Origin of the sequence: Micromonospora sp. NPDC002717 (genome assembly GCF_040295705.1) — a bacterium.
GTDB lineage: Bacteria > Actinomycetota > Actinomycetes > Mycobacteriales > Micromonosporaceae > Micromonospora.
In genome coordinates this window covers 1-57671 of the sequence record NZ_JBEOVW010000004.1, presented here as the reverse complement: position 1 = coordinate 57671, position 57671 = coordinate 1, and the positions used below count along the sequence as shown (strand labels likewise).

42 protein-coding genes (1 of these 42 running past the window's edge) are annotated in these 57671 nt (G+C 72.0%); 22 read left to right on the top strand and 20 right to left on the bottom strand.

Annotated features, from left to right (window positions below):
• The 4 genes from ABT006_RS08400 to lanKC all read right to left on the bottom strand — a co-directional run.
• Nucleotides 1-544: the 5' portion of an ATP-binding cassette domain-containing protein gene (locus ABT006_RS08400; RefSeq protein ID WP_350704251.1), read on the bottom strand. Its footprint begins 1220 nt before the window's first position; 544 of the gene's 1764 nt are visible here — the first part of the coding sequence; the start codon lies at nucleotides 542-544; the stop codon falls past the left edge of the window.
• Nucleotides 541-2268 carry an ATP-binding cassette domain-containing protein gene (locus ABT006_RS08395; protein ID WP_350704249.1) on the bottom strand — a complete coding sequence of 576 codons (1728 nt, stop codon included), beginning with the start codon at nucleotides 2266-2268 and terminating at the stop codon, nucleotides 541-543. Before ABT006_RS08395 ends, ABT006_RS08400 begins: the two co-directional genes overlap by 4 nt.
• A gap of 73 nt (nucleotides 2269-2341) precedes the next feature.
• The gene (locus tag ABT006_RS08390) at nucleotides 2342-2461 is read right to left on the bottom strand and encodes a SapB/AmfS family lanthipeptide (protein ID WP_350704247.1); all 120 of its coding nucleotides are present in this window, start codon (nucleotides 2459-2461) and stop codon (nucleotides 2342-2344) included.
• A 6-nt stretch (nucleotides 2462-2467) separates the two neighbouring features.
• Nucleotides 2468-5137 (bottom strand): class III lanthionine synthetase LanKC, encoded by a 2670-nt coding sequence (gene lanKC / locus ABT006_RS08385; protein ID WP_350704245.1) that lies wholly within the window; start codon nucleotides 5135-5137, stop codon nucleotides 2468-2470.
• A gap of 208 nt (nucleotides 5138-5345) precedes the next feature.
• On the opposite strand from lanKC, the gene ABT006_RS08380 reads away from it, so the two are divergent.
• Nucleotides 5346-6278: a diacylglycerol kinase family protein gene (locus tag ABT006_RS08380; protein ID WP_350704627.1), complete on the top strand. Its 933-nt coding sequence runs from the start codon at nucleotides 5346-5348 to the stop codon at nucleotides 6276-6278.
• A 41-nt stretch (nucleotides 6279-6319) separates the two neighbouring features.
• Here ABT006_RS08380 and ABT006_RS08375 read toward each other — a convergent pair whose 3' ends face one another.
• Complete coding sequence (locus ABT006_RS08375; protein ID WP_350704243.1) at nucleotides 6320-7036, bottom strand: TetR/AcrR family transcriptional regulator; 717 nt, start codon at nucleotides 7034-7036, stop codon at nucleotides 6320-6322.
• A gap of 60 nt (nucleotides 7037-7096) precedes the next feature.
• Nucleotides 7097-7870, bottom strand: a complete 774-nt coding sequence (locus ABT006_RS08370) for an HAD family hydrolase (RefSeq protein ID WP_350704241.1) — start codon at nucleotides 7868-7870, stop codon at nucleotides 7097-7099.
• A gap of 86 nt (nucleotides 7871-7956) precedes the next feature.
• On the opposite strand from ABT006_RS08370, the gene ABT006_RS08365 reads away from it, so the two are divergent.
• The 4 genes from ABT006_RS08365 to ABT006_RS08350 all read left to right on the top strand — a co-directional run bounded on the left by ABT006_RS08365 (nucleotide 7957) and on the right by ABT006_RS08350 (nucleotide 22447).
• On the top strand, nucleotides 7957-10806 hold the full coding sequence (locus ABT006_RS08365; RefSeq protein WP_350704239.1) for a DEAD/DEAH box helicase: 2850 nt from the start codon (nucleotides 7957-7959) through the stop codon (nucleotides 10804-10806).
• A gap of 382 nt (nucleotides 10807-11188) precedes the next feature.
• Complete coding sequence (locus ABT006_RS08360) at nucleotides 11189-15439, top strand: LamG-like jellyroll fold domain-containing protein (RefSeq protein ID WP_350704237.1); 4251 nt, start codon at nucleotides 11189-11191, stop codon at nucleotides 15437-15439.
• A gap of 16 nt (nucleotides 15440-15455) precedes the next feature.
• On the top strand, nucleotides 15456-22097 hold the full coding sequence (locus ABT006_RS08355) for an RHS repeat-associated core domain-containing protein (protein ID WP_350704235.1): 6642 nt from the start codon (nucleotides 15456-15458) through the stop codon (nucleotides 22095-22097).
• Nucleotides 22098-22105: 8 nt separating this feature from the next.
• Entirely contained in the window at nucleotides 22106-22447 is a 342-nt protein-coding gene (locus ABT006_RS08350; RefSeq protein ID WP_350704233.1) for a hypothetical protein, read from the top strand.
• Between the two features lie 58 nt (nucleotides 22448-22505).
• Here the strand turns inward: ABT006_RS08350 and ABT006_RS08345 are convergent, their stop codons facing one another.
• From ABT006_RS08345 to sigJ, 4 genes are all read right to left on the bottom strand, one after another.
• Nucleotides 22506-24428 carry an AfsR/SARP family transcriptional regulator gene (locus ABT006_RS08345; RefSeq protein WP_350704231.1) on the bottom strand — a complete coding sequence of 641 codons (1923 nt, stop codon included), beginning with the start codon at nucleotides 24426-24428 and terminating at the stop codon, nucleotides 22506-22508.
• A gap of 3 nt (nucleotides 24429-24431) precedes the next feature.
• Nucleotides 24432-25004: a hypothetical protein gene (locus tag ABT006_RS08340; protein WP_350704229.1), complete on the bottom strand. Its 573-nt coding sequence runs from the start codon at nucleotides 25002-25004 to the stop codon at nucleotides 24432-24434.
• A gap of 47 nt (nucleotides 25005-25051) precedes the next feature.
• On the bottom strand, nucleotides 25052-26080 hold the full coding sequence (locus ABT006_RS08335) for a GlxA family transcriptional regulator (RefSeq protein WP_350704625.1): 1029 nt from the start codon (nucleotides 26078-26080) through the stop codon (nucleotides 25052-25054).
• A 311-nt stretch (nucleotides 26081-26391) separates the two neighbouring features.
• Complete coding sequence (gene sigJ, locus ABT006_RS08330; protein ID WP_350704227.1) at nucleotides 26392-27309, bottom strand: RNA polymerase sigma factor SigJ; 918 nt, start codon at nucleotides 27307-27309, stop codon at nucleotides 26392-26394.
• Nucleotides 27310-27505: 196 nt separating this feature from the next.
• On the opposite strand from sigJ, the gene ABT006_RS08325 reads away from it, so the two are divergent.
• The 4 genes from ABT006_RS08325 (at nucleotide 27506) to ABT006_RS08310 (ending at nucleotide 31282) form a co-directional block, all read left to right on the top strand.
• A complete protein-coding gene (locus ABT006_RS08325; protein ID WP_350704225.1) occupies nucleotides 27506-28669 on the top strand; it encodes an amidohydrolase family protein in 1164 nt (387 codons plus the stop codon).
• Between the two features lie 11 nt (nucleotides 28670-28680).
• Nucleotides 28681-29163 (top strand): hypothetical protein, encoded by a 483-nt coding sequence (locus tag ABT006_RS08320; protein ID WP_350704223.1) that lies wholly within the window; start codon nucleotides 28681-28683, stop codon nucleotides 29161-29163.
• Entirely contained in the window at nucleotides 29160-30728 is a 1569-nt protein-coding gene (locus tag ABT006_RS08315) for a multicopper oxidase family protein (protein WP_350704221.1), read from the top strand. Before ABT006_RS08320 ends, ABT006_RS08315 begins: the two co-directional genes overlap by 4 nt.
• 239 nt (nucleotides 30729-30967) lie before the next feature.
• Nucleotides 30968-31282 (top strand): MMPL family transporter, encoded by a 315-nt coding sequence (locus ABT006_RS08310; protein ID WP_350704219.1) that lies wholly within the window; start codon nucleotides 30968-30970, stop codon nucleotides 31280-31282.
• 79 nt (nucleotides 31283-31361) lie between these two features.
• On the opposite strand, the gene ABT006_RS08305 is transcribed toward ABT006_RS08310, so the two are convergent.
• From ABT006_RS08305 to ABT006_RS08275, 7 genes are all read right to left on the bottom strand, one after another.
• Nucleotides 31362-31904 (bottom strand): glycosyl-4,4'-diaponeurosporenoate acyltransferase CrtO family protein, encoded by a 543-nt coding sequence (locus ABT006_RS08305; protein WP_350704217.1) that lies wholly within the window; start codon nucleotides 31902-31904, stop codon nucleotides 31362-31364.
• Between the two features lie 99 nt (nucleotides 31905-32003).
• Nucleotides 32004-33344, bottom strand: coding sequence for a nicotinate phosphoribosyltransferase (locus ABT006_RS08300; protein WP_350704215.1), 1341 nt, complete (start codon nucleotides 33342-33344; stop codon nucleotides 32004-32006).
• A gap of 63 nt (nucleotides 33345-33407) precedes the next feature.
• On the bottom strand, nucleotides 33408-33884 hold the full coding sequence (locus ABT006_RS08295) for a DUF2231 domain-containing protein (protein ID WP_350704623.1): 477 nt from the start codon (nucleotides 33882-33884) through the stop codon (nucleotides 33408-33410).
• 149 nt (nucleotides 33885-34033) lie between these two features.
• Nucleotides 34034-35269 (bottom strand): NAD(P)/FAD-dependent oxidoreductase, encoded by a 1236-nt coding sequence (locus tag ABT006_RS08290; protein WP_350704213.1) that lies wholly within the window; start codon nucleotides 35267-35269, stop codon nucleotides 34034-34036.
• 21 nt (nucleotides 35270-35290) lie between these two features.
• The gene (folE, locus tag ABT006_RS08285) at nucleotides 35291-35890 is read right to left on the bottom strand and encodes a GTP cyclohydrolase I FolE (protein ID WP_350704211.1); all 600 of its coding nucleotides are present in this window, start codon (nucleotides 35888-35890) and stop codon (nucleotides 35291-35293) included.
• Between the two features lies 1 nt (nucleotide 35891).
• Complete coding sequence (locus tag ABT006_RS08280) at nucleotides 35892-36287, bottom strand: hypothetical protein (protein WP_350704210.1); 396 nt, start codon at nucleotides 36285-36287, stop codon at nucleotides 35892-35894.
• On the bottom strand, nucleotides 36287-36832 hold the full coding sequence (locus ABT006_RS08275) for a DUF2231 domain-containing protein (RefSeq protein ID WP_350704208.1): 546 nt from the start codon (nucleotides 36830-36832) through the stop codon (nucleotides 36287-36289). The genes ABT006_RS08280 and ABT006_RS08275 overlap by 1 nt, the downstream gene beginning before the upstream one ends.
• Nucleotides 36833-36926: 94 nt before the next feature.
• Here ABT006_RS08275 and ABT006_RS08270 point away from each other — a divergent pair, with 94 nt between their 5' ends.
• From ABT006_RS08270 to ABT006_RS08225, 10 genes are all read left to right on the top strand, one after another.
• Nucleotides 36927-37583, top strand: a complete 657-nt coding sequence (locus ABT006_RS08270) for a helix-turn-helix transcriptional regulator (RefSeq protein WP_350704206.1) — start codon at nucleotides 36927-36929, stop codon at nucleotides 37581-37583.
• A gap of 426 nt (nucleotides 37584-38009) precedes the next feature.
• On the top strand, nucleotides 38010-38099 hold the full coding sequence (kdpF, locus tag ABT006_RS08265; protein ID WP_350704204.1) for a K(+)-transporting ATPase subunit F: 90 nt from the start codon (nucleotides 38010-38012) through the stop codon (nucleotides 38097-38099).
• Nucleotides 38099-39754: a potassium-transporting ATPase subunit KdpA gene (gene kdpA, locus ABT006_RS08260; protein ID WP_350704202.1), complete on the top strand. Its 1656-nt coding sequence runs from the start codon at nucleotides 38099-38101 to the stop codon at nucleotides 39752-39754. The genes kdpF and kdpA overlap by 1 nt, the downstream gene beginning before the upstream one ends.
• A 20-nt stretch (nucleotides 39755-39774) precedes the next feature.
• Nucleotides 39775-41982: a potassium-transporting ATPase subunit KdpB gene (gene kdpB, locus ABT006_RS08255; RefSeq protein WP_350704200.1), complete on the top strand. Its 2208-nt coding sequence runs from the start codon at nucleotides 39775-39777 to the stop codon at nucleotides 41980-41982.
• Nucleotides 41982-42863: a potassium-transporting ATPase subunit C gene (locus tag ABT006_RS08250; RefSeq protein WP_350704198.1), complete on the top strand. Its 882-nt coding sequence runs from the start codon at nucleotides 41982-41984 to the stop codon at nucleotides 42861-42863. The genes kdpB and ABT006_RS08250 overlap by 1 nt, the downstream gene beginning before the upstream one ends.
• A gap of 92 nt (nucleotides 42864-42955) precedes the next feature.
• Nucleotides 42956-45511: a DUF4118 domain-containing protein gene (locus ABT006_RS08245; protein ID WP_350704196.1), complete on the top strand. Its 2556-nt coding sequence runs from the start codon at nucleotides 42956-42958 to the stop codon at nucleotides 45509-45511.
• Nucleotides 45508-46191, top strand: a complete 684-nt coding sequence (locus tag ABT006_RS08240; RefSeq protein WP_350704194.1) for a response regulator — start codon at nucleotides 45508-45510, stop codon at nucleotides 46189-46191. Before ABT006_RS08245 ends, ABT006_RS08240 begins: the two co-directional genes overlap by 4 nt.
• A 538-nt stretch (nucleotides 46192-46729) precedes the next feature.
• A complete protein-coding gene (locus ABT006_RS08235; RefSeq protein WP_350704192.1) occupies nucleotides 46730-47656 on the top strand; it encodes an ABC transporter ATP-binding protein in 927 nt (308 codons plus the stop codon).
• Nucleotides 47634-48422: an efflux permease Rv1217c-related protein gene (locus ABT006_RS08230; RefSeq protein ID WP_350704190.1), complete on the top strand. Its 789-nt coding sequence runs from the start codon at nucleotides 47634-47636 to the stop codon at nucleotides 48420-48422. The genes ABT006_RS08235 and ABT006_RS08230 overlap by 23 nt, the downstream gene beginning before the upstream one ends.
• A gap of 106 nt (nucleotides 48423-48528) precedes the next feature.
• Nucleotides 48529-49560, top strand: a complete 1032-nt coding sequence (locus tag ABT006_RS08225; protein WP_350704188.1) for a PucR family transcriptional regulator — start codon at nucleotides 48529-48531, stop codon at nucleotides 49558-49560.
• Between the two features lie 270 nt (nucleotides 49561-49830).
• Here the strand turns inward: ABT006_RS08225 and ABT006_RS08220 are convergent, their stop codons facing one another.
• Entirely contained in the window at nucleotides 49831-51285 is a 1455-nt protein-coding gene (locus ABT006_RS08220) for an MFS transporter (RefSeq protein WP_350704186.1), read from the bottom strand.
• A 136-nt stretch (nucleotides 51286-51421) separates the two neighbouring features.
• On the opposite strand from ABT006_RS08220, the gene ABT006_RS08215 reads away from it, so the two are divergent.
• On the top strand, nucleotides 51422-52414 hold the full coding sequence (locus tag ABT006_RS08215; protein WP_350704184.1) for a helix-turn-helix transcriptional regulator: 993 nt from the start codon (nucleotides 51422-51424) through the stop codon (nucleotides 52412-52414).
• A 196-nt stretch (nucleotides 52415-52610) separates the two neighbouring features.
• On the opposite strand, the gene ABT006_RS08210 is transcribed toward ABT006_RS08215, so the two are convergent.
• On the bottom strand, nucleotides 52611-53270 hold the full coding sequence (locus ABT006_RS08210) for a LuxR C-terminal-related transcriptional regulator (protein WP_350704182.1): 660 nt from the start codon (nucleotides 53268-53270) through the stop codon (nucleotides 52611-52613).
• The gene (locus ABT006_RS08205) at nucleotides 53258-54445 is read right to left on the bottom strand and encodes a sensor histidine kinase (protein WP_350704180.1); all 1188 of its coding nucleotides are present in this window, start codon (nucleotides 54443-54445) and stop codon (nucleotides 53258-53260) included. The genes ABT006_RS08210 and ABT006_RS08205 overlap by 13 nt, the downstream gene beginning before the upstream one ends.
• A gap of 168 nt (nucleotides 54446-54613) precedes the next feature.
• On the opposite strand from ABT006_RS08205, the gene ABT006_RS08200 reads away from it, so the two are divergent.
• Complete coding sequence (locus tag ABT006_RS08200; RefSeq protein ID WP_350704178.1) at nucleotides 54614-55804, top strand: serine hydrolase domain-containing protein; 1191 nt, start codon at nucleotides 54614-54616, stop codon at nucleotides 55802-55804.
• 390 nt (nucleotides 55805-56194) lie between these two features.
• On the top strand, nucleotides 56195-57490 hold the full coding sequence (locus tag ABT006_RS08195) for an MFS transporter (RefSeq protein WP_350704176.1): 1296 nt from the start codon (nucleotides 56195-56197) through the stop codon (nucleotides 57488-57490).
• The last annotated feature ends 181 nt before the right edge of the window (nucleotides 57491-57671 follow it).

Genomic DNA, 57671 nt, shown 5'->3' with positions numbered 1-57671 from the left:
CCACCATCGCCGGCAGCGCCGCGGCGAACACCGCCAGCCCGACCAGCAGCGGCGCGGCCACCGCGCCCGCCAGCGGTGGCGCCAGGGCGAGCAGGCCGAGCAGCGCCGCGCCGGCGGTGAACAGGAACCCGCGGACCACCAGCAGCAGCCCGCCGAAGGTGTCCCGGACGACCTCCACCTGGTGGGTCAGCCGGGCCACGGCCGCGCTGTCCGGCCGGCCGCCGGCCCGCGTGGCGTCGCGCAGCGCGGCGTGCACCACCCTGGCCGCCAGCTCGTCGCGGAACGGCTCCACCACGTCGCCGAGGCTGCGGTACACCTGCCCGGTGGCGGACGCGCCGACCAGCACGGCCACGGCGAGCCCGGCCAGCCAGGCCAGGCCGGTGCCGAGCTGGCCGGCCAGGAAGCCCCGGTCGACCGCGCGGGCCACGAGCAGCCCGCTGAGCAGCGCCGGCAGGGACTCGGCCACCGACCAGGCGGCGAGCCGGCCCAGCGCCCGACGACGGGCGCGCAGCGCCCCCCAGGTCGTGCCGCGTACGCCGCTCACGGGGCGTCACCGCCGGGCGCGAAGACCGCCCGGTAGTCCGGGTCGCCCCACAGCCGCCGGTGCGGCGCCACGGCCCGCAGCCGTCCGCCGTCGAGCCAGGCGACCAGGTCGGCCGCCGCCGCCGTCGCCGCGCGGTGGGTCACCACGAGCCGCGTACGCCCCTGCGCGCCGTCGGCCACCGCCCGGGCGATCCGGTGTTCGGTGGCGGTGTCCAGGCTGGACGTCGCGTCGTCCAGGATCAGCAGCCGCTCGGCGGGGAACGCCCGGGCCAGCCCCAGCCGCTGCGCCTCGCCCCCGGACAACGGCGCGTCCACCAGCCGGGTCCGGAACCCGTCGGGCAGCCGCGCGACGACGTCGGCGACCTGCGCCGCCCGCGCCGCGGCCAGCACGGCCGGCGTGGCCGGGGCACCGCCGTCGGGCGGGCGTGCCGGCCCGTCGGGCAGGGCGAGCCCGATCGCGTCGTGCACCGTCTCGCCGACCAGGGCCGGCCGGTCGAAGGCGTGCCCGACGGCCCGGCGCAGCGCGGCGGGGCGCAACCGGCGCAGCGGCAGCCCGTCGAGCAGCACCTCGCCGGAGTCCGGGTCGTGCAGCCGGCCGGCCACCGCGGCGAGGGTCGACTTGCCGGCGCCGGAGCGCCCGACGACGGCCACCGTGGCGCCGGCCGGCACGGTCAGGTCGACCCCGTCGAGGACCGCTCTGCCGTCCTCGGCGCGGACGCCGACGGCCCGTAGCCGCAGTTCGCCGCGGCCGGGCGGCAGCGGCTCGGTGCCGTCGCGGCGTACCGGGTGGGCCAGCGGCTCGGCGATCCGGCCGGCCGCCGCGCGGCTGCGGACGAGCCGGTTGAGGGTGGCCAGCACCGCGCCCAGCCCGGCGCCGAGGGCCGCGTACTGCACCGCGGCGACCAGCTGACCGGGGGAGAGCCAGCCGGCGGTGAGCGCGTACCCGCCGACGGCCACGACGGCCACCTGGAGCAGCGGCCCCACGGCGGCGGTGCGGGCGCTCGCCCGGGCCAGCAGCCGCCAGCCGAGCAGGCCGTACCCGCGCAGTTCCGGCAGGGCCGCCAGCACCCGGTCGCGTTCCCGGTCGGCGGTCGCGGCGGCGGCGATGGTGCGGGCGCCGCCCAGCGCCTCCAGCAGCCGGCCCGCGATGGCGCCCAGCACCCGCTGGTACCCGCCGACGGCGGCGGAGGCGTCGGTGACGAACGCGCGCATGAGCACCGCGAGCAGGGCCAGCCCGCCGAGGAGGGTGACGCCGAGCAGCGGCTCGATCAGGGTGAGCGCCACGACGCTGCCGACCGGGGGGAGCAGCGTGACGACGCCCAGCACCACGGCGGTGCCGGCCTGCCCGGCGTCGGCGGCCTGGCCGACGAGCCGACCGACCAGGTCGCCCACCGGGTAGCGGCGGACGGTGCGCACGTCGGAGGCGAACAGGTGGCGCAGCAGGCGCCGGCGCAGCAGGGCGGTGGCGCGGGCCGCGCCGTACCCGCCGGCGAGGTCGCCGAGGACGTCGGTGACGATGAGGACGGCGACCAGCCCGCAGGCGGCGGCGGGCCACCAGGAGCCGTGACCGCCGACGGCGGCGTCGACGGCGAGCCCGAGCGTCGCGGGAAGCGCCAGCTCGGCGGCCGCGCCGGCGAGCGCGACCGCCCCGAGCAGGACCGTCCAGCCGCTGCCGTCGCGAACCACCCGGCGCAGCAGCCGGTCGGAGCCGGTCAGCGTCCGCATCGGATCTCCCGGGAAAGACGTGCGGCCCTGGGCGGGTACGTCTACCCGCCCAGGGCCTCGCGTGGTGACCTGGTCAGTTGCAGGTCGTGATGGACAGCGAGCTGTCGCCGCAGAGCAGCAGGCTCGCGTTGCTGCCGCCGCCGGAGCGGTCGGCGGGGGCCGTCTCCAGGCCCTGGAGGTCCAGAAGCGCCATGTCGTGTCACCTCCTTCCGTGCTGGTCGGTGGGGTCGGTCGCCCTCGCGTCGGCGAGGGAGTCGGGGGCGCCCGCCAGGGGCGCGAGGAACGGCAGGGCCACCGGCGCGTCGTGCCGCGCGGCGGCCAGCGCCAGCAGCACGCCGGCGGTGCCGGTGCCGAGGTCCATGGACAGCCGCAGCAGTTGCTCGCCGGGGAACGCGGTCCCGTCCCCGTACGGCAGGGCGTGCCACGCCAGCCGCCGCACCTGGGCGTCCCGCTCGCGGCGCCGTTCCGGGTCGTCCGGGTACGCCGCGAGGTAGGCGACGATGCCGGCGCGACCGGCGAACAGGCCCGACTGCGCGTAGAACGGGGACCGGGCGGCGCGGCGCACGCCGGCGCTGGCCTCGGCGAACCGTTCGTCGGCGCGGTGCCGCAGGTACTGGTCGAGCACGAGCCCGATGCCGACGCTGCCCTGCCCGAGGTAGGGCATCGTGCGCCAGCCCTCGTTGACCTCCAGCGCGCCGCCGGGGCGGACCACGCAACGGCGCAGGTCCTGGCGCAGGGCGGTGGCGGCGTGCTCCAGCAGGGCGGGGTCGCCGGTCAGTTCGTGCAGCCGCACCAGCAGCAGCGCCGGGCCGGTCCGGCCGCGCAGCAGCCCCGCGTACGGGTGCCGCCCGCCGCTGACGTCCGGCCCCGGGTCGTCGGCGAGCCGGTCGACGACCCGCTCGGCGGCCCGCCAGGCCGCGTCGCGCAGGGCCGTCTCGCCGGTGCGCCCGGCCAGCTCGGCGAGGTTCAGCGCGATCCCGGACAGGCCGCTGGCGAGGCTGTGGTCCAGCCCGTCCGACGGCTGCCGCAGACAGATGTCGAGCACGTCGAGGGCGTCCTGCCGGCGGCCGAGCAGCTCCAGGGCGTACGCGACGCCGTGCAGGCCGTCGTAGAAGCCGCACCGGGTGCCGGAGGCGGGCGCCGTGGCCCGGCGTACGAGCCACTGCTCGTGGTGGGGCCAGCGCCCGGCGCCGCTGGCGTGCAGGGCGTACAGGACCCCGGCGGCGCCGTGGGCGAGGTTGAGCCCGCCGCTGCGGAACTGCTCGATGTCGCCGGGGAAGAGCCGGTCGTCCCGGTCGGGTGTCGCGCTGGCGAGGATCGCCCGGGCGAGCCGGTCGCGGTACGCGGGCCCGACGCCGACGGCGAGGTCGTCCGCCGCCCCGTCGGTCGTCGTGTCGGCCGTCGCGGCGGTCGTTTCGGCCGAAGCGGCGGCGGGAGCGCCGGTGATCTCCTCCACGGCGGCGTCGAGGAACCTCCTCGGCACCGGGAAGTGGGCGGCGACCACGTCGGCGAGGTGCGCGGCCTTGGCCGGCGCCAGCCGGAGCAGCTGGGTCAGCGGCAGGAACAGCGCCAGCCGCAGGCAGGCCAGGGCGTACCGGTCGACGGCGGGGCCGGTGCGGTCCCGGGGCGCGGCGAAGCCCTGGTTGCGCAGGCCCGGCCGGCGGTGTCCGTCGATCGGGGCGGCGACCTCGAAGTCCACCAGCGCGATCCGGTCGTCGGGGCGGACCATGACGTTGAACAGGTGCAGGTCGCCGTAGACGAGGCCGCGGGCGTGGATGGCCAGCACGACCTCCTCGACCTGCCGGTGGACGTCCAGCGCCCACCGGGTGTAGTCGGCGCGGTCGGCGTCCGTGGCGTCGGCGTCGATCAGCGGGTACCGGTCGACCAGGACCTTGTTCAACGCCCGGCCCTCGACGAACTCCAGCGCGAGGAAGCGGTGCTCGCCGAGAGTGAACTCGTCGTGCACCCGGGGCACCTGCGGCAGGTCGGCGAGGCGGCGCAGCGCCTCGGCCTCCCGGCCCAGCCGGGCGACGGCGTCGGTGCCGTCGGCGTCCAGCCCGGCGTGCGGTCGGGCCTCCTTCAGCACCACCTGGGTGTCGCTGCGCAGGTCCCGTCCGACGTAGAGGCCGCCGCCGTTGGAGAAGTGGATGACCTTCTCGATCCGGTACGGCACCTCGTCGGTGCTGGTGGCGTTGCGGGCGGCCAGGTGCGGGCCGAGGAAATCGGGCAGCGTCACCCAGGACGGCACGTGGAAGACGGGGTCGCGGCGGTCCGGCACGAGGGTGCCGGTGTCGTCCTCGATCGCCGGGACGACCTGGCCGTCGGGGGATTGGCAATAGCGGGCCGCGAAGCCGCCGTAGCGCACGTACACCGGCCCGGCGCCGTGGCGCAGGTCGCTGAGGATGTACGGGCCGGGTTCGCCGGCGAGCAGCTCGTCCAGCTCCTTGCAGACCAGCTCCAGCTCCGCGTCGTCACGGGGATAGACGGTGACGAACTTGCCGCTGGCCCCGCGGGAGGCGTACTTGGCGTTGCGCAGCAGCAGGGTGCGCGGGCCGCGGAGGAACTTGAACGACAGCCCCCGCGGGACGCAGTATTCCCAGACGGTGTCCAGCACCCGCTCGGCGTTGGCCAGGGTCGCCGACACGTGGATCTTCCAGCCCTGCTGGGGCAGCGTGCCGCCCTCGGGGGCGTAGATGAGCCAGTCGTCGAGCGGCTCCGAGCGCCAGCCGTCGGGCACGGGCCGCCGGGCCGCCGCGAAGGTGGGCTGTTCGACCGCGCTGCCGAGCGAGTCGTAGAACAGCCGGTCGGCGGCGCAGTAGCTGTCGTAGCGATCGTCCACCGTGACCACTCCCTCCGCTGTTCGGTCCATCTCTTGGTCCTGCTGGCTGATCTGAGTTTGTCCGTTCGGGCCATGGCGGATCCAGTGCGATCAGTCATGACAGTGGATGCGTGCTGCACGGCCGGCCGTGACAAATGTCAGGTGCGCCCGGGGTGCTCGTCCGTCGCGCCGGCGGCTGGCGGGCGATGTCGCCGTCGCCGGGGCGGGCGGTGCGGGCGCCCCGGTGGGTGGCGGTACGGTGCTCGCCGTGACCGCAGACGATCACCCCTCCGCCGCCGGCGGACCCGTCGCCGTGCTGGCCAACCCGACCGCCGGCCGAGGACGGCACCGGGGGCTGCTGCCGCAGGTCCTGCGCCGGCTCGCGGCCGCCGGCCGGCCGGTGCGCCTGCTGCACGCGAACAGCGCCGACGAGGCCGAGTCGGCCTGCCGCACGGCGGTCGGCGACGGCGCGTCCGCCCTGGTCGCGGTGGGCGGCGACGGCACGGTGCACCGCGCGTTGCAGGCGGTCGCCGGCACGGCGGTGCCGTTCGGTCCGGTGCCGGCCGGCACCGGCAACGACTTCGCGGTCGACACCGGCTTCCCGGCCGACCCGCTCGCCGCCGTCGACGTGATCGCGGCGGCGTTGCGCGACGGCCGCACCCGGCCGGTGGACCTGGCGCGGCTGACGGGAGCCGGCGGCGTGCGCCGCTGGTACGGCGCGGTGCTCGCGGCCGGCTTCGACGCGATCGTCAACGAGCGCGCCAACCGGATGCGCCTGCCGCGCGGGCCGCGCCGCTACGACCTGGCGATCCTGGTGGAGTTGGCCCGGTTGCGCCCGCGCCGCTACACGCTGCGGCTCGACGGGGTGGCGCACGAGGTGGACGCCGTTCTGGTGGCGGTGGGCAACTGTGCCAGCTACGGCGGCGGCATGCGGATCTGCCCCGACGCGGACCCCGCCGACGGGCTGCTCGACGTGGTGGTGGGCGGCCGGTTCGACAGGCGCACCCTGATGCGGGTCAAGCCGCGCATCTACCAGGGCACCCACGTGGCGCACCCGCTGGTGCGCAGCTACCGCGCCCGTACGGTCGAGTTGAGCGCCGAGGGCATCACCACGTACGCCGACGGCGAGCGGGCGCTGGACCTCCCGGTGACCGTGACCGCCGTCCCGGCCGCCGTCCACCTGCTCCGCTGACTGCGAGGCTGGCCGGGTCGGTCCGCTCCCGCATCCCGCTGTCAGGGGGTGGGGGTGGTGCGGACGATGCGGTCCAGCCACTCCGCGAGCAGGGCGCGCTCGGCCGGGGATAGGTCGGTGGTCAGCCCGTCGAGGGCGGCGCGCAGCGCCACCGCGTGCCGGACCGGGTTGCCGGCCCGGGAGGTCGCCCGGGCCGCGGGGGAGTCGGTGACCAGCGCGGCGAGCACCGCCTCCCGCGTCCGAGTCGACAGGGCGGGGTCACGCTGGGGCGGCGGGGTGCGGATCAGGGCGAGGGTCACCCCGCAGGCGGCGGCGTGCAGCATCTCGGTGGCCTCGTCGACGCCCGCGCGCAGCCGGCCCGCCTCGGCCACCCGGTGCACGAGCTGGCGCAGGATGTCGGCCGCGACCCGGGCCGCGGTCGGGGTCTCGCCGGGGCGCGGGTCGCCGTACATCAGGGCGTGGCAGGCCGGGTTGGCCAGGCCGAAGCCGACGTGCAGCTCCCAGCCCCGGCGCAGGTCGTCGACCGGGTCGCCGGCGAGGTCCCGGGACGCCTCGGCGTGCAGGTACGCGGCGAACCCGTAGCTGGCCGCCGCGTCCAGCAGGCCGCGCATGTCGCCGAACTGCCGGTAGATGGTCGGCGCCTGCACCCCGGCCGCCCGGCTCACCGCGCGCGTCGAGACCGCCTCCCGGCCGCCTTCGGCGAGCAGGGCGGCGGCGGCCCGGACGATCCGGTCCCGGGGCGACGTCTCGGTGATCATGGCAACGACGATAACGCCCTCGCGTTAGCGACGGTGGCTAACGCTGCTGTCGCCTCGTTGTTAGCGGTGCTGGTCGACGCCGGCCACGTCCAGCACGGTGCCCAGGCCGTTGGCGCGCCCCGCCTCGGCGGCCGGCAGCACCAGCACCCCGCACCCGGCCGCGACGGCTCCCGCGTCGGCCGGCGTGTCGCCCACCATCAGCGCGCGCTCCGGGTCGACGCCGAGCATTCCGCAGGCGCGCAGGAAGATCCCCGGGTCCGGCTTGCAGCGCCCGACCTCGTACGACAGGGCGTAGGCGTCGACCAGGTCGGCCAACCCCCACGCCGCGAACATCGGCCGGATGTCGAAGCCGATGTTGCTGACCACGGCCACCGGGACGCCGGCGGCGCGCAGGGCGGCCAGGGTCGGCGCGGTGTCCGGGTACGGCACCCAGCCGTCGGGGACCAGCACCCGCTCGTAGAGCGCCTTGGCGAAGCCCTCGATGCCGGCGTCGACGGTCTCGGCGAGCCCCGTGTAGGCGCCGCGGTGGGCGTGCGGGTAGAGATCCCGGTCGGCCCACAGCTCGGCCAGCCGGGGCGGAACCCGGGCCGGCAGGGGGCCGCCCGCCCGGCCCGCCGTCAACAGCCGGTCGGCCAGCGCGGTGGCCCGCATCCGCTCCAGCGTCACGCCGCAGGAGGCCGCGGCGGCGAGCACCCACTCGCGGGGCTCCTCCACCTGGGCCAGCGTGCCGTGGAAGTCGAACAGGACCGCCTCCACGGGGCGGCGGGACGGGCCCGGGACGACGGCGTCGTCGGCCCCGGGTGAGGCGTGGGGCGGTTCGGCATGGTCCGGCACGTCGTGCACCCTACCGACCGCCCCCGACCCCGCTGTCGGTTGGCCTTGTCACGTGGCCGCCGTCGGCACGCACTAATCTTGAGGACATGTCGAGCCCCGCCGAGCGGTACGCCGCGGCGCGCCGCCGGGCCGCGCAGGCCTCCCAGTTCCCGGCGCTGGACGAGTTCGCCCTCGATCTGGGGTTCGATCTCGACGACTTCCAGCGGGAGGCGTGCCAGGCGCTGGAGCGCGGCAGCGGCGTGCTCGTCTGCGCCCCCACCGGCGCCGGCAAGACGGTGGTCGGCGAGTTCGCCGTACACCTGGCGCTGCGCGGCGCGCCGGGGCGCGAGGCCGGCGGTCCCGGCGGCGCGGGCGACGAGGTGGTGCCCGCGGCCGGCGGCGAGGCCGCTCCGGCCCCGGCCGCGCCCCGGCGGCGCAAGTGCTTCTACACCACCCCGATCAAGGCGCTGTCGAACCAGAAGTACCACGACCTGGTCGACCGCTACGGCGCCGAGCAGGTCGGTCTGCTCACCGGCGACAACGCCATCAACGGCGACGCCCCGGTGGTGGTGATGACCACCGAGGTGCTGCGCAACATGCTCTACGCCGGCTCGGCCACCCTCGAGGGCCTGGCGTACGTGGTGATGGACGAGGTGCACTACCTCGCCGACCGGTTCCGCGGCGGGGTCTGGGAAGAGGTGATCATCCACCTGCCCGCCTCCGTCACCCTGGTCTCCCTCTCGGCCACCGTGTCCAACGCCGAGGAGTTCGCCGACTGGCTGGTCACCGTGCGCGGCGAGACCGCCGTGGTGGTCAGCGAGCACCGCCCGGTGCCGCTGTGGCAGCACATGCTGGTCGGCAAGCGGATGTTCGACCTGTTCCACGACGCCGACGCCGCCCGCAAGCACGACGTGCACCCCGAGCTGCTGCGCTACACCCGCGACACCATGCGCCGGCTGGAGTTGGGCGAGGGGCGCAGCGCCGGCCCGGGCGGCGGGCGGCGCGGGCCCCGCTGGCGCGGCCCGATGCGCCCCGACATCGTCGACCGGCTGGACCGGGAGGGCCTGCTGCCGGCGATCCTGTTCATCTTCAGCCGCGCCGGCTGCGCCGCCGCCGTGCAGCAGTGCCTCGCCGCCGGGCTGCGGCTCACCTCGCCCGAGGAGCGGGCGGAGATCCGTCGGGTCGTCGAGTCCCGGGTCACCGCGATCCCCGGCGAGGACCTGACCGTGCTCGGCTACTGGGAGTGGCTCGACGGCCTCGAACGCGGCCTGGCCGCCCACCACGCCGGCATGCTGCCGGTGTTCAAGGAGGTCGTCGAGGAGCTGTTCGTCCGGGGCCTGGTGAAGGCGGTCTTCGCCACCGAGACGCTCGCCCTGGGCATCAACATGCCGGCCCGCTGCGTGGTGCTGGAGCGCCTGGTCAAGTACAACGGCGAGGCACACGTCGACCTGACGCCGGGGGAGTACACGCAGCTCACCGGCCGCGCCGGCCGGCGCGGCATCGACGTCGAGGGGCACGCCGTCGTCGTCTGGTCCCCGGAGACCGACCCCCGGCACGTCGCCGGCCTCGCCTCCACCCGCACCTACCCGTTGCGGTCCAGCTTCCGGCCGTCGTACAACATGGCGGTCAACCTGGTCGGCACGGTGGGCGCGGAGCCGGCCCGGGCGCTGCTGGAGTCCTCCTTCGCGCAGTTCCAGGCGGACCGCTCGGTGGTCGGCCTGGCCCGCCAGGTGCAGCGCAACACCGAGACCATCGAGGCGTACGGCGTGGAGGCGGCCTGCCACCACGGCGACTTCGACGAGTACTTCGCGCTGCGGGTCGCCATCGCCGACCGGGAACGGGCCATCGCCCGGCAGGGGCAGAGCCAGCGCAAGGCCGCCGCGGTGGCCTCGCTGGAGCGGCTGCGCGTCGGCGACGTGATCCGGGTGCCGTCAGGCCGGCGGGCCGGCCTGGCGGTCGTGCTCGACCCGGCCACCGGCGGCTTCGGTGAGCCCCGGCCGCTGGTGCTCACCCAGGACCGCTGGGCCGGCCGCGTCAGTCCCGGCGACTTCACCACCCCCGCCGAGGTGTTGGCGCGGATCCGGGTGCCGAAGCACTTCAACCACCGGTCGCCGGCCGCCCGGCGCGACCTGGCCGCCGAGGTCAGCGGCACCGGGCTGGACCGGCACGGCGGGCGCCGGGGCGGCCGTTCCCGCCAGGCCGTCGGCGAGGACCACCGGCTCAGCCAGCTCCGCGGCGAGCTGCGTCGCCACCCCTGTCACGCCTGCCCGGACCGCGAGGAGCACGCCCGCTGGGCGGAGCGGCGCCGCCGCCTGGAGAAGGACACGGAGGAGCTGCGGCAGCGGGTGGCCGGCCGGACCGGTTCGCTGGCCCGTACGTTCGACCGGATCGTCGCGCTGCTCACCGCCCGCGGGTACCTCGCGCCCGACGGCACGGTGACCGACGCTGGCCGGATGCTCGGCCGGATCTGGACGGAGGCGGATCTGCTGGTCGCCGAGTGCCTGCGCCGGGGGGTGTGGGACGGGCTCTCCCCGGCCGAACTCGCCGCCGCCGTGTCGGTGGTGGTCTTCGAGGCCCGCCGCGACGTCGACGAGCGGGCGTCGCTGCCCCGCGGCCCCGTGGCCGAGGCGGTCGACGAGACGCTCAAGCTGTGGAGCGAGATCGAGGCGGACGAGGCGGCCCGTGGCCTGGCGGTCACCCGCGAGCCGGATCTGGGCTTCGCCTGGCCGGTCTACCGGTGGGCCCGGGGCGAGGCCCTGGCGAAGGTGCTCGCGAGCGGCCACGAGATCGACGGCGAGATGCCGGCCGGCGACTTCGTCCGATGGGCCCGGCAGGTGGTGGACCTGCTCGGTCAGCTCGCCGACTCCGGCGGCGCCTCGTCGGAGCTGAGGTCCACCGCCAGGCAGGCGATCGCCGCGGTCAACCGGGGCGTACTGGCGTACCACGCCCCGGCCTGACCCGTCACTCTCCGTGGCGGCGCGTCGGAATCCCGCGCGTCGGCGCGGGTCTGCAGCCCGGTGACGATCTTCGGCCGCGGCGGCCGAAGCGCCGCCCACTGAGCGCCGGTCGGACCGGTCGATCTCGCCGGGCCGGCGCTGGCGTTCGGCATGCCCGCGACGGGTGCGGTTCCACGTCCTTCGGCGGGTTGACCATCGTGGGGCTGGATCGGGCCGTGCGCGTCGACGGTCGGCTGTCGACAGACGAATCCTCCCTGATCACAGGCGCACCGCGGCGCTGAAGTGCGTTCGAAGTCGTCTTGAAGTCCGCGACCGCCAGGATGTGCGCGACGTACGTGACCGAGGGGTCACGCGCGGTTGCGACGGGGAGGAGCGTGGCGGCGTGGGCCGATTGCGTGAGTGGGTCGCCGCCTCGGTGGCGGTGGTTCTGCTGGGCGGCGGTGTGGCGGTGGCATCGACGGCGCAGGCGGCACCCGATGCCGCGCGTACGGAAGAGTTGTCACCGGAGCGGGAGGCGACGGCCGCCGCGGCGGCCACCGGCGAGCGGATCGAGGTCGTGGCGTCCCGCACCGAGCGGCAGCAGGTGTTCGCCAACCCCGACGGCTCCTTCACCATGGAGCTGTCCCTCGGGCCGGAGCGGGTACGCAGGGGCAACGGCTGGGTCGACCCCGACACCCGACTGGTGCGGCGCGCCGACGGCGCGATCGTGCCGGTTGCGCCCGCCACGCCGGTGGTGTTCTCCGGTGGGGGATCGGCGGCTCCGCTCGCGCGGCTGTCCGAGGGGGACCGCTGGATCGAGATGAGCTGGCCGGACCCGCTACCGCCGCCGCAGCTGTCCGGGGAGACCGCTACCTACCCCGAGGTGCTGCCCGGAGTGGACCTTCAGCTCACCGCGCACGCGGAGGGCTTCGCGCCGGTGCTCGTGGTCAAGACCCGCGAGGCGGCCGACAACCCCCGCGTCGCGGAGATCGACTTCGAGCTGTCGGCGCAGGGCCTGACGGTGACCGAGCAACCGGACGGCACGCTGGCGGCGCAGGACGAGGCGGGCGACGTCGTCTTCGCCTCGTCCCGGGTCGAGATGTCGGACACGCCGTCGCCGGCCGCCACGACGAGCGAGGACGAGCCGACCGAGACCGTGGGGGTGGGCAACCAGGCGGTGGGCGAGCTGGAGCTGGTGGGCGGCGACCTCACGATCGTCCCGGACCAGGCTCTGCTGGACGACCCGACGACGGTGTATCCGGTCCGGATCGACCCGTGGTGGACGGCGCCACAGTACGGGTGGGCCAAGGTGTTCGCGGGCAAGCCCGACATGGCGTACTGGAACGGCGGCATGGACGGCCCCGAGGCGAAGGTCGGCTACTGCGGGTTCGCGGGCTGCAACGGCATCGGGACGGCCCGGTCGTACTTCCAGTTCGACACGAGGGCACTGGCGGGGGCGACGCTGCTGGGCGCGGAGTTGAACATCCGGGAGATCTGGGCGCCGTCGTGTGCCCCGGCGCCGCTGCGGCTGTACCGCACCAACCCGATCGGCCAGGGCATGACGTGGAGACGTGGGCAACCGGGCTGGGGGACGAGCACGGAGCCCTGGCACCTCACGACCGTTTCCGCCGCCCACGGCTACGGCCCGTCCTGCCCGGCGAACTGGCTTGGGTTCGACCTGGGCGGCAACGTGGTCAGCCCCGGCGGGGTGACCACCTTCATGCTTCGCGCGGATGACGAGGGAACGGGCGCGAGCGCCCAGTGGAAGAAGTTCAACAGCTTCGCGAACGGTCGGTTCGCGCCGAGGCTGCTCGTCAAGTACAACTGGCCGCCGGACGTGCCGTGGCAGCTCTCCGCGTCGGCCGGCCGGATGGCACCGAGCCTCGGCTGCGCGGGCGCGGTGGACCAGGCGTTCTCTCCCACGGGCGCGCTGGCGCTGTCCGCCGTCCTCGACGATCGGGACGCACAGAACCTGTCGGCGAAGTTCGAGTGGTGGCAGTACGGCGCCGGCGCCCCGGCCGGCAGCACCCAGACGGCGGCGCAGCAGCCCGGGCTACGGCACCGGGCCGCGATCCCCGCTGGCGTCTTCGGCGACGGCAAGCGGATTTCCTGGCGGGTACGGGCGTTCGACGGCGTCAACTGGAGCGGATGGTCCCGCTTCTGTCAGGTGACCGTGGACGCCACGAAGCCGGGCGCGCCGAGGCTGACCTCGACGGACTTCCCGGAGAACGGGTTCGGCGGCTATCCGGGTAAGACCGGTGCGGTCACGGTGACGGCAGCGGACGGCGACAGGGACGTGCTCGGCTTCCAGTGGAGCCTGGACTTCCAGGACTTCCCGCTGGTCTCCCTCAACTCGCCGCGCTTCGTGCCGGCCGTCAACGGCGTCGCCACGATCCGGGTCACCCCGCTGAGCGACGGTCCACACGAGCTGTACGTGCGCGCGGTCGACCGGGCGCTCAACGTGTCCGCGCCCTACCGGACACCCGACGACGACGGCGGCGGAGTGCCACCGGGAGGCGGATACCACTTCCTGGTCGGCTCCGATGCTCCCGGGCAGATCGGGCACTGGCCGCTCGACGGCCGCATCAGTGCCGTCCCGAACAACAACGCACCGGACCTCACCGGCGGGCGTCCCGCCACCGTGTCCGGCATGCACCCGGAGACGGGCGCGATGTGGAGGCGCGGGCGCATCGGCGACGCGTTGGAGTTCACCGGCGCCGGGAGCGGCTACGCGGCCACCCGCGAACGCGTGCTGCGCACGAACCAGACCTTCAGCGTCTCGACCTGGGCGACGCTCGGCGCCGTCGACACCGGGACCTACGCCGCTGTCTCGCAGGACGGCAGCGTGGCCTCCGGCTTCTATCTCGGTTACGTCGGTGACCAGAAGCGCTTCGCGTTCCGGATGGCGTCGGCTGACTCGACGCAGGCGCCGATAGCCCGGGCGGTCTCGACCAGGGAGCCGATAGCCGGCGTCTGGTATCACCTCGTCGGAGTCTTCGACCTCAGCACCCGGGAGCTGCGGCTGTACGTCAATGGCGTGCTGAACACCGTGGCCAGGGTGGACGCGACCTGGGACGCGGCCGGGCCGCTGCAGATCGGGCGCTCGAGGTACCGCAGCCAGTACACGGAACCGTGGCGCGGCCGCGTCGACGACGTCAAGGTCTGGCAGCGGGCGCTCGTGCCCGCCGAGATCCGGGCGTTGGCCAACACGCCGGTGATCGAGGAGGCGTTCCTTCCCTTGGACGAGGGGGCCGGCACCCGCGTCGGTGACGTCTCCGGCAACTACCGGAACGCCACCGCGACGGGTGGGATCTCGTGGCCGCCGGGCCCGGTCGGCGACCACGCCATCGAACTCGACGGCGTTGACGACGCGGTCACCGGCACGGAGCAGGCGGTGCGCACCGACGGCAGCTTCAGCGTGACGGCCCGGGCGCGGCGGGACCCGGAGGGCACCAGCACCGCCCAGACGGTGGTGAGCCAGGACGGGCCGACCGCATCGGGATTCACCCTGGGGTACGCCAACGGCAAGTGGGTCTTCGCGGTGTCCCCGGCGGACGGCGCCGCGCCGATCAAGGCGCAGGCCGACGCCGAGGACTGCGACCCCGGCCCCTCCGGAGGCTGCTACTGGGTCGACCTGGCCGGCGTGTACGACGCGGCGGCCGGTGAGGTCCGGCTCTACGTCGAGGGCGTGGAGACCGTCGCGGTGGGCGGCGTGCGCGCGCACGTGCCTGGCCCCTTGACGATCGGCCGGGCCAGGTCGGCCGGGCAGGCGACCGCGTTCTTCGACGGCCGCGTCGACGACGTGCACGTCTACACCGGCGTGCTCAGCAAGGAACTCATCGTCGACCACAACGAGAGCCAGGTGACCGCGCGCCCGAACCCGTACGGCGGACAGCTCAGCCGGTTCGTCAACCACGACGGCCGACACTTCGTGAGCACCGGTCCGGTGCCGCCGGCGATGCTGTGGGAGCCCGGCCTCGGTCTGCTGGCGCCCCCGGACACGCCCGGCACGCGGATGCTCTACTCCTGCCGGTACTCCGGCGGCTGGTACATGGCCGTGGTCGACACGTGCGAGGGAACCGACAAGACACTCCTGGGCGAGATCGGCCTGGCCTACAAGAATCCGCCACCGGATCATCCGTCGTTGCCGATCTACCGCTGTGTGGTTCCGGCCACCGGAGACCACTACAGCACGCCCTACCAAGCCTGCGAGGACCCGGTGCATCGCAACGAGGGGCTCTTCGGGTACACCCTGGCCTACCGGCAGTTGGTCCGCTACGTCTCGGACGCGCCGGGGCACGACCACCTCACGGTCGGTACGCTCGCCCGCCTGCCCGCCGGCTACCAGCCGGAGGGCACACAGGGGATCATCGCGCTGACCGGCGATTCCGGCGCGAACGCCCTCTACTCCTGCGTCGACGGCACCGACGAGTTCCTGTCGACCGACCCCGCCTGCGAGGGCAAGACGGTGCGCCGCCGCGAGGGTGGCATCTGGACGCAGCCGCCGGCGTTCGCCGCCGCGACCGCGCCGTTGTACTCCTGCCGCCTCACCGAAGCCGAGGGCGGGGACCGGTTCACCTCCCTGGACGAGCAGTGCGAGGGCAGGACGACCCAGGCCAGCCGGCTCGGCTACGTCATCACGAGCCTCCACTAGGGAAGGAACGACGGCCATGCGTAACCGCTCGACCCGGTGGTTGGCGGCGGGCCTCGCCGCCGTCCTGGTGACGACGCTGGCGGCGGTGCCGCCGCCAGCGGCCTCGGCGGTGGCGGTGACGCTGCCCACCGCGCCGCAGCAGGAGCCGGTGGTGCCGGTGAAACCGGTGGCGGTCAAGGACGACCCGCTGCCCACGATGACCGTGGCGGCAACCGCCCCGGCGCCGGTGTGGCCGGCTGCGGGGGCCGCCGAGGTGCGGCTCGCGGCGAGGGCCGCGCCCGCCGGCAGGCTGCCGGTGCGGCTGGCGCGGGGCAGGGCGTCGACCGGGCCCGCGACACCGGCCGCGGTCCGGGTGGAGATGCGCGACCAGGCGGCGGCGCGGCGCGCCGGCGTGGCGGGCGTGGTGTTCGACCTGCGTCGCGCCGACGGGTCCGACTCCGCCGGGCCGGTCACGCTCACCGTCGACTACAGCGCCTTCCGGTACGCGTACGGCGGTGACTGGGCGAGCCGCCTGCGGCTGGTGCGCCTGGCCGATCGGTCGGCCGTGCCGAGCCGCAACGACCACCGGGCCGGGACACTGAGCGCACAGGTCGACGTCGGCGGGGACAGCACGGCGTACGCGGTCACCGCGGGCGCATCCGGCTCGGCGGGCAGCTACGCCGCCACGTCGCTGGCCCTGTCGGGCACGTGGCAGGTGTCGACGCACACCGGCGACTTCAGCTGGAGCTACCCGCTGCGGGTGCCGGAGACGCCCGGCGGGCTGGCTCCGCAGCTGTCGCTGGCGTACTCGTCCGGGGCGATCGACGGCCGCACGGCGGCCACCAACAACCAGCCGTCCTGGGCCGGCGACGGGTTCGACATGTGGTCCGGTTACATCGAGCGGTCCTACCGCGGGTGCGCCGACGACCTCGGCGGCAACAACGGCCAGCAGGCCACCGGCGACCAGTGCTGGTTCAACCAGAACGCCACGCTCTCGCTCGCCGGCCACTCCGGGCAACTGGTGCCCGCCGGCACCAACGTCTGGCGGCTCAAGCAGGACGACGGCTCGCGCATCGAGTTGCTGGCCGACCCGACGAGGGCGAACGGCGACGCCGACGGCGAGCACTGGAAGGTCACCACCCGCGAGGGCACCCAGTACTTCTTCGGTGTCAACCGGTTGCCGGGCTGGACCGCGGGCAAGCCCGAGACCAACTCCGTGCAGACCGTGCCGGTGTTCGGCAACCACACGAACGAGCCGTGCCACGCCGCCACGTTCGCCGAGTCGTCGTGCGCCCAGGCGTACCGGTGGAACCTGGACCACGTCGTCGACCCGCGCGGCAACACGATCACCTACTGGTACGAGAAGGAGAAGAACTCCTACGGCGCGAACCAGGGCCGGCGGACGGTCGAGTACGACCGTGGCATCCTCCTGCGCCGGGCGGAGTACGGCACCCGGCTCGGCAACGAGCTCGCCGGCACCCCGCCGGCGAAGGTGGTCTTCGGTACCGCGCCCCGGTGCGTCCCCGGCAAGAACTGCGGGCTGGAGAACAGCGACAGCTACCCGGACGTCCCCTTCGACCAGAAGTGCGCGACCGGGTGCACGACCCAGTCCCCGACGTTCTGGACCACCCAGCGGCTGGCGAGCGTCACCACCTACGTCGGCGGCGAGGACGTCGACCGGTGGACGTTCACCCACAGCTTTCCGGCCACGGGGGACAGCGGCGGCGGGGCCGGGCCGGCGTTGTGGCTGGAGCGCATCGGCCACTCGGGGGTCTACCAGGGTGCCGACACCCCGACGCCCGAGGTGACGTTCCGCGGGCAGGCGTTCGACAACCGCGTGAACTCCGGGTCCGACGGCCTGCCGCCGCTGTCGAAGTTCCGGCTGGCCGGGGTGTACAACGAGTACGGCGGGGTGGTGAGCGTCAACTACGCCCCGACCGAGTGCACCGCGGCCGCCCTGCCCAGACCGGAGGGCAACACGCTGCGCTGCTTCCCCGTCCAGTGGCAGCCGGACGGCGGGGTGGAGTTCACCGACTGGATGCACAAGTACGTCGTGGAGAGCGTGACCCAGACCGACCGGGTGGGCGGCGCCCCGGCCGAGGTCATGGCGTACCAGTACCTCGGCGGCGGCGCCTGGCGGTACAACGACAACGAGCTGGTCGTGGCCAAGAGGCGCACCTGGTCGGAGTGGCGCGGCTACGGCAGGGTCGTGGTGCGCCACGGCGACGGCGGCGGGGTGCGTTCCGTCTCGGGGTACCGGTACTTCCGCGGCATGGAGGGGCCGGCCGTGCCGGACAGCCAGGGCGGCGCCGCGGCCGACGACAACCAGCTCAGCGGGCAGCTGCGCGAACGGACCATCTACGACGGCGACGGCGGCGCGGTCGTCAGCACGACGATCAACGACGTCTGGCAACGCGAGACCGCCGCGTCCGGGAACCTGCGGGCGCACCAGGTGGACGTCAAGGCGGTCCGCGAGTACACCGCGCTGTCGGGCGGCGGCTGGCGCCGCACGCGGGTCGACCGGGAGTACACCGACGACGGCCTCGTCGCACGGGTCGACGACCAGGGCGACCTCGCGGTCGCCGGCGACGAGGAGTGCACGCGCACCTGGTACGACGGCTCCCGTCCCGAGCGCACCGAGACCGTCGCCGTCGCGTGCGCGGCCACGCCGGCGTACCCGCGGGACATCGTCTCGGACACGAAGACCAGCTACGACGCCGCCGGTAACCCCGAGAAGGCCGAGCAGGTCTCCGACTACGTGGACGGAAAGCCGGTCTACGTCGTCACCAACCGGGCCACCTTCGACGGGTACGGCCGTCCGAGGGAGACCTGGGACGCGCTGGGCCGGAAGACGGCCACCACGTACACCGAGACCGCCGGCCTGACGACGAAGATCACCGTCACCAACGAGCTCGACCCGACGACGACGGCCGACGACCACACCACGACGACCGAGCTGTCGCCGGCCTGGGGCGAGCCGCTGACGACCGTCGACCCTGGCGGGCGCCGCACCGACGTCCGCTACGACCCGCTCGGCCGCGTCGTCGGCGTCTGGCTGCCCGGCCGCAGCGCGGACATCGGCGACGGGCCGAACCTGCGGTACCGGTACTTCCTGCGCCGGGACGGCGCCAGCGCGGTGGCCACCGACTCCCTGCGGGCGAACGGAAACTACCTCACCAGCTACGCGCTCTACGACGGCTTCCTGCGCCCCCGGCAGACACAGTCTCCGGCCTGGGGCGAGGGCGGCGTCGTCGATGGCAGGGTCGTCACCGACACCGGCTACGACTCCCGCGGCCTGGCCGTCACCACCAACTCCGGGTACTACGCCGAAGGCGCGGCCGGCACCACGCTGGTGGAGGCCGCCGACAACAACGTTCCCTCCCAGAACGTCATCATCTACGACGGTGTCGGGCGGCCCACCCAGGCGATCCTGAAGTCGTTCGGCGAGGAGAAGTGGCACGGCACGATCGCGTACCACGGCGACCGCACCGACCAGACGCCACCGGCGGGCGGCACGGCGACCACGACGTACGTCGACGCGGACGGCAAGACCACCGCGCTGTACCAGTACCACGGGCCGAACCCGCAGGGCCCGGCCGACGTCACCCGGTACACCTACACCAACACCGGGCAGCTCGCCACGGTCACCGACCCGGACGGGCGCCAGTGGCGGTACGAGTACGACCTGCTCGGCCGTCGCACCGCGACGCACGACCCCGACACCGGCACGTCCCGGGCCACGTTCGACCCGGCGGGGCAGCTGACGACGGCCACCAACGCGGAGGGCGAGACGCTCGCCTTCAGGTACGACAAACTCGGCCGTAGGACCGAGGAACGCGCCGGCTCCCAGACCGGCCCCCTGCGCGCGACGTGGACGTACGACACCCTGCGCAAGGGCCTGCTGACCTCCAGCACCCGGACCGACAACGGCCACGACTACACCGTGAAGGTGGCCGGCTACGACCCCGCGAACCGGCCGACGGGCACCATCGTGACGATCCCCCAGGCGGAGGGGGATCTCGCCGGCACCTACCAGACCAACCTCACCTACCGCGTTGACGGCAGCATCGCCACCACGGAGCTACCCAGGGCCGGTGACCTGGCCAAGGAGACGCTGACCGTCAGGTACGACGACCTGGGCCTGCCGAGGTCGACCACCAGCGAGCTGGGCACGTACGTCAACGACACCCGGTACACCCGCTTCGGCGAGCTGGGCCAGCTGGCGATCGGTGCGGCGGGGGCGCGGGCCTGGAGCACCCACTTCTACGACTACGCCACCCGCCGGTCGACGCGGCACCTCGTGGAGCGGGAAGCGGCCAGCGGCGTCAAGGTCAACGACCTGCGATACACCTACGACCCGGCCGGCAACATGACCAAGATCGAGGACGTGCCGTCGAGCGAGGCGACCGACCGCCAGTGCTTCGACTACGACCACCTCCGCCGGATGGTCGAGGCGTGGACGACCGCGGCCGACTGCGTACTCGGCACCGTCGGCGGCGACGACCCGTACTGGACGTCGTACCGCTACGACGCCAGCGGCAACCGCACCGAGCTGCGCAAGCACGGACTCGCCGGCGCCGCGGACACCGTCAGCAGCTACGAGTACAACGAGGCCAGCCACGCCCTCGAATCCGTCACCACCACCGGCCCGACAGGATCCAGGGCGGACACGTTCGCCTACGACAAGGCCGGGAACACCGTCACCCGGAACCTGAACGGCTCGGCGCAGACCCTGGACTGGGACCCCAGCGGGCGGCTGACCTCGGCACGCTCGGCGGACGGCAAGGACACCAGCATCGTCTACGACGCCGACGGCAGCCGGCTGCTGCGCCGCGACCCGACCGCCATCACCCTGTACCTGGGCGGCCAGGAGATCCGGCTCGACCGCGCCACCGGCGTCAAGACCGGGACCCGCTTCTACTCCCACGCCGGCGCGCCGATCGGGGTACGCACGGCAGCGGGAGCCCACTGGCAGGTCGCCGACCACCACGGCACCACCATGACCACGCTGAAGGCCGACACCCTGGCGGTCACCCGGCGCCAGTTCCTGCCGTTCGGCGAGGTACGCGGAACCGCGCCCACCACCTGGCCCGACGAGCACGAGTTCGTGGGCGGGACGCGCGACGCCTCCCTCGGGCTGGTCCAACTCGGCGCCCGTGAGTACGATCCGGCGCTCGGCCGGTTCATCTCGGTCGACCCGGTCATCGACCCGAGCGACCCGCAACAGCTCAACGGATACGCGTACGCGAACAACAACCCGGCGAGCATGAGCGACCCGGACGGCCTCAAGTACTTCGTCGAGGCCGACGGCTCGGTGTACATCCCGTCGCTGCGATACGCGACCAAGCAGCAGATCAAGCGGGCGGCGACCAAGGCCGCGAAGTTCGCCCGCAACAACAAGAAGATCAAGCAGATCCAGGACGCCGCGTTCAAGGCCAGCGGCCACACCCGCGAGGAGTACGAGGAAGCCAAGCGGATCCAGAACAAGAGCCTCTTCGACGTCGTCATCGAAGCCGGCGGCGAGATCCTGCAGGAGGTCCTCGGCATCAACGACATCAAAGCCTGCTTCGGCGGCGGTAGCCTCGGCGCCTGCATCTCCATGCTCATCGGCATCGTCCCCTGGGGCAAGCTGCACCGCGTCGGCGAACTCATCGGCGCGGTGAAGAAGGCGTGGCACGCGGTCACCAACTTCGGCAAGATGAAAGCCTGGGCGAACAGCGTCATCAGCGCCGTACAGAAGCAGTCCAAGGCGGTGCTGGACTGGATTCGCAGTGCGCCCAAGGGACCGGCCGGCTGCCTCCACAGCTTCCGCGCGAACACGGAAGTCCGGCTGGCGGACGGTGAACGCAGGCCGATCAGCCAGGTGAAACTCGGCGACAGGGTGCTCGCCACCGACCCGGCGACGGGGCGGACCACCGCCCAGCGGGTCACCGCGCTGCACACCAACCGCGACACCGACCTGACCGACGTCACCGTGACAGTGCGCGGCAAGCGCGCGCCGGCGAAGCGGACCGCCGGCCCGCGCCTGGCGCTGGCCGGGCTCGCCGCGGCGGGCGCGCTCGCCGCGGGCACGACCGTCCTGCACACCACCGACCACCACCCGTTCTGGGACCAGACGGCCAGGGCGTGGGTGAACGCCGCCGAACTGACGGTCGGGCACGAGCTGCGCACCACCGACGGCCGGGTGGCGACAGTTACCGGTGTCCGGTCGTACACGGGCGCCCAGACCATGTACGACCTCACGGTCGACGCCGTCCACACGTACCATGTGATGGCCGGCGACACCCCGGTCCTCGTCCACAATTGCGACGGCACGGCAACGGTGCGTTGGGATGTCGACATGGAGCACGCCACGATTCGGGTAGAAGGTGGTGGCAAATCTCTGGAGACTGAACAGGTAATCCCAGGATGGGATGGGGCGGGAAGCCCAAACGGTCTCCCAACGACAGGTGCGCGAGCGCAGCCGCTTGGTCCGAACGTTATTGAGCGAACCTTCGATGTTCCCGATCCGGGAGCGGCCATGCAGGCGCAGCGGAAATCAATTGGAGCGGACCTCGGAGGCTATGACGGCATTCACAATAGCTGCGTAACCTACTGCGTGGCGATATTGCGAGCTGGCGGGGTGGACATCCCGGCGGGGGCGCGCGGGATGATCGCACTCAAAAGGACTCTAGGCTAGGGGCTGGGTTGCTGGAGCAAGAGGAACATCACGATGCCGTCCTTGCGGAGATTCTCCTGAGTAAGAGGGTTGGTCTGGTCCATATTCGCCTGGTGGGGGACGTCATTTCGGCCAGAGCCCAACTAAGCATGGTCCTGCAGGGGCGGCTCGGTCTCTCATTCGACCAGCGAGCAGAAATTGTCGAAGAGGTCATTGGTCTGGAGGACGCCTACCGGGAGGCGTGGCTGAAGGTGACCTCTGCCTCTTACCCTCAAAAAAGGACGGAGTATCTTGCTGCTCTTGAGTGCGCGTTGAGAAATGCTGTGGAAGGAATGTTCGGCATCCTGCGAAGGGTTGGCGGGAGTTCGTAACGATGTAGCCGTTGAATGATTCGGGTGAGCCTGCCGGGCGGCGTCCGCCGGTGAGGTCTCATGCGTCGTCCGCCGCCGTCGGGAGCATCTGCCGAGCCGCCGCGTGCGTGCTGTGCCGGTGGTGGCCCAGCGCGCGGAGCGTCGCCGTCTCGTGTCCGGCCTCGGGATCGGTGTCCCTGGCGAGTTCGCCCGCGTAGGCCCGGAGCAGGTCGTGGAGGGCGTACCGGCCGGGGCGGTGCTCGACGAGCAGGTGCGCGCAGGTCAGTTCGGCGAGGACGACGCGCGCACGGCGGACCGGCAGCGCGGCGAGGCCGGCCGCGGCTGGCGTGGACGTGTCGGCGCCGGGGTGCAGGCCGAGGAGCCGGAACAGGCGCGCCCCGTCCGGTGTGAGGCTGCGGTAGGACCAGGAGAAGGACGCCCGCATGTTCATGGCGGTGCCGTCCGCGGTCAGGGCGTCCAGCCTGCCGGCGGGATCGCGCAGCGTCTCGGCCAGGGCGGCGAGTGAGAACGCCGGGTACGTGGCCGCCCGGGCGGCGACGATGGCCAGTGCCAGCGGTAGCCGTGCGCAGCGGGTGATGATCGCCTCGGTCGCCTCCGGCTCGGCGGCCACACGATCGGCGCCCAGCCGCGCGGCCAGCATCTGCCGTGCCTCCGCGTGGGGGAGCAGGCCGACCGTTATCGGGTGGGCGGCCTCGGCGGCGACCAGGCCGGCAAGCTGACTGCGGCTGGTCACCAGCGCGAGGTTGCCCGGCGTGCCGGGCAGCAACGGCCGGACCTGGTCCGCGTCGCGGGCGTTGTCCAGCAGGACGAGGATCCGCTTGCCGGCCAGAAGGCTGCGGTACATGCCGGTCTGCGCCTCGAGGGTGGGCGGGATGTGCTGCGGCGGAACACCGAGGGCGTGGAGGAACCCGCGAAGGGCCTCACCGGTGTCCATGACCCGGCCGGAAGGGTCGAACCCGCGCAGGTTCACGTACAGCTGGCCGTCGGGGAAGTGGTCGGCTACCCGGTGCGCCCAGTGCAGGGTCAACGCCGTCTTGCCGACCCCGGCGGTGCCGATGACTGCCGCGATCACCACCTCCGCCGGCGCCACGGAGCCGCTCCCCGTCAGCAGGGCGTCCAGCCGCGCCAGCGTCTCGGCCCGGCCGGCGAAGTCGGTGACTCCTCGCGGGACCTGCCGGGGCACCGGGGCGGCCGCGAGCCACCGGTCGACGGGCTGGGCCGGCACGGCCTCGGTGGTCAGGATGTGTCGGTGCAGCTCACGCATGGATGGCTCAGGGTCGAGGCCGAGTTCGTCGGCGAGCATGCGGCGCAGCCGCTGGTACGCGTCGAGCGCGTCGGACCGCCGCCCGGCCCGGAACAGCGCGGTCATCAGCTGGCCACACAGCCTCTCCCGAGTCGGGTACTGCCCGGCCAACTGGCGCAACTGCGGCACGAGTTCCTCGTGACGTCCCTGAGCGAGATCCAGTTCGACGCGGCGTTCCACGGCGGTGAGGTAGCGCTCGACCAACCCCGGCGCCACGACCGTCGCCAGCCACGCCGAGCGCATCCCGTCGAAGGGAGCGCCACGCCACAACGCCAGCGCCTCGTCCAGCCGCGCCCGCTCCACGACGGTGTCCGGGACCGCCGCCGCGGCGTCGAGCAGCCGCCCGAACCGGATCGCGTCAACCTGCTCCGGGGCGGTCACGAGCAGGTATCCACCCGGTACGGTGCGGATCAGGTCGGCCCCCAGAGCGGCCCGCAGCCGCGTGACGTAGACCTGCGCCGCGCGACGGGCGTGCTCGGGCAGGTCCTCATCCCAGATGGCGGCCGCCAGCCGATCGATCGACACCGGTGCCCCCGCCGACAGGGCCAGCACCACCAGCAGGCTGCGCAGCCGGGGTGACGTCAGGGTGACGGGCCGTCCGTCCACCGATGCCTCGAGCGGCCCCAACACGCGAACCGCCAGCGCGGTGCCGCCGATCACCGGCTCCACGTCGGACATCGCTCACCTTGCCGTGGCGGCGACGATCAGGGCCGCGCCCACCACGAGGTCGACCACCGCGCAGAACTCCGACCACGGCCGGCTCACCACCCTGCCGGCGGTGAAGTGGTACGCATCCCAGACCCCGTGCGCCAGGAAACCGATACCGGCCAGCACAGCCCCCAGCCGCGGCTGAGCTGCTGCACACAGCAATGTGAGCACACCGAAGCCCACCGCGCCGCCAGTCTGGATCGAAAATGTGCCGACGTCGGTGAACCGGCGGCGGGCCACCGCCCACAACCACAGCGGCACCAGGACGAACGCCATCCCCGTCGCCGGATCGAGCGGGAGCAGTTGCGACTGCCGCAGGACGTGCAGCACCGACACGACCGCACTCAGCACGACGAAAGCCGGCCACGCCGTCCTGGGACGACCGACCGCGTACGCCACCAGATAGATTCCCGCCATCGTGGCGATGGCGGGGCCGAACAGCTCCGCCTCGCGTCCCACGAGCGCTATCACGGTGATCGCGCCTGAGCCGAAAACGATCGCCAACGCGGTCGGCCAACGATCGGTGAGCCTCGCCCGACGCGGCACCAGCCTCTCAGTCATGGCACCGATCGTCGGGGCCGCACCAGGGCCGGTCAGCAGCCGCGGTGGGTCGGGTCCGGATTCCTGTGAAGCGATGCCGATATCGTGGGCTCAGCGGTTCCGGACGACTGGCGGCTTCGCCGGTACTGCGACGGCGGAACGGCATACCGACCGCGGAACGCCTGCCGCAGCGATTCGGTCGAGCCAAAGCCGCACCGCCGGGCCACCGCGGCCAGCGGCAGAGCGGTCGACGTCAGTAGGTGCGCCGCCGCCTCGGTCCGCGCCCGCCGCACGTACTGCGCGGGGGTCTCGTGCACGTAGGTGAGAAACAACCGGGACAGGTGGCGTTCGCTGACCCCGGCGAGCCGTGCCAGTCTGCCGGTGCTGAGGTCGTCGCCGAGGTGGCTCAGGATGTGGTTGGTCGCCCGGCGAACCACGAGATCGTCGGTGGTGTGCGGGGTCAGGAACATGCTCCGCTGCGTCTGGCCGCCCGGGCGCTGCAGATAGGCGACCGTGCCCAGCGCGACGCCGCGCGCCAGTGCCACCCCGTGGTCTTCCTCGATGAACGCCAGGGTCAGATCCAGGGCACTCGTGACGCCGCCGGAGGTCGCGATACTGCCGTCCCGGATGTAGATCGGATCCGGATCGACCTGCACGTCGGGATAGCGGTGCGCGAGCTGGTCGGCGTACATCCAGTGGGTGGTGGCGCGCCGGTTGTTGAGCAGACCGGCCTCCGCCAGCACGGTGGACCCGGTGCAGACCGCCGCGACCCGGCGAGCGAGGGCGGCCAAGCGTCGCACGTGTCCGACCAGGGAGGTGCTTCCGGCAGCCCGCTCGTGGCCGAGGCCACCGGAGACCAACAGGGTGTCCAAAGGGGCGTTGAATCGCTCCACGGCGACGTGGGCGTCCACCCGCAGCCCGGAGTCGCACGTGATGGGACGGCTGCCGGGTGTGGCGAGCAGGGGCCGGTAGGGCGGGTTGGCCCCGATGCGGTTGGCGAGGTGGAGACTGGACGTCACGCAGGCGACGTCCAGCAACTCCGCGCCGTCGTAGCCGACGACGACGACTACCCGTTCCTGCATGATCAAGCTCCAGCGTCAAGCGCGCTTCACCACCTTGCCACGGTGGCCGCGCCATGGCCAGGTCCCTCCTGAGACCGGCGACGACGTTGCCGACGCCGCCGGTCGTGCGTGGCGCTCCGATGCTCCGTGGACCTGGATCGCTCACGACGGCGCGGAAAGCGCCGGCCTGGCCCCTGACCTGGGAACGGACGTTGGCCAGAGGAAGGACTTGTTGCAGGGGCCGTTGCCGGTGACGACCCGGCGGACGTTCAGCAAGTGCTTCCTCGACGGCCGCTCGTCGGCACGACCGGGCCGGCGAGCGTTCCGCTGCCTCACCCGCCGACCCGGGAGAGCTTGTCGGGGTTGGTGACGGAGAAGACCCGGCGCACCGCCTCCCGCTCGGGGTCGAGGTCGAGCACGAGGACCGCGAACGGAACATTGCGCTCGAACAGGATCGCGGCGGGATCGCCGTTGACCGGCCGGTAACGGATGTCGAGCCCGGCCGGAACGTTGGCGGCGACCGCGACGAGCAGCCGGGCCACCTCGTCGCGCCCGTGCACGGGGTGCAGGCTGGTGGCGGGGCCCTTGCCGCCGCCGTCGGTCCACAGGGTGACGTCCGGGGCGAGGACGGTCAGCAGGCCGCGCAGGTCACCGCCGAGCGCGGCGGTCAGGAACCGCTCGGTCACCTGCTGCTGGAGTCGGGGATCGGGTTGGAACCGGGGGCGGCGGGCCTGCACATGCTCACGTGCCCGGTGGGCGAGTTGGCGCACCGCCGCCGGTGAGCGGCCGATGATGGTCGCGATCTCGGTGTGCGGGTAGCCGAACACCTCGTGCAGGACGAAGACGACCCGCTCCGCGGGGGTGAGGGTCTCCAGCACCACCAGCAGCGCCATCGACGAGGACTCGGCGCGCAGGACGGCGTCGCCCGCGTCGCCGTCCTCGGCGGGCAGGGTGGCGAGGGGCTCGGGCAGCCACTGACCGACGTAGGACTCCCGGCGCCGGTCGAGGGCCGCGCGTTGGGCGAGGGCCTGGTTGACGGCGACCCGCGTCAGATAGGCGCGTGGGTTCTCGATCGACGCACCGTCGGTGTGGTTTCTTGCCGCCCAGGCCAGCCAGGTCTCCTGCAGCACGTCCTCGGTGTCGGCGACGCTGCCCAGCATCGCGTAGACCACCGAGAACAGCAGCTCCCGGTGGGCGAGGAAGGTAGTCGTCGGGTCGGCGGTCGGTGCCGGCTGCACGTCGTCGGACACGGGTGTCACCTCCGGTCGGGTTCACCTCTGAGAGGACACCGGCGTCCCGGAGTGTGACATCCCCGGTGGCGAAATGTGATCCATGCCGCAGCCGAGCGCCACCGCTGTCACAGTTGGCGACGCGGACGCCCTCCTGGTTGCCGAGTCGGGACGATCCCGTCCCGGCCGAGCCACTCCCACCGCCTTGGAGGCCGCAATGCGTACCGTGATCCGTGACGTGCGGGTGTTCGACGGACAGCGCACCGTGGAACGAGCCGACGTGTTCATCGACGGCGACCGGATTGCCGAGCCGGACGGCCGACCGGCCGACGTGCAGGTCGACGGCACCGGCCGGACCCTGCTGCCCGGCCTCATCGACGCCCACACCCACACCTTCGACGGCAGTCTCGCCCAGGCCCTGGCCGCCGGCGTCACCACCGAGCTGGACATGTTCTGCCTGCCGGACAACCTGGCCCGCCAGCGCCGGCTGGCGGCCGACTGCGATGACGTGGCCGACCTGCGCAGCTGCGGCCTGCTCGCCACGGCCCCGGGCGGCCACCCGAGCCAACTGATGACCGGTCTCGACGCGCAGGCGATGGCGGCGCTCGGCGACGCCGCTGGCCCGTTCCCCACCGTCGCAACGGTGGCGGACGCCGCGCCGTTCGTCGCCGCCCGGGTCGCCGAGGGCGCCGACTACGTCAAGATCGTTGTCGACGACGGGGCGATGCACGGCGCGGACCTTCCCGTGCTGACCCCCGACGTCGTGTCCGCCCTGGTCGAGGCGGCACACGCCGTCGGCCTGACGGTCATCGCCCACGCCATCACGACCCGGGAGGTGACCATCGCCCTCGACGCCGGTGTCGACGGGCTCGCGCACGTCTACGCCGACGCCGGGTCGGACGACCCGATCGGCTGGCGACTCGCGGAGCGGATCGCCGGCGACGGCGTCTTCGTGGTTACCACGCTCGCCTACTTCGAGGCGATCAGCCAGGGCGCCGCCCTGGACCACGTCGCCGCGGGCAGCGCCGCCAACGCGGTGCACGCCGCCGGCGTGCTGCACCGGGCCGGCGTCACGCTGCTGGCCGGCACGGATGCCACCCCGTTCGCCCCGCAGCACGGCACCGCCATGCACCGCGAGCTGGCGCTGCTCGTCAAGGCCGGACTGACCCGGACCGAAGCGCTGGCGGCGGCCACGAGCGTGCCGGCCCGGCACTTCGGGTTGACCGACCGGGGCCACATCGCGCCCGGGCTCCGCGCCGACCTGCTGCTCGTCGACGGGGATCCGACCACCGACATCACCGCCGTCAGCGCCGTCGCCGACGTCTGGCGGCGCGGCGTACGCCAGAACCGGCAGTCGGCCGTCGCCGACGCCCAGATCTGAGGACGGGTGACGTGACGATCCTCGACCACCACGCACCCGCCCCCACCCCGGGGGCCGCACGCTCCCGGTCGTGGCTGCTCTTCCGCGCGATCACCACCTGCGTGGCCGTGCTGATCCTCGGCCAGGCCGCCCTCGCCGGCGGGTTCCTCTCCGGGCACTACGACGCCCTCGCCGCCCACAGCCTCAACAAAGGGCTGCTGGCGCTCGCCCTGCTGGCGCAGTGCATCACCGCCGTCGTCTGGTGGCGGTCCAGCAGGGGCCCGTCCTGGCCGGTGCGGACCAGCCTGATCCAAATCCTGATCGCCGGCGCGCTGATCCCCCTCGGCGAGCAGCGGGTCCTGACCGTCCACGTTCCCCTCGCCGTCGGGCTCACCGTGGGCGTGGCGCTGCTGCTCGTCAAGTCATGGCGCGCGGCACCGACCCGTCCCCGGCGGACGGCGACCGGCACGCCGACACGCCGGACGCCGGAGCTGACCACGGAGGAGGTCGTATGAGTCCACGAATCACCCGCCGTCGACTGCTCGGCGCGAGCGCGGCCGCCGTGGCGGCGGCCGCCGGCGGTGGCTGGCTCGCCCGTAGCGGGCTGCTCGGCCCCGGCGAACCGGGCCGGCTGCTGCCGAGCCAGGTGCCGCTGCCCCGGCCGTACCAGGTGCCGCTGCCCGTTCCTCCGGTGCTCGCGCCGGTACGCTCCGACGCCACGACGGATTACCACGAGATCATCCAACGGCCGGCCACGCTGAGCATCCTGCCGGGGTTGCCCACCGAGGCGTGGACGTACCACGGCAGCTTCCCCGGCCCCACGATCCGCTCCCGCACCGGCCGGCGCACCGTCGTCCGGCACCGCAACACCCTGCCCCACCCGACCGTGGTCCACCTGCACGGCGGACACACCCCCGCCGACAGCGACGGCTACCCCGCGGACCTCATCATGCCGGCCGGAGGAAGCGCCCCAGCGCACGTCGGCCACCACGCCGGCCACCATGGCGGTCACGAACCGGGGCGGATCAGCGTCGGCGAGCGGGACTACACGTACCCGATGCGGCAGCGGGCCTCGACGCTCTGGTACCACGACCACCGGCACGGGCACACCGGCGTGGCGGTCTGGCGCGGGCTGGCCGGCTTCCACCTCGTGCACGACGACGAGGAGGACGCGCTGCGGCTACCCGCCGGCGACCGCGACATCCCGATCATGATCGCCGACCGGTCGTTCGCCGCGGACGGTTCGCTGCGCTACCCGCTGATCGACCCGGACCTGCGCAGCCCCGGCGTCACCGACCCGTACATGAACGGCGTGCTCGGCGACGTCATCCTGGTCAACGGCACACCGTGGCCGGTGCTGCGGACCGACCGGGCCCGGTACCGGCTGAGGCTGCTCAACGCCTCCAACGCCCGGCGGTACCGGCTGGCCCTCGACCCGCCGGCCCCTGACGGCGGCCTGGTGCAGATCGGCGGTGACGGTGGTCTGCTGCACCGCCCGTTGACCCACCACACCATCGACATCGCACCCGCCGAACGCTTCGACGTGGTCATCGACTTCTCTCGCTACCGTCCCGGCACCCGCGTACGGCTGGTGAACCGCCTCGGCACCGGCCACACGGCCCACGTGATGGCCTTCGACATCACCGGCGCCACCCACGACGAGCCGGGCCTGCCCGAGCGGCTCAGCCACATCGAGCCCCTCGACCCGGCCCGCGCCGCAGTGACGCGGACGTTCCACTTCCAGCTGCGCCCCGACCACGGATGGACCATCAACGGCCAGCCCTACCGACCCGGCCGCCCGCTGGCCCGGCCGCGCCTCGGCAGCACCGAGGTCTGGCGACTGATCAGCGACTTCCACCACCCGGTGCACGTGCACCTCGACCCGTTCCAGGTGATCAGCCGCAACAACCGGGCACCCGGCCCGTACGACGCCGGCTGGAAGGACACCGTCGACGTACGCCCGTCCGAAGCGGTCGAGATCGCCATCCGGTTCACCGACTACGCCGGGACCTTCATGCTGCACTGCCACAACCTCGAACACGAAGACATGGCCATGATGGCCGACTTCACCACCACATGACCACGCCCGTTGCCGCCCCGTACACGGCTGCCTGAGCCAGGACCGCACTGGCGGCGCACCGGGCCCATCAGGTCCGTGACCGTATCCGTGACGGGCAGACGTATGTGAGTCTGCGGGGTCTCGATTCCGGGCACGCGCCCGCAACAACCCCGGGCGGGGCGCCAGACCCGCGAGGACGGGTCCGCCCGCGCACCTGCCGCACGGAACCACCCCGTGGTGACACGCACGACCGACTCCCCTTGCTGATCCGACCCTGGAAAGAGACCGTGACCCTCACCGAAGAGACGATGACCCTCACCGAAGAGACCGCCCAGGAATCACCGCACTCACGCGGCCGGCCGGGCGTGTTCGCGCGCGTCGCCAGCTTCATGCTCAGTCCGGAGCGGCTGCTCCAGCAGACCGGCTTCGGCATGGCGGTGGCCATCTTCGTGGACGCGGTCATCATCCGCTGCCTGATCGTGCCCGCCGCGATGCAGCTGATGGGCCGGCGCGCCTGGTGGATGCCCGAGCCGCTGGCGAGGCTGCTGCCGAAGGTGGAGTTGGAAAAGCACTGACGTCCCGCGTGAACGGCGCGTCGGCCGGGTGGGGACACCGGCCGACCGCCGTTCGGCGCGGGCCCGGTCGAGCGGGCTGTCAGACCCGCTCGGCGACGGTGGCGATCCGCTCGACCCGGGCCCGCAACGCCCGCTGAAGCAGGACCGGGTACACGTGCAGCAACACGGTGAGGACCGCGAGCCACCCCGCCGCGCCCCGGGCCCCCAGCAGCAGGGTAACCCCGGCCAGGCCCACCCCGATCAAGGCGAGCACTAGGTGGGCGAACTCGGAGCGCCGGGTGTCGCGTGCCAGCGCCGCAAGTCCGGACCGGCTGCCGTCGAAGGCGCGCTGGTTGCGGATGATCCGCTCCCAGCCCAGCCGGCGCAGCAGGCGCGCGTACCACCAGACGCCGAGCCGTCGGTGCAGAGCAGGCTCCCAGGGCCGAGCCCGCCAGTAACCGCCCGACAGCGCAGGCTGCGCCTGCTGCGTCCACCCGGCGATCCAGGCCATCAGCGCGAAGTGCACGACCCAGGCGAACGCGAACCCGTAGCCGAAGAGGGTTCCGGTGGCCGCGCCGGCACCGATCACGGTCGCCGCCCCCAGCAGCAGGACCAGCGTCGCTCGACGGTTGCGGGGTTCCACCCCGGCGAGTCTAGAACGCCCGTGCGATCGCTCAGGCGGGGAGAGACCTGGTGGCGCGCTGGTGGAGTGACACGTGGGGTACGCAGGGTTGCCAACAGCTCAGTAGGTCGCGCCCTGCGCCACCTGCGCCGCCACCCGGTCGTGCAGCGCGGTGAGGGCCGGGCTGACGGTGGCGGCGAGCGGCGTCGGGTCCGCCAGCCGACGTGCCGTCTCCGGTAGCCAGGTGAGGTCCGCGTCGAATCGGCGACGCGCGGCGCGTACCTCGCCGGCCGGGTCGGCGGCGTCGAGGCGACGACCGCCGCGCATGACCGGCACGAGCAGCGGCTCGCGGTTGCCCGGTGGCGGTTCGTCGCGCAGCCCCACCACGTCGCCGCTGGCACCGGTGGGACCACGGAAGACCTGCTTGGGACCGGGCAGGGTGGCCTTGCCGGGCGACAGCTTGAGCACCGGCCGGTCGCCGACGGCCACCAGCTTGTAGGCGCTGTCCAGGGACGGCGCGTCGAAGGAGACGCCCATGCGGGTGCCGACGCCGTAGGCGTCGATCGGTGCGCCCTTGGCGACGAGCGCCGCGATGACGTCCTCGTCGAGGCTGCCGCTGGCCACGATCTGGGCCCGGGTCAGCCCGGCGTCGTCGAGGATCGCGCGGGCCTGCACGGCCAGTGCGGCGAGATCCCCGGAGTCGAGCCGCACGGCCACCGGGCCGGTCAGGCCCAGCTCGGCGACGACCTCGACGGCCGCCCGCACTCCGGCGGGCGTGTCGTAGGTGTCGACGAGGAACACCGGGTTGGTGGGAAAGTCGGTGGCGAACGCGCGGAACGCGGCACGCTCGTCGGGGAACGCCTCGACGTACGAGTGGGCCATCGTCCCGGACGGCGGCAGCCCGTAGCGCCGCGCGGCCTCGACGTCGCTGGTCGCGGCGAAGCCGGCGATCGCCGACGCCCGCGCCACGGCCGCCCCGGCCTCGATCCCGTGCGTCCGGCGGAACGCGAAGTCGACCAACTGCGCGTCGCCGGCCGCGAGGCGGCATCGGGCAGCTTTGCTGGCCACCGTGGTGTGGAAGGTGATCAGGTTCAGCACGCCGGTCTCCACCAGCTGCGCCTCCGCGATCGGCGCGGTGACCTCCAGCAGCGGCTCGTCGGCGAACACCATGCGACCCTCCGGTACGGCCCAGACGTCACCGGTGAACCGCAGCCCGGCCAGCGCCGCCAGGGTCGGTTGGTCGAGCCCGACGGTGTCGCGTAGGTAGCCGATGTCGTCCTCGTCGAACGCGAAGCTTTCCAGGAAGGCCAGTGCCTCGGCCAGCCCGGCGGCCACCAGGAAGCCGCGCTGCGGCGGCAGGCGGCGGACGAACAGGCTGAACGTGGCGCGCTCCACCATGTCCCGGCGCAGGTAGCTGGCCGCCATCCGCAGCTCGTACAGGTCGGTACGCAACCCGGTCATGGTTCCTCCGTCGGCACGTGGGTCGACGGGCCGGTGGGCCGTGGTGATGCCGCCCCGGTCCGGTCAGGCGCGGGAGCGGCGCGCGGGGCGGCGGGACAGGGAACTCGGCGCGTTGACGCCGGCGCCGTCGCTGACACTGATGCCGAGCCGTTCGACCAGTTCGCCGCCGAGCCAGGCCGTCATCCCGGACAGGACGATCCCTGCGAAGCTGCAGATCAGGGCCAGGGCGTTCGGCTCCCAGTCCGTCGCGGTGGCCCGCGCCAGCCAGCTCACCGCGAACAACAGCACGACGACGACGTTGCCGATGCCGTGGATCGCGCCGATCCGCTTGGCGCGGGTGCCGGACGGGATGGCCCGCCAGTCGGTGTATCCGAAGACCGCGGCGACGAGGCCGCCGATGATGCCGGCGCCGATGATGTACCCGGCGGAGATCTGGAATCCGGCCCGATCCGTGATCAGATACAGGATGTCGAAGATCACCGCCGTGGCGAGCAGCCCCAGCGGGAAAACGATCAGCATGGGATGGATTCCGTGGCCCATCGCCTTGGCTCGACTTTCCAACGCGGCCTCCCTTTCTGGCGGGACGTTGGGCGCGGGTACCCCTTCGGGTCGCTGGTACACCTACCGGCGGTGGACGCGCGCGGCTTCCTCCTCCCAGCACCGTCGCCGACCACCTCGCCGGGGTCGGCTCACCCCCGCCCGACCAGACTTTCGAGGGCGACGGTGGGGTCGGCCAGGCGGTCGAGGTCGACGGGCTGCCGGGAGCGGATCAGCTGCCCGATCGGGCCGGTCACGTCCCAGACGTTGACGTTCATGCCCGCCAGCACCCGCCCCTGTGCGGTCCAGAACGCCATGAACTCGCCGCCGGAGAGTTCGCCGCGGACGACGATCCGGTCGTAGGAGCCGGGCGGAGCGTGGCCGGTGTACTCCATGCCCAGCTCGTACTGGTCGGTGTAGAAGTAGGGCAGCCGGTCGTAGCTGACAGTTCGGCCGAGCATGCCGCGGGCGGCGGCGGGTCCGGAGTGCAGGGCGTTGGCCCAGTGCTCGACCCGTACCCGGACGTTCAGCAGGGGGTGGTGGGCGTTGGCCAGGTCGCCGGCGGCCCAGATGCGCGGGTCGCTGGTACGCAGGGTGTGGTCGACGACGACGCCGTTGTCGACGGCGAGGCCGGCCTGTTCGGCGAGTTCGGTGTTGGGCAGGACGCCGACGCCGACGACGACGAGTTCGGCGGGCAGGACCGTGCCGTCGGCGAGCAGCACCGCGCTGACCCGGTTCGATCCACGGAACTCGTGGACCTGGGCGCCGAAGCGGAAGGTGACCCCGTGGTCGCGGTGCAGGTCGGCGAAGACGGTCGCGAGCTGGTCGCCGAGGACGCGCTGCAGGGGCAGGTCGGCGGTCTCTACGACGGTGACGGCGGCGCCGCGGGTGCGCGCGGCGGCCGCCACCTCCAGGCCGATCCAGCCGGCGCCGACGATGACGACGCTCGCTCCGTCGACGATCGCATCGGAGATGCGGTCGCAGTCGGCGAGGGTACGCAGCCGCAGCACGCCGTCGAGGTGTGCGCCGGGGACAGGCAGGCTCCGGGCCCGTGACCCGGTGGCAAGCAGCAGCCGGTCGTAGCCGAAGCGCCGCCCATCGGCGAGCGTGACCTGCCGCGCCTGCCGGTCGAGGGTCGTGACGCGGGTGTCGGTATGCAGGTCGACGTCGTGTTCTTCGTACCAACTGGCGTCGTGGACGAAGACGCTGTCGCGTTCGGTGGTGCGCAGCAGCAGGCCCTTGGACAGTGCGGGCCGTTCGTACGGGCGCTCGGCCTCCTCGCCGAACAGGACGATCTTGCCGTCGAATCCCTCCTCGCGGAGCGTCTGCGCGGCTCTGGCCCCGGCCAGGCCGGCCCCGACGATCACGAACGGATGTTGCCCGGTCACGGTTTCTCCTAGGGGGACGTGTCAGGCGTGGGCGCCGACTCCGGTGAGGGTGAAGAACTCGGCGCGGGAGCGCGAGTCGTCGCGTAGCGCGCCGAGCAGTGTGGAGGTGATGGTGGTGGCGCCGACCGCCTGCACCCCCCGCAGGGTCATGCACAGGTGCTGGGCCTCGACGACCACCCCGACGCCTCTCGGGCGCAGGTGGACGGTGAGCCAGTCGGCGATCTGCTTGGTCAGTCGTTCCTGGACCTGCGGACCGTGGGCGAAGAGTTCCGCCACCCGGGCGAGTTTGGACAGCCCGAGGATCCGATCGGCGGGCAGATAGCCGACGTGGGCGACGCCGATGAACGGCAGCAGGTGGTGCTCGCACACCGAGCGGATCGGGATGGCCCGGGCAACGACGAGCTCGTCGTATCCCTCGTCGTTGTCGAAGGTGGTGAGCCGGAACTCGCGCGGGGTGAGCAGTTCGGCGTAGGCGCGTGCCATCCGGCCCGGCGTGTCGGCCAGCCCGTCGGCGTCGAGGTCCACGCCGAGTGCTGCCAGGAAGGCGGCCGCGGCCTGTTCGGCGGCGGCCAGGTCCCGGCCGGGCCCGCGCCGGACGACCTGTAGCGGGGTGACTGCCATGTCAGCCTTCACCGATACCGAGGGCGGTGATCAGGACGAGGACGAGGGTGGTGGCCGCGAACAGGCCGTGACCGACCACGACCGGGACGGGGAAGCGGGACTCGGCGACGTCGGTGCGGCGGGCGGGGATCCAGCGGGCCAGCATGGTGAAGCCGAGCAGTGCGACGGGCAGCAGGAGCACGAACGCGGTCCAGGCCAGCGCGTCCTTGCCGACGGCGAGGTGGACGATCCACACCACCAGCCCGATCGCGGCCAGCGCGAAGTGGCCGAACACCAGGCCGGGGGCCAGCCGGCTGCCGCTGTGCGGACGGTGTCCGCCTTCGGCGATCCAGGTGCCGAGCATGACGAATCCGCCGACGGCGGTGATCAGCCAGGTGATCAGTGCGGCGACTGCCATCAGTGCCCCTCCTTCTCGATGGTGGTGGCGACGGGCGTGGTCCGATAGCCGTCGGCCTGGGTAATTTCGTCGGCGACGCGGACCCCGTAGCGGTAGGTGAGTTCACCGCCCAGGTAGCCGGAGACCGTCAACGCGGCCAGCGCCGCGGCCGACAGGGCGAGGGCGCCGATGGGCACCGGGGTGGCCGGTTGCCCGCCTCGGATGACGAACCCGATCGCGTACGCGGCGGTCACCGCCAGGTTGATGCTCATGTGGACCAGGGCGGTGCGGAAGGCTCGGGTACGGGTGGGGATGGCGAACAGGTCCAGGACTCCGACAGTCGCCGCGGCGAGGGCGCCGAGTACGCCGACGGCGATCAGCCATCGGGACCCGTCCGCGAGGAACGTTTCGCTGTGGACGACGTGGGAGGCGATGTCGAAGACGAGGCTGGTGATCCATGCCCCGATCGGGATCGTGACCAGTGCCGGGTGAAGCGGGTGCCCGTACGGGCCGGCGATGGCGTTGACGGGTCGTTTGGCCTGCTGCATCGGCTCCACGTCAACCACCCACCCATTTTCGCCAACCAGCGTTGTTGTTAATCAATGCTGTACCCCGTGCGCCAAAATTTCAATAGCCGATGCTGGTGATAATCTCGGTCGGATGCAGAACCGGTGGACAGCCGTGGCCGCGCTTGCCGATCCGTCCCGGCGGGCGCTGTACGACCACGTGCGCCACCAGGACCAGCCGGTCACCCGCGAGGAGGCCGCCGACGCCGCCGGGATCTCGCGCGGGCTGGCCGCGTTCCACCTCGACAAGCTCGTCGACGCCGGCCTGCTGCGCGCCCGCTACCAAGCCCCGCCCGACCAACCCAGAGGCCGGGGCCGCAGCCCGAAGGTGTACGAACCGGCTGGCGACGGTCTCGCCGTCACGATCCCGGAACGCCGCTACGAACTGATCGCCGAGATCCTCGCCGACGCGGTCGTCGACGACCCGGCCCACGCCGACGACGCCGCGCGGCGGCTCGCCGGGCAGCGCGGCCGCAGCGTCGGCGTTGGACTGGCCGAGGACGGGTGCGACGTCCTGTCGGCGCTGGACGGCCTCGGATTCGAGCCGCGGCCCGACGCGCAGCGGCAGCGGCGGGTGCTGTTGCACAACTGCCCGTTCCACGCCCTGGCCACCCGGCACACCGCACTGGTCTGCGGGCTGAACCACGCCTTTCTCGCCGGCCTGCTCGAAGGGCTCGGCGCCGCCGATGTCGAGGCCCGGCTGGCCCCCCGCCCCGGTGCCTGCTGCGTGGAGTTGGATCTGCCGTCCTGACCTGCGCCCTCCCGGGGTTTCCGGGAGGGTCGTCGTCACACCGTGTCGAGGTCGGCCGTCCGCCAGTTCCGCTGCGCGAGCATCCGGCGGTGCTCACCCGGCCGGGCCTGATCCTCGACGTCGCCTGCGCACCGGCATGCGTCCCTGGGCCAACCGGTGTGATCCGCCTGCTGACGGTAGTCGGGACCACCCGAACAAGGGGTGGTGTGAAAAGGGCGTTAAGAAATGCCGGATCGCCGTGATGGTCGCGTTATAGCCCCTGTCGGTGAGGGGCGGGCGGCGTTGTGATTGCTCGGCGCGGCCGGACGGCGGCCGTGACGAGCTGTTCCGGAATGAGGAGTCAGACGTGTCTGACGTGGTGTTCGTGGTGTTGACGATGGGGCTCTTCGCGGCTCTCGCCCTGGTGGTGAGGGGAGTGGAGAAGCTGTGAGCGCCGTCAACGTCATCGGTCTGGTGCTGGCGATCGGCCTGGCCGTGTTCCTGGTGGTCGCCCTGTTGTTCCCTGAGCGCTTCTGATGGCCGTGACGACAGCCGGAGTGCTGTTCATCCTCTCGCTCGTGGTGGCGCTGGTCGCCATCCACAAGCCGTTCGGCGACTACATCTTCCGCGTGGTGTCCGGCCAGCGGCACTTCCGCGTCGAGCGGGGCATCTACCGCCTGGTCGGGGTCGACGCGAGCGCCGAGCAGTCCTGGGGCGTGTACGCCCGCAGCGTGCTTGCCTTCTCCGCCGTCTCGATCCTGTTCCTCTACGCGTTCATGCGGCTGCAGAACCACCTGTGGCTCTCGCTCGGCTTCGACCCGGTGATGACCCACGGCGCGTGGAACACGGCCGTGTCGTTCGTGACCAACACCAACTGGCAGTGGTACTCGGGTGAGTCGGCCATGGGGCACCTGGTCCAGATGGCCGGACTGGCGGTGCAGAACTTCGTCTCCGCTGCCGTCGGTATCGCGGTCGCCGTCGCGCTGGTGCGCGGGTTCGCCCGCCGCCGCACGGGCGACCTGGGCAACTTCTGGGTCGACCTGACCCGGGTCACGCTGCGGATCCTGCTGCCGATCTCGGTGCTCGGCGCCCTCGCCCTGATGATCGGCGGGGCGGTGCAGAACCTCTCCGCCGGCACCGAGGTCACCACCCTGACCGGTGGCAGCCAGACCATCACCGGCGGGCCGGTGGCCAGCCAGGAGGTCATCAAGGAGCTGGGCACCAACGGTGGCGGCTTCTACAACGTCAACAGCGCCCATCCGTTCGAGAACCCGACCACCTGGACGAACTGGTTGGAGATCTTCCTGATCCTGGTGATTCCGTTCAGCCTGCCCCGGGTCTTCGGCCGGATGGTCGGGCAGAACCGGCAGGGGTACGCGATCGCCGCCGTGATGGCGGTCCTGGCGATCGCGAGCATCGCCTTGACCAACGTCTTCGAGTTGGCCGGCGACGGCACGGTGCCGCAGGCGGCCGGGGCGGCGCTGGAGGGCAAGGAGGTCCGGTTCGACGTGTCGAACTCGGCCACGTTTGCCGCCGCGACCACGCTCACCTCGACCGGCGCGGTCAACTCCTTCCACGACTCCCACACCGCGCTCGGCGGCATGATGCCGCTGATCAACATGATGCTCGGCGAGGTCGCCCCCGGCGGCGTCGGCGCCGGCCTCTACGGGATGCTGATCCTCGCCGTGATCACGGTGTTCGTCGCTGGCCTGATGGTCGGCCGGACACCGGAGTACGTCGGCAAGAAGATCGGCGCCCGCGAGATCAAGCTGGCGTCGCTGTACTTCCTGGTCACCCCGGCGCTGGTCCTGATCGGCACGGCGGCGGCGTTCGCCACCGGCAACAACTCCACCGCGCTCAACACCGGCCCGCATGCCCTCTCCGAGGTGCTCTACGCGTTCACCTCGGCGAGCAACAACAACGGCTCCGCGTTCGCCGGCCTGACCGTGAGCACTCCGTGGTGGAACACCGCACTGGGGCTGTGCATGCTGCTCGGCCGGTTCCTGCCGATCATCCTCGTGCTCGCCCTGGCCGGCTCGCTGGCCCGCCAGCAGCCGACGCCCGCCTCCGAGGGCACTCTGCCGACCCACCGGCCGCTGTTCGTCGGGATGGTCGTCGGCGTCACCGTGATCCTCGTGGCGTTGACCTTCCTGCCTGCGCTCGCGCTCGGCCCCCTCGCTGAGGGGCTGTGACACCCATGAGAGAGAAGGACATGACGACCTCCACGCCGGCACCGCACGGTACGGCGGACGCCCCCACCTCCGGCACACCCGCCACCCAGGGCAACCGGGGCGGTGGACTGCTCGACCCGAGGCAGCTCGTCCAATCACTGCCCGACGCGCTGCGTAAGCTCGACCCGCGCACCCTGTGGCGCAACCCCGTGATGCTGATCGTCGAGATCGGCGCGGCCTTCACCACCGTCCTCGCCGTCGCGGACCCGTCGGTGTTCGCCCTCGCGATCACCGGGTGGCTGTGGCTGACCGTGATCTTCGCCAACCTCGCCGAAGCGGTCGCCGAGGGGCGTGGCAAGGCGCAGGCCGCCGCCCTGCGCAAGGCGAAGACGGACGCCGTCGCCACCCGCGTCCTCGGCTGGACCCCGGGCGCCGCCCCCGGCACCTGTCGCACCGAGCGCGTCCCGGCACCCCGGCTGAAGCAGGGCGACGTTGTCGTGGTCGAGGCCGGGGAGATCATCCCCGGCGACGGTGACGTCGTCGAAGGGATCGCCAGTGTCGACGAGTCGGCCATCACCGGCGAGTCGGCCCCGGTGATCCGGGAGTCCGGGGGCGACCGCAGCGCGGTCACCGGCGGCACCAAGGTCCTCTCCGACCGGATCGTCGTGATGATCACGCAGAAGCCGGGGGAGAGCTTCATCGATCGAATGATCAACCTGGTCGAGGGGGCGAACCGGCAGAAGACGCCGAACGAGATCGCGCTGAACATCCTCCTCGCCGCGCTCACGGTCATCTTCCTGCTGGCCGTCGTCACCCTCCAGCCTCTCGCGATCTTCTCGATGGGCCACCAGGCCGCCGCACCGGACACGCGGGCGATCACCGACGCCGGCGTCAGCGGGATCGTGCTGGTGTCGCTGCTGGTCTGCCTGATCCCCACCACCATCGGGGCGCTGCTCTCGGCGATCGGCATCGCCGGCATGGACCGCCTCGTGCAGCGCAACGTCCTCGCGATGAGCGGTCGGGCCGTCGAGGCCGCTGGTGACGTCAACACCCTGCTGCTGGACAAGACCGGCACCATCACCCTCGGCAACCGGCAGGCGGACGAGTTCGTCCCCGTCGAAGGGGTGGACGTCGCCACGGTGGCCGACGCGGCGCAGCTGTCCAGCCTCGCCGACGAGACACCTGAGGGCCGATCGATCGTGGTGCTGGCCAAGAACGGGTTCGGCCTGCGGCAACGCGAACCCGGGCTCATTCCGCACGCCACCTTCGTGCCGTTCACCGCACAGACCCGGATGAGCGGCGTCGACCTGACTCCCGACGCGACCGTCGACGGCGGTGCCGCCGGCCCGGCGCGCCGGATCCGCAAGGGCGCCGCCGCCGCCGTCATGAAATGGGTCCGCGACAACGGCGGCCACCCCACCGAGCAGGTCGGCCAGATCGTCGACGAGATCAGCGGCATCGGCGGCACCCCGCTCGTGGTCGCCGAGCACCTCGACGGCCAGCCGGCCCGCGCCCTCGGCGTCATCCACCTCAAGGACGTGGTCAAGGCCGGGATGCGGGAGCGCTTCGACGAGATGCGTCGGATGGGCATCCGCACGGTGATGATCACCGGCGACAACCCGCGTACCGCGAAGGCCATCGCCGACGAGGCCGGGGTGGACGACTTCCTCGCCGAGGCGACGCCGGAGGACAAGCTCGCCTTGATCAAGAAGGAGCAGGAGGGTGGCCGGCTGGTCGCGATGACCGGTGACGGCACCAACGACGCACCCGCCCTCGCCCAGGCAGACGTCGGGGTGGCGATGAACACCGGCACGTCGGCCGCGAAGGAGGCCGGCAACATGGTCGATCTCGACTCCGACCCGACCAAGCTCATCGAGATCGTGGAGATCGGCAAGCAGTTGCTGATCACCCGCGGCGCGCTGACGACCTTCTCGATCGCCAACGACATCGCGAAGTACTTCGCGATCATCCCGGCCATGTTCGCCGGCATCTACCCGAGCCTGGACGCGCTGAACATCATGCGGCTGTCCAGCCCCGAATCGGCGATCCTGTCCGCGGTCATCTTCAACGCGGTCGTCATCATCGCGTTGATCCCGCTGGCGCTGCGCGGCGTCCGCTACCGGCCCGCCGCCGCGTCGCGGCTGCTCAGCCGCAACCTGCTGCTCTACGGCCTCGGCGGAATCGTGGTGCCGTTCGTCGGCATCAAGCTCATCGACCTGCTCGTCCACTTCATCCCGGGGATCTTGTGATGCGCCTGCCGTCTTGGCTCTCCCAGCATCTGGCCGCGCTGCGCGCGGTGCTCGTCTTCACCGTCCTGCTCGGCCTGGCCTATCCGCTGGCCCTGGTCGCGGTCGGCCGGATCCCGGTCCTCGCCCACAAGGCCGACGGATCGCTCGTCGAGGCGGACGGCCGGCCTGTCGGCAGCACGCTCATCGGGCAGTCGTTCACCGACGCCGACGGCAACCCCGTCCCGCGCTACTTCCAGTCCCGCCCCTCGGCAGCCGGCGACGGCTACGACCCCACCGCCACCTCGGCCAGCAACCTCGGCCCGGAGGACATCGTCGACACCATCGCCACCAACCCCGACGACAGCACGCGGAGCCTGCTCACCCAGGTCTGCGCACGCAGCAAGGCCGTCGGGGAGCTGAACGGCGTCGACGGGAGCCGCCCGTACTGCACCATCGACGGGGTTGGGGCCGTGCTGGCGGTGTTCCGCCGCGACGGGCTGACCGGCCCGGTCACCCGGGTGGTCAGCGTCAACCAGACCGCACCCGCCACCCCGTTCCTCGCCCGCTACGAAGGTGTGCCGGTCGAGCTGGCCACGCCGGGCGAGGACCACCGGGCCGCCGGGGCGACCATCGTCCCCGTCCGGGGGGACGCCCCCGCCGAGCCCGCGGTGCCCGCCGACGCGGTCACCGCCAGCGGCAGCGGCCTCGACCCGCACATCTCTCCGGCGTACGCGCAGCTCCAGGTGGCGCGCGTGGCGCGGGAACGCGGCGCGGACCCGGCGGCGGTCCGGCGTCTGGTCCAGGAGCACACCGCCGGCCGGTCGCTCGGCTTCATGGGGTCGCCCGGGGTGAACGTGCTGGAGCTGAACCTCGCGTTGGACGAACAATTCCCGGCACGCTGAACACGACGGCGCCGGGCTGGGACGCTGGCACCGTCCCGGCCCGGCACCACGTCACCCGACCCGCCGGTCACGCTGTGGAGAGGAATCCTGCTGTGCCACGAGGGGAACTGCGCATCTACCTCGGTGCCGCACCCGGCGTCGGCAAGACCTACGCCATGCTCGAGGAGGCGCAGCGCCGCGCCGAGCGCGGCACGGACGTGGTGATCGGGTTCGTCGAGACCCACGGCCGTAGGCACACCGCCGCGATGATCGGCGAACTGGAAATCGTCCCCCGCCGCACGATCACCTACCGCGGCGCCGAGTTCACCGAGATGGACCTCGACGCGGTTCTGGCCCGCCGTCCCGAGGTCGCCCTGGTCGACGAACTCGCTCACACCAACGTGCCCGGCTCCCGCAACTCCAAGCGCTGGCATGACATCCAGGAACTCCTCGACGCCGGGATCACCGTGCTCACCACGGTCAACATCCAGCACCTGGACTCGCTGAACGACGTCGTCGCCCAGATCACCGGGACCACCCAACGCGAAACCGTCCCCGACCAGATTGTGCGCGCCGCCGAACAGGTCGAACTGGTCGACATGACCCCCGAGGCGCTGCGCCGGCGGATGGCCCACGGCAACATCTACCGCCCGGACAAGATCGACGCCGCGCTCGGCAACTACTTCCGCGTCGGCAACCTCACCGCCCTACGCGAGCTGGCCCTGCTCTGGCTCGCCGACAAGGTCGACGAGCAACTCGACGCGTACCGGGCCCAGCAGGGCATCTCCGCCACCTGGGAAGCCCGCGAGCGGGTCGTCGTCGCGCTCACCGGCGGACCCGAGGGAGGGACCCTGATCCGGCGTGCGGCCCGGATCGCCGCCCGAAGCAAGGGCGCCGACCTCCTCGCGGTGCACGTCGCCCGCAGCGACGGGCTCGCCGGAGCCGACCCGGCGCAGCTCGCCCGGCAACGGGTGCTGGTGGAGAGCCTCGGCGGCACCTACCACCAGGTCCTCGGCACCGACATCCCCGCCGCGCTGCTCGACTTCGCCCGGGGCGTCAACGCCACCCAGCTCGTGCTCGGCGCCAGCCGCCGCGGCCGCTTCGCGCAACTGTTCTCCCGCGGCGTCGGCGTGACCACGACCGCACTGTCCGGGCCCATCGACGTACACCTGGTCACCCACGCCGAGGTCCGTCGCGGCCGGCCCGGCCCGGCGGTGCCGGCCGCGCTGTCCCGGCGACGCCGGCTGTACGGCTTCGCGCTCACCGTCGCGGGCATGCCCGCCCTGACCGCACTGCTCAGGGCTCTGCCCGACCTCACCCTCACCAACGACATCCTGATCTTCCTCGCCGCCGTCGTCGGCGTCGCGCTCGTCGGCGGGCTCTGGCCGGCGCTGCTCGCCGCGCTGGGTGGGTCCCTGCTGCTGAACTGGTTCTTCGCCCCGCCCTTCTACACGCTGACCATCGCCGAGGCGGACAACCTGCTCGCCCTCGGCGTCTTCGTCGGCGTCGCCGTAGCGGTCAGCTGGGTGGTCGACCTCGCCGCCCGGCGCACCCGCGAGGCAGCCCGCGCATCCGCCGACGCGCAGACCCTCGCCACCGTCGCCGGCAACGTCCTGCGCGGGCAACGCCCGCTGCCGGCGCTGCTGGAACGGCTCCGGGAAACCTTCGCGCTGCGCGCGGTCAGCGTCCTGGAACTGGCCGCCGAGGCCGCCGGGCGCCCCGGCCGGGACCGGGAGGAAGACGCCTGGCGAGTCGTGGCCAGTGTCGGCGAGGCACCGGCCGGCAGCCCGAGCGCAGGCGAAACGACGGTGCCCGTCGACGACCGGCTCACCGTCGTGCTCTCCGGCCGGCGGCTGGAGGCCGCCGACCGGCGCATCATCGAGGCGTTCGCCGCGCAGGCCGCCGTCGCGCTCCGGCAGGAACGCCTCGCCGAGGAGGCCGCCGCCGCCCGGCCCCTGGCCGAGGCCGACCGAATGCGCACCGCCCTGCTCGCCGCGGTCAGCCACGACCTACGCACCCCCCTCGCGTCGGCAAAGGCCGCCGTGTCCAGCCTGCGCAGCCGCGACGTCGACTTCGACGCCGAGGACCGGGACGAACTGCTCGCCACCGCCGACGAGTCACTCGACCGGCTCGGCCGGCTGGTGGCCAATCTGCTCGACATGAGCCGCCTGCAGGCCGGGGCACTCGGCATCACCGCCTCGGCGATCGGCCTGGAAGACGTCGTGCCCCGGGCCCTGGACGAACTCGGCCCGCAGGCGGCCGATGTCACCACCGACATCCCCGCCGACCTGCCGGCCGCCACCGCCGACCCGGGCCTGCTGGAGCGGGTCCTGGTCAATCTCGTCGCGAACGCCCTGCGCCACAGCCCGCCCGGGCGGCCGCCCACCATCACTGCCAGCGCCCACTCCGGCCAGGTCGAACTACGCGTCATCGACACCGGCCCCGGCATCGCCGAGGACCAGTGGGAACAGGTTTTCCTGCCGTTCCAGCGCCTCGGCGACCGCGACAACACCACCGGCGTCGGCCTCGGTCTCGCCCTGTCCCGAGGTCTCGCCGAGGCCATGGGTGGCAGCATCACCCCGGAGACCACACCCGGCGGAGGACTCACCATGGTGCTGCGGCTGCCTGCCGCCACACCGGCCGAACCCACGGAGGGCCCGCAGGAATGAACCGGATCCTTGTCGTCGACGACGAACCGCAGATCCTGCGCGCCCTGCGCATCAACCTGCGCGCCCGCGGCTACGACGTCGACGTCGCGGCCACCGGCGCCGCCGCGCTCAGGGCCGCCGCCAGCCACCCACCCGACCTCGTCGTACTCGACCTCGGTCTTCCCGACCTGGACGGCGTCGACGTCATCCGCGGGATCCGGGGCTGGACCACCGTCCCGATCATCGTGCTCTCCGGCCGCGCCGGCAGCGACGACAAGGTCACCGCCCTCGACGCCGGTGCCGACGACTACGTCACCAAACCCTTCGGCGTCGACGAACTCCTCGCCCGCATCCGTGCCGTCACCCGCCGGCACGGGACCGGCGCGGACGCGGCCAGTCCCACCGCGAAAGTCGGCCAGCACACCGTCGACCTCGGCGCCCACACCGTAACCCGCGACGACGGCACCGAGATCAGACTGACCCCCACCCAGTGGGGGGTGCTCGAAACGCTGCTCCGCAACCCCGGGAAGCTGATCAGTCAGCGCCAACTCCTCCACGACGTGTGGGGCCCGGGATACGAGACCGAGACCAGCTACCTGCGCCAGTACATGGCGCAGCTACGCCGCAAGCTCGAACCGGACCCCACCCGGCCCCGCCACCTCATCACCGAACCCGGCATGGGCTACCGCTACCAACCGTGAGACGGCAGGACGCGCCATGGCCCTTCTCAAGCACGTAGTCCTGATCATTTTCACCGTGGGGGCGATCTTCCTCGCCGTCGCAGCCGGTGCGGGTCTGCTGAACCGGACCCCACTGCGTCGCCCACCCGACTCCCCGCCGCTGCAAGAGGACGACCATCAGCGGGCCCATAGACTCAGCCTCGATCGGACGCCGCCCCCGCGACCGTCCCACGTCGCGGGCAATCGCGCCTACGGCGACCCATCCTCGTCGTCGGCACCGTCGGCAACGTTGAACGCTTCGCCACCAGCGATTAGCCGGGCAGGAATCGGCGTCGGCCCACTCGATTACGCCTCCCGTGGACGGTCGCCGTTCCTCGTCAGGTAGATGAACAGACAGTCGGTGCTGCGTCCGGCAACGTTCACCGGGTTCCGGTGGGTCGTGGATCCTCGCCGAATCGCCGTTCCCCTCCTGGTTGCCGAGTGTCGGCAATAGTCCTGCCCGATGTCGGCCGAATGCCACCCTGGATGCCGGAGGGGCGCGAGCGCCACGATGTGGAGCATGACCAACGACCTTGCCCTGCTCGCCGAGGACTTGACGAAGTTCTACGGCCAACGCCGCGGCATCGAAAGTCTCACCCTTGAGGTCCGCACCGGGGAGGTGATGGGCTTCCTCGGGCCCAACGGCGCCGGGAAGACCACCACCATCCGGCTGCTGCTGGACTTCCTGCGGCCGACCTCCGGCCGCGCGACCGTGCTCGGGCTCGACCCGCGCCGGGACAAGGCCGCCCTGCACCGGCAGATCGGCTACCTACCTGGCGAACTGGCGTTTCCCGGCAGGGAGAAGGCAAAAGACCTGCTGCGGTTCTTCGGTGACGCCCGGGGCGGTGTGGCCTGGTCGCGGGTGACCGATCTGGCCGAGCGGCTCGACCTGGACCTGTCCCGCCCGGTACGCACCATGAGCAAGGGCAACAAGCAGAAGGTCGGCCTGGTGCAGGCGTTCATGCACCAACCGGCCCTGCTGATCCTGGACGAGCCCACCAGCGGCCTGGACCCGCTCATGCAGCAGGAGTTCCTGGCCATGGTCCGCGACGCCCGCGACGCCGGGCAGACCGTCTTCATGTCCTCCCACGTCCTCGCCGAGGTGCAGCAGACCGCCGACCGGGTGGCCATCATCCGCGACGGCAGGCTGGCCGCGGTCGAACGCGTTGAGTCGCTCGGCAAGCGGGCCATCCGATCGGTGGAGATCCACTTCGACGATCCCGTGGATCCGGCGGAGTTCAGCGGCCTCCCCGGGGTCAGTGACGTGGTGGTGTCCGGGCCGGTGCTCCGGTGCACGGTGGATGGCCGCCTCGACCCCGTGATCAAGGCGGCGGCACGACACGAGGTCGTGGACATGCTGTCGGCCGAGCCCGACCTGGAGGAGACGTTCCTGTCGTTCTACTACCACTCGGAAGGAGCCGGCGATGCTTCCCGCGCTGGTGCGTAAGACCTGGCGCGACGACCGCCGGGCGCTGATCGGTTGGGCCACCGGCGTCGCCCTGCTCACCGTCATCTACACCTCCTTCTACAGCCAGTTCCAGGGAGCCGCGGTACTGAAGCAGGACGCCCTGCCCCAGGGAATGCTGGACTTCCTCGGCATCGCCGATATGCTCTCGCCGGCCGGCTACCTGCAGGCGACGATCTTCAGTCTGATCGGGCCGCTACTGGTCCTCATGTGCGCGATCACGTTGACCGCCCGCACGATCGCCCGGCCCGAGGAGGACGGGGGCATGGAACTGTTGCTGGCCAACCCGCTGTCCCGTGCCGCCTTCGCCGGACAGCGCCTCGCGGCCACGGGCAGCGCCATCACGCTGGTCGCGGCCATCCCGGTGATCCTCCTGATGATCATCGTTCCCCAGGCGGGCATGGACATTCCCCTGTCCAACGTCGCGGCTGCCGGCGTCGGCCTGATCGCCCTGGTGTGGTGCTTCACCGGTATCGCCTTCCTCGCTGGCGCGGCCACCGGGAAGCGCGGTACGGTTCTGGCGATCACCGGTGTGCTCGCCGTCACCACATACATGGCCAACGCCATCGGCGGCATGTCCGATGGCTGGCAATGGGTGCGCTGGCTATCTCCGTTTCACTACTTCATCGGCACCGATCCGCTGCACACCGGTTGGCACCCGGTGCAACTGCTCGCCCTCGTGGCTGTCGGCGCCGTGACCACGGTCGTCGGGGTGTTCATGTTCGATCGCCGCGACGTCGGTGTCTGAAGCGGACCGTGGTGGCCGCCGAACGCATGAGGGCGGCCACCACAACGCCCACAAGGAACAGCCCAGGGACGCTCACACCTGGCTGGCCCAAGGCTTCGAGGACCTCTTGCGCGCCCCGGCCGGCGACCAGCGAGGCGAGGCGGCCGCCCGGCTGGGCGCCCGTGCCGCAGACGAGGACCTGCAACCCCACGACCTCGTCGACCGCGTATTTGCTGCTGCCGGCGTCTGCTGGAACACCTCACCCCTCGAACCCGCCGACAGCCCGACCGCCGTGCACAGCCGCGTCGCGACGCTCTTGGACACCGCACGTTCGGTGCTGTTGGCCGCCCTCGACGGCTACCTCGACCAGGCCCGCGCTGAACTGGTTCGCCACGACACCGAACGTGCCGCGTTCGTCAACGACCTGCTCACCGGCCGAGCCGAACCCGGCAGCCTGGCCGAACGCGCTCACCGCTACGGCATCCGCCTGTCGGCCACCCACACCGTTCTGGTCGCCCGTACGCCCCGCCTCACCGCCGACCTCATCCACCGCGTCGACGCGGCGCTCGCCGCCCGGTTCGGCGAAGGTAACACCCTTTCCACCCTGCGCGAAGGCGACCTGGTGTGCATCAGCGCCGGGGGCCTACGGGGCATCGACGCTGAACTGGCACACCTGCTCCTCGCCGAACTAGGCGCCGAAGGCTGGCAGGTGGCCGTCGGTCGCCCCCACCCCGGCGTGCGCGGCCTGGCCGCCTCGCTGGACGAGGCCCGCAACGCCCTCGACCACGCCGCCAAACTCGGTTTCACCGCACCCGTCCTCAACGCCGCCGACCTGCTGGTCTTCCCCGTCCTGCTGCGCGACCGCGACGCGATCACCGACCTGGTCACCACCGTCCTCGGCCCCCTCACCACCGCCCGCGGCGGCGTGCAGCCCTACCTGGACACCCTGACCGTGCACTTCGACAACCAGGGCAACCACACCGCCACCGCCCGCCAGATGCATCTCTCCGTACGCGCGGTCACCTATCGCCTCGACCGCATCCACCACCTGACCGGCTACCACCCCAACGAACCCACCCAACGCTTCACACTCCACGCCGCCGTGCTCGGCGCCCGACTCCTCGGCTGGCCCGAGACAGTGTTTCAGCAGGGACTGTAAGACGAAGTGACCCCTGATCAGGGAGCAGCACCTGATGCTCGATGAATCGACGACGGTCGTGGATGCTGCCGCGGTGGCGTCGAGTACGGCAGGACACCCGGGCGTTTCCGTGGGCCATGAGACCTCCGGTCCGGTGGTGGGCGTCAGCACCCCACACCTCGCCGGAGGTCTCATCTCGTACCAAGCCGCCACGCCGCGAACAACGCTCATGGTCACTACAACCAGGAGGGCTGGGCGCCTAAGGAAAGCCAAAAGAGGACGTCGGGTCACCTATGCGGATGCCCGGGCGGGCGCTCGCTCTGCGTTGCTGGCGGGAGCGGACGTCTTGGGCAGCAGGAGCATGAGCCCAGCGGCGACCACGTAGAGCGCGACCTCGACCAGGAGGACCATCTCGAAGGCGCTGCTGAACGCGTGCAGCGGCGGCGAGTCGCCGAGGGACCTGTCCAGGGCGGCGAAGAAGACGGTCCCCAGGACGGCGATCCCAGCGGCACCACCGACCTGGTTGACCGTGGACAGCACACCCCCGGCCGCGCCGGCGTCCCTGCGGGGCACGCCGGCGAGGACGACGTTGACCAGGATGGGCGCGGCCAACCCCAGGCCGAGACCTCCGACGAACAGGGCGGCAGCAAGGCTCCAGTAACCGGGGTGCTGACCGTCGCGGACAACGAACCACAGCAGGGCCTGCGATGCGGCCAATGCCAGTGACCCGCTCACGAGGAGGACTCGACCGGCCTTCGCGGCGAGGGTGACACCGACACCGGAGGTGAGAATGGACCCGATGGCGTAGGGCAGAATAACCAGCCCGGTCGACCAGGCGCTTCGTCCGGTACCGGCTTGCAGGTAGATGGAGAACGTCAGGAAGAACGCCCCGATCGCGCCGAAGAAGAACACCGACGCCAACAGCCCGGCAGTGAACGTGCGGACACCGAGCAGCGCCGGGTCCAGCACGGGCTGATCACCGCGACGCGCGACCGTACGCTCGTAGAGACCGAAACCAGCAAGCGCCAGGAACCCCGCGCCCATCAGGACGAACCCCCACCAGGGCCAACCCCAGTCACGGCCCTGGACCAGCGGCAACAGGACCAGGAGCACCGCCAGTATCGACAGCACTACGCCGACGACGTCCAGCGAGGCCCGGTGCCGGCTCCGGGACTCCGGCAGCACCCGCCAACCCATGACGAGTGCGACGGCGGCGACGGGTACGTTGACCCAGAAGATGGCCCGCCAGCCCAGACCGAACAGGTCCGCGTCGACCAAGAACCCGCCCAGCAGTGGTCCGGCTACTGCGGCCAGGCCCTGGACGGCACCGTACGCGCCAAACGCCTTCGCCATCGCCGCCGGGTCGAACGAGGACCTGATGATCCCGAACACCTGAGGAACCATCAGGCCGCCGGCAAGACCCTGTATGACCCTGGTGGCGATCAGCACCTCCGGACTCGTCGCCGATGCGCAGAGTGCGGAGGCAACGGCGAAGACCGCGAGACTGGACAGGAACACCCGTCGGCGCCCGTAGTCATCACCGATTCGTCCTCCGGTGATGAGACCTGAACCGAGCGCGAGAACGTAACCAGCAAGCATCCATTGCAACTGGGCCGGGGTCGCGTTGAGTTCAGCCTCGATGGCTGGGGCCGCGACCGTAACGATCGTGGCGTCCAAGAGATCCATGAAGGAGGCGATCAACACGACGGAGAGGGCGGTGGCCGCGGATCGACCAGCCACGAGCATGGTCGCGGAACCTGTGGTGGAGTCGACGGCTGGTTCTCTCGCCGCCGCCGTCTGTGAGACGTGCCGTGAGGTCATGGCCAAACCCTGGCACCGGTGGCGGACACATGATGTCCGCTATCGAAGGCAAAATGGAGACATGGCTGCGACGTCCGCACGACTCCTCAAACTGCTGTCGCTGCTTGGCGCCCGTCGGTCCTGGTCAGGGCCTGACCTTGCCGACACGCTGCACATCAGCACCCGCACCCTGCGTCGAGACGTCGAGACCCTGCGTGAACTCGGCTACCCCGTACACGCCATGAAAGGTCCCGAGGGCGGATATGAACTCGGCTCCGGAAGCAGACTCCCTCCGATACTCCTCGATGACGAGCAGGCTGTCGCCGTAACCGTCGCTTTGCAAACCGCCCCGAGCACAGTCGCCGGAATCGATGATGCCCTTGCGCGTGCGCTCAACAGCATCAAGCAGGTGATGCCCGCGCACGTTCGCGCGAAAGCCGAGGCAATGCATCTGACGGCCATTCGGAACTCCTGGGAGTTCCCCGCACCGCCCATCGCATCGGACACCCTCAAAGCCATTGGCGCCGCCGTTCGCAAGAGCCACCTGCTGCGGTTCGAGTACCTCACCCCCGACCACCGGCGCCTCCACCCACACGACCCCGACTTCGTTCCTCCGCTCACAGTCGAGCCTCACCACCTCGTCGTGTGGGCAGGGCGCTGGTACCTCGTGGCTCACAACCCCACCGAGGTCACGTGGAGCATCTACCGCGCCGATCGAATTCACGTCCACTCACCAACCGGCATCCCCTTCGCCCGCCGTCAACCCCCCGAGCCTGATATAGCCCGGTACGTGATGACCAGCCACGACAGAGGCGACACCCCCGCCAAGTGGCAGTGCCTCGGCAGCGTGGTAATGGCCCTGCCCGCCGACGTCGTCGCTCGCTGGGCCCCGGGTGGCTCGGTCATCGAATACCTGACACACACCCACAGCCGGATAACACTCGGAGCCTGGTCGTGGGCCGGGATCGCTGGGCTGCTCGCCACCTTCGACGCCGATATCAGCGAGGTCGAACCCCCAGAGCTGCGGGCAGCCTGCCAGGCATTGGCGCAGCGGTACCACGCAATCACCACGTAGCCACGCCGATCAACGCACCACGGCCCGTGCTGTCTGGTCGCCGGATCGACCAGGGGCCACATCGCCCCGGCCGCGGGCACGCCGGACCGGCTGGCCTGGAAGTTGTCCGTACCGAGCGCCTACGGGCGGTTGCTGTACCTGCACGTCGAAGCGGATGCCGCCACCCGTCACGCCGGTCCCGGAGCCACCGGTGTGCTCAGTCGCCGCTGATCTGGCCCGCGCCGTTGAGGTAGGTGAGAACGGCGAGGACGCGGCGGTGGCCGCTGTCGGTGACGGCGAGGCCCAGCTTGTTGAAGATGTTGCCGATGTGCTTGTGTACGGCGTTGTCGGTGATGACAAGCCGGCCAGCGATGGTGTTGTTGTCGTGCCCCTGGGCCATCAGCGCGAGTACCTCGCGTTCGCGGGGGGTGAGGACGGCGATCGGGTCCCTGCGGTGGGCGAGGAGTTGGGTGATGACTTCGGTGTCCATGGCGGTGCCACCGGCGGCCACTCGGCGCAGCGCGTCGACGAACTCATCCACCCGGCTGACGCGATCCTTGAGGAGGTAGCCGACCCCGCCGCCGGTGGTGGCGAGTAGCTCGGCGGCGTACTGCTGCTCGACGTACTGCGACAGCACCAGGACCGGTAGGCCAGGGTGCTCTCGACGGGCCTGCAGGGCGGCTCGGATACCCTCGTCGCGAAATGACGGCGGCAGCCGGACATCGACGATGGTGACGTCGGGCCGATGGTCCCGCACGGCGGTGAGGAAGCCCGCCGCGTCGCCCACGATGGCGGCGATGTCAAACCCCACGCTGTTGAGTAGTAGTTCCAGTCCGGTGGCCAGCAGGACGTTGTCTTCGGCGATTACCACCCGCACGGCAGCTCCATGGTGATCCTCGTCGGCCCGCCGGCCGGGCTGTCGATGTCGATGGTGCCGTCGAGCGCGAGCACCCTGCGACGGATCCCGGCAAGGCCGGTGCCCAGCCGATCGTCGGCGCCGCCGGTGCCGTTATCGGTGATCACCACCGACAGCCGGTCTGCCGTTCGGCTCACCCGTACGCCGGCCGTGGTCGCCCGGCTGTGCTTGGCGACGTTGGTGAGTGCCTCGGCGACGGCGAAGTAGACGACGGCCTCCACGGCCGCCGGTACCTTCTCGAGGTTGCCGGTGTCCAGTTGGGTTGGCACGCCGCAGCGGGCTGTCACCGCGGTCAGTGCGCCGGTGAGGCCGCGGTCGGCGAGGATCGGCGGGTAGACGGTTCGGATCACCTCGCGGAGTTCGGTCATCGCCTCTTCGGTTCCTTCGTGTGCGTCCCGAAGAAGTTCTTCCAGGAACTGCTCGTTTCGCGGGTTGTCGGATAACGTCTGCCGGGCCACGGCCAGCCGCATCGCGATGGCCACCAGCCGGGCCTGGGTGCCGTCGTGCAGGTCGCGTTCGATCCGGCGCAGCTCTGCGCCGTGTGCGTCGAGCACGTCTGCCCGGGTGCGGGTCAACACGGCGACCCGCTCGGCGAGCTGTTCGGCCGTAGAGTGCGACAGTACTACCAGGCAGATCCGGGCGTGTGCGCGAGCGATCGGCGGGAAGGCCAGGTACGCCAGCGCGGTGAGCAGGATGATCTGTAGTGGACCGAGGGTGAGGGCTGTCGCCCAGCCGGTCACCGGAATATCGATGAACAGCCGGGGCCGATCCTCCGGCGCGAACGCCCACCACAGTGGTGTGGCGACCGCGGCGGGCAGGAGGTTGCCCACGCACAGCAGCGTGAGCAGGCCGAGTGCGACCCCGGTGACTGCGTTCACCGGCAGCCAGAGCAGGTCGCGGGGTGTGGCCGGGTCGGCCCATGCGCGGTGTCCCGTCGTGCGCAGCGCAGGACGCGGTGCCAACGGCGTCCCGAGCAGCCGGCCGGCGCGGTCACGGTGCCAGTTCGCCCAACGCCGCGCGAGCCTCGGATGGCACAGCAGCGGCAGTGCGAGCAGCGTGGCGATCCCGGTGGCCAGTGACCCCAGGAGGTAGGACCCGCCACGCCACGCCTGCACCCACCGTCGACCCGACGTCACAGGATGCCTCTTCTGCGTACCCTCCTCGGGGGCAGCGTCCCTTTGCGTTCCCGACACGGCGTCGAGTCTGCCCGGTGGCCGCCGCCTGCGGCACTACAGCCAGCTGTACCACATATCCGGTGGTACGAGGTATCGGTCCGCGTCGACGCGGCTCCTAACGTCGGCGGCATGAGATTGAACAGCAGCAAACTATCGCGGCGGCGGGTCGCGCTGGGTGCGGCGGCGGGACTTGTCGCCCTCACGTTCACGGTCACCGGGCTGCACTCGGCCGAAGGATCGGTGACCGGTTCCGGCCACGCCAGCGACCGGTTGCAACGGGACACCGACGCGATCCACGCCCTCGGGGTGACCGGCGTCCAAGCCCGGGTGACCACCTCCGACGGCCGGCACCTCGTCGCCACCAGCGGCGTCGCCGACCGTGCCACCGGGCGCCCGGTGCCAGCCAACGGACGCTTCCGGATCGCGAGTACCCGCAAGGCGTTCGAAGCCACCGTCGTCCTGCAACTGGTCGAGGAACACCGACTGTCTCTCGACGACACCGTCGAACGGTGGCTACCCGGCGTGGTCCGCGGCACCGCCAACGACGGCCGCCGGATCACCGTGCGTCACCTCCTGCAGAACACCAGCGGCATTCACGACGACCTGCCCGGCTACACAACGCCCGAGGAGTACCTCCAACAGCGATACGACGTGTACACCCGCGAGCAACTCGTGGCGCGGGCGATGAAGCACCGGCCGGACTTCGAACCCGGAGAGGGCTGGGCCTACTCCAACACCGGCTTCATCCTGGTCGGCATGATCATCGAGAGGGTCACCGGCCGCTCTCTGCAACAGGAGGTCACCGACCGGATCGTCGGTCCGCTCGGGCTGCACCACACCACCTGGCCCGGGACCTCGCCGTTCCTACCCCAGCCGCACGCTCAGGCATACCAACTGTTCGAGACCGGTGAGCTGGTGGACGTCACCGAGCAGGTTCTAGTGGACCCGGACTCGATGGTCTCCAGCACCCGCGACCTCGACCGGTTCTTCCGCGCGCTGCTGGGCGGCCGGCTGCTGCGCCCCGCACAACTGGCCGACATGAAGCGAACGGTCGAGGTCAGCGAGGACATCAACGCGATCTGGCCGGGCGGTCTCTACGGGCTCGGCCTGGTCAGCCGCCCGCTGCCCTGCGGCGGCGTCTACTGGGGCCACGACGGCGGCGACGGCGGTTACATCACGGTCACCGGCGTCACCGACGACGGCCGGCGCAGCGCCGTGGTGTCCATGTCCGCCTCGCTCGGCGATTCGCTGGACAGCCTCCTCAAGCAGCAGCGCGGTGCCGACACGCTGATCCAGAACGCTCTCTGCGGCCGGGTGTAACCGAACCGCACAGCGTGCCGTGAACGAAAGCCCTGACCGGCGACGGCCACGCCGGTCAGGGCCGGTTCAGAGGCGGAACCGACAGAACGCGAGTTGCCCAACGCGCCTGTGTCGGCGGCGGCAGCATGCCGTGTCCGACGGTCGCATGCCGAACTCCCTGCTGCCTGGTCGAACGGTGCCACGCCGCGCGTGGTGGTCGCCGGTTCAGAGAATCGAAGCGCACTGAAAGCCGATCATTACGAGTGTCCTTTGCGTCACCCGCGCGTAAGCTACCGCCGCGCTCGACGCGGCGGACTCGGACACCTCAGCCGCGGGCGCCGTGGAGGCCGAACGACTTGGCGTCCCCGAACTGCTCCACGCTGATGTTGTCCTGTTCCGGATGGAGGACCGATGCTGGCTCCGCTGCGGTATGGCGCCCTCCGATACCTCGCTGCTGGCCGGCTGGTCAACATGCTGGGCAACGGCGTCGCCCCCATCGCGCTGGCCTTCGCCGTACTCGATCTGACCGGCTCGGTGCGCGACCTGGGCCTGGTGGTCGGCGCGAGATCGCTGATGACCGTGCTGTTCGTGCTCTTCGGTGGGGTGGTGGCCGACCGGATTCCGCGCCGGCTGGTGCTGGTCGGATCCAATGTGCTCGGTGCACTGACCCAGGCGGCGGTGGCTGCCCTGGTGCTCACCGGCACGGCGACGATCCCGCTGTTGCTGGCGCTCGGTGCGGCGAACGGCATCGTCAGCGCGCTGTCCCAGCCGGCTTCGGCCGCCGCGACGCCGCAGACCGTGCCGCCGGAGCTGATTCGACCGGCCAACGCGCTCATCCGGCTCGGCATCAACGCGGGCATGATCGGCGGCGCTGCGCTCGGTGGCCTCCTGGTGGCCGCCGTCGGGCCGGGGTGGGGCCTCGCCATCGACGCGCTCACCTTCGCTATCGCGGCTCTCGCGTTTACCGGAGTCCGGGTCGCTGCCTCGCCGGCGAAGAGCACCCGTACGAGCATCGTCGCCGACCTCCGGGAGGGCTGGACGGCTTTCACCGCGCGGACCTGGGTCTGGGTGGTGGTGCTGGGCTTCATGATCCTCAACGCGGCCCTCGCCGGCGGCGTGAACGTGCTCGGCCCGGCCGTCGCGGACGAGACGATCGGCCGTAGCGCCTGGGGCGTGGTGCTGGCGGCGGAAACCGCCGGAATGGTCGTGGGCGGGTTGATCGCCCTGCGGATTCGGGTGCGTCGGCTATTGCTGCTCGGGGTGGCCTGCATGTTCGCCGAGTCGTTTCTGCTGTTGGGGCTGGCCCTGGCGCCCACCGTCGTCGTGCTGGTGTCGGCCGGAGTGGCGGTCGGGATCGCCGTCGAACAGTTCGCGGTGGCCTGGGACACGTCGTTGGCGCAGCACATCCCGGCCGACCGTCTGGCCCGCGTTTACTCCTATGACATGTTGGGGTCCTGGGTCGCCATCCCACTCGGCCAGATCGCGGTCGGACCGGTCGCAGCGGCGATCGGCACCCGAGACACGCTGCTGATCCTGGCGACATCGGTGGTGCTCTCGGTCCTCGGCATGCTGGCCAGCCGGGACGTTCGCCGACTGCAGGCGGTAGCCCCCGCCCGCGCCGCCGACGCAGTGCGGACCGAGCCAGCCGACGGTGGGCCGAGCGACAGCCCTACCACGAAGCCCGCCGAACCAGCCGCCCGCGCCTGATCCGGCGGTGAACCTCCTCGATGCCAGCCGCACCCTCAATTCGAAGAGCAGGATCAGCCGACGCCATGTAGTGCGACTCGCTCTTCTGCCGCCGTCCGGCCGTTCAGTGGGGGAACGCGCGGGGGATGCGTGCGTTGAGGAGTTCGTCGCGGAACGCTTGGATGCGTGTGATGACCTGTCG

What these genes read in the sequence shown, in the direction of transcription:
- ABT006_RS08395 (WP_350704249.1), bottom strand. Translation starts at nt 2,268, where the DNA reads ATGCGGACGCTGACCGGCTCCGACCGGCTGCTGCGCCGGGTGGTTCGC.
- ABT006_RS08390 (WP_350704247.1), bottom strand. Translation starts at nt 2,461, where the DNA reads ATGGCGCTTCTGGACCTCCAGGGCCTGGAGACGGCCCCCGCCGACCGC.
- lanKC (WP_350704245.1), bottom strand. Translation starts at nt 5,137, where the DNA reads ATGGACCGAACAGCGGAGGGAGTGGTCACGGTGGACGATCGCTACGAC.
- ABT006_RS08375 (WP_350704243.1), bottom strand. Translation starts at nt 7,036, where the DNA reads ATGATCACCGAGACGTCGCCCCGGGACCGGATCGTCCGGGCCGCCGCC.
- ABT006_RS08365 (WP_350704239.1), top strand. Translation starts at nt 7,957, where the DNA reads ATGTCGAGCCCCGCCGAGCGGTACGCCGCGGCGCGCCGCCGGGCCGCG.
- ABT006_RS08355 (WP_350704235.1), top strand. Translation starts at nt 15,456, where the DNA reads ATGCGTAACCGCTCGACCCGGTGGTTGGCGGCGGGCCTCGCCGCCGTC.
- ABT006_RS08345 (WP_350704231.1), bottom strand. Translation starts at nt 24,428, where the DNA reads ATGTCCGACGTGGAGCCGGTGATCGGCGGCACCGCGCTGGCGGTTCGC.
- ABT006_RS08335 (WP_350704625.1), bottom strand. Translation starts at nt 26,080, where the DNA reads ATGCAGGAACGGGTAGTCGTCGTCGTCGGCTACGACGGCGCGGAGTTG.
- ABT006_RS08325 (WP_350704225.1), top strand. Translation starts at nt 27,506, where the DNA reads ATGCGTACCGTGATCCGTGACGTGCGGGTGTTCGACGGACAGCGCACC.
- ABT006_RS08315 (WP_350704221.1), top strand. Translation starts at nt 29,160, where the DNA reads ATGAGTCCACGAATCACCCGCCGTCGACTGCTCGGCGCGAGCGCGGCC.
- ABT006_RS08300 (WP_350704215.1), bottom strand. Translation starts at nt 33,344, where the DNA reads ATGACCGGGTTGCGTACCGACCTGTACGAGCTGCGGATGGCGGCCAGC.
- ABT006_RS08295 (WP_350704623.1), bottom strand. Translation starts at nt 33,884, where the DNA reads ATGGGCCACGGAATCCATCCCATGCTGATCGTTTTCCCGCTGGGGCTG.
- folE (WP_350704211.1), bottom strand. Translation starts at nt 35,890, where the DNA reads ATGGCAGTCACCCCGCTACAGGTCGTCCGGCGCGGGCCCGGCCGGGAC.
- ABT006_RS08280 (WP_350704210.1), bottom strand. Translation starts at nt 36,287, where the DNA reads ATGGCAGTCGCCGCACTGATCACCTGGCTGATCACCGCCGTCGGCGGA.
- ABT006_RS08270 (WP_350704206.1), top strand. Translation starts at nt 36,927, where the DNA reads ATGCAGAACCGGTGGACAGCCGTGGCCGCGCTTGCCGATCCGTCCCGG.
- kdpA (WP_350704202.1), top strand. Translation starts at nt 38,099, where the DNA reads ATGGCCGTGACGACAGCCGGAGTGCTGTTCATCCTCTCGCTCGTGGTG.
- kdpB (WP_350704200.1), top strand. Translation starts at nt 39,775, where the DNA reads ATGACGACCTCCACGCCGGCACCGCACGGTACGGCGGACGCCCCCACC.
- ABT006_RS08250 (WP_350704198.1), top strand. Translation starts at nt 41,982, where the DNA reads ATGCGCCTGCCGTCTTGGCTCTCCCAGCATCTGGCCGCGCTGCGCGCG.
- ABT006_RS08240 (WP_350704194.1), top strand. Translation starts at nt 45,508, where the DNA reads ATGAACCGGATCCTTGTCGTCGACGACGAACCGCAGATCCTGCGCGCC.
- ABT006_RS08235 (WP_350704192.1), top strand. Translation starts at nt 46,730, where the DNA reads ATGACCAACGACCTTGCCCTGCTCGCCGAGGACTTGACGAAGTTCTAC.
- ABT006_RS08230 (WP_350704190.1), top strand. Translation starts at nt 47,634, where the DNA reads ATGCTTCCCGCGCTGGTGCGTAAGACCTGGCGCGACGACCGCCGGGCG.
- ABT006_RS08220 (WP_350704186.1), bottom strand. Translation starts at nt 51,285, where the DNA reads ATGCTCGTGGCTGGTCGATCCGCGGCCACCGCCCTCTCCGTCGTGTTG.
- ABT006_RS08215 (WP_350704184.1), top strand. Translation starts at nt 51,422, where the DNA reads ATGGCTGCGACGTCCGCACGACTCCTCAAACTGCTGTCGCTGCTTGGC.
- ABT006_RS08200 (WP_350704178.1), top strand. Translation starts at nt 54,614, where the DNA reads ATGAGATTGAACAGCAGCAAACTATCGCGGCGGCGGGTCGCGCTGGGT.
- ABT006_RS08195 (WP_350704176.1), top strand. Translation starts at nt 56,195, where the DNA reads ATGCTGGCTCCGCTGCGGTATGGCGCCCTCCGATACCTCGCTGCTGGC.